We start from the raw sequence: 57,671 nt of genomic DNA on the forward strand, positions 1-57,671 counted from the left end.
TGGGTATTCGCTCTCGCCGACCGCATGTCCGTCACCGTCAGCGCCGCGGACCATCTCCTGGAGAGGGACGCCGACGACCTTGCCCGCATCTTGTGGCGTGACGTGTCGGCCGCCTACGGCCTGACGGCGCCCCTTCCGGCATGTCGGATCGTGAAGGAGAAGCGCGCGACCTTTGCCTCGACGCCGGCCCAGGCCGCCCGACGGCCGGGCGCGCGTACGGCCTGGTCGAACCTCTTCCTGGCAGGGGACTGGGTCGATACCGGCCTGCCGGCGACGATCGAAGGGGCGTTGCGGTCGGGTGAAGTGGCCGCTTCCCTCGTGTAAAGGCATGGCCATGGACAAGCTTGCGACGGCCACTCGACCTCTCGATGAGATCGAGGTCGACATCCAGCGCGCAGCCAAGGCATTGCTGCGCGAGCAGCGCGAGGACGGCCATTGGGTTTTCGAACTCGAGGCGGATGCGACGATCCCCGCCGAGTATGTGCTGCTGCGCCAGTATCTTGGCGAACCCGATGCACCGGAACTGGAACGCAAGATCGGCGTCTATCTGCGGCGGATCCAATGTGCGCACGGTGGCTGGTCTTTGTTCCATGGCGGTGCGTTCGACATCAGCGCGTCTGTGAAGGCGTATTTCTGCTTGAAGATGATCGGCGACAGTTCGGACGCGCCGCACATGGCAAAGGCGAGAGAAGCGATCCTGGCGCATGGCGGTGCACGGCAAGCCAATGTCTTCACTCGCATCCTGCTGGCCCAGTTTGGCGAACTCTCCTGGAACGACGTGCCGACCATGCCGGTGGAGATCGTGCTACTGCCGCGCTGGTTCCCCATCCACTTGTCGCGCATGTCCTACTGGGCGCGCACCGTCATCGTGCCGCTTCTCGTGTTGGCCGCCCGGCGCGTGCGGGCACGGAACTCCCGCAAGGTGGCCATCCGGGAGCTCTTCACCACAGGGAAAGCAGCCGACAGCCGGGCGGCTCATCAGCATCGGGGTTGGGCGACCTTTTTCAAGGGCCTCGACAAGGTGCTGAAGGTGGCCGAGCCGCTGTGGCCGAAATCATTGCGTCGCCGTGCGACCGACCGCTGCGTGCGATTTGTCAGCGAGAGATTAAACGGCGAAGACGGGCTGGGTGCGATTTATCCCGCCATGGCGAACGCGGTGATGATGTTCGATGCGCTGGGCTATCCGCCGGAGCATCCGGATCGCGCGACGGCCCGCCAGGCGATCGAGAAGCTGCTGGTCATCCGAAAGGACGAGGCCTACTGCCAGCCCTGCGTCTCGCCGGTCTGGGACACCGCGCTCGTGAGCCACGCCATGATGGAAGTGCAGGGCGAGGAAGCCTCTGCCGCGGCGCTGCGCGGCATGAAGTGGCTCGAGCCGCTGCAGGAGCTGGAGGTCAAGGGAGACTGGGCCGAACGGCGGCCAGACGTGCGTCCCGGTGGCTGGGCGTTCCAGTACCGCAACGCGCACTATCCTGATCTCGACGATACGGCCGTGGTCGTCATGGCGATGGACCGGGCCCGCCGCCAGTTCGCGGCGGGCGACGGCTACGATGAGGCGATCACGCGCGGCACCGAGTGGATTGCAGGCCTGCAGAGCGACAACGGCGGCTGGGCCGCCTTCGACGCCGACAATGTCGATCACTACCTCAACAACATTCCCTTCGCTGATCACGGTGCCTTGCTTGATCCGCCGACGGCTGATGTCAGCGCGCGTTGCATCAGCATGCTCGGCCAACTCGGCGAGACGCCCGCAAACCCCATGATGCGGGCCGGAATCGACTACCTCGAGCGCGACCAGATGGCGGATGGGAGCTGGTTCGGCCGATGGGGCGTCAATTACATCTACGGCACCTGGTCGGCCCTGTGCGCTCTGAACGCCGCCGGCTTCGATGCGGCGAGGCCCAGTGTGCGCAAGGCGATGGACTGGCTGATCGCGATCCAGAACGATGACGGCGGGTGGGGCGAGGACTGCACCAGCTACAAGCTCGACTACCGCGGTTACGAGCCCGCCGCATCGACGGCATCGCAGACAGCATGGGCGCTGCTGGGCCTGATGGCGGCAGGGGCAGTGGACCATCCCGCAGTGTCTCGCGGGATCGCCTATCTGCAACGTACCCAGGACGATACGGGGCTGTGGCAGCAGGATGCCTATACCGGCGGCGGTTTTCCCCGCGTCTTCTACCTGCGCTACCACGGGTACCCGAAGTTCTTCCCGCTATGGGCGCTGGCCCGCTACCGGAATCTGCGCCGCGCCAACAGCCGGCGCGTGGCAGACGGCATGTGACGATCCTCGCGGTCACAGGACTGAAGCGCGAGCGGCGGATCCTGGCTGGGCCCGGTGTGGAGGTCGTCACGGGCGGTGGCGATCATGCGCGTCTGGAAATGACTCTCGATCGGCTCGCGGCGGGCATGCAGGGCATCATCAGCATCGGCATCGCGGGCGGGCTGGCTCGCGGATTGCGCCCTGGACAATGGGTGCTGGCCAATGCCGTTCGACACGGTGACGACATGCTGCCGACCGACCCCGAGTGGACGGAGCGCCTGACCTCTCTCTTGCCGCAGGCGACCCGGGGCGTGGTGCTTGGCGTCGATGCTATTGTGGCCACAGCAGCGCAGAAGGCCGCGCTGCTCGGCGTTACCGGTGCGATTGCGGTCGACATGGAATCTCATGTCGCGGCCCGTGTTGCCGCGCGTCACGGCCTGCCGTTCGCTGCTGCGCGCGTCATATCAGATGCGGCGCACCGCACCTTGCCGCCGGCCGCCCGCGTAGGAATGCGTCGGGACGGCAGCGTCGATCTGCGGGCCGTACTGCGTTCCTTATTGGTCGAGCCCTGGCAGCTTCCGGCCCTCATCCGGACCGGGCTGGAAGCGGAGCGCGGCTTTCGCTCGTTACTCCGCGGCTACCGCAGTCTTGGCGCCGGACTTGGCAGTCCGAATGTCAGTTAGCTTCCGCTCGACATGGTCTGAGAAGACGAACTCTGCCCGGCGCTGACCCTGCAGGGGAATGTCGGTGGCCATTGGGCCTGTCGTGCGTACGCCACGCATGGCAACGCCCAGCGCCTTCAGGGGATGCTGGAACATGTCCTTCACCGCCGAGGCCTCGAAGCCGCAATGGACCATGCAGTCGGCACACTTTTCGTACTTGCCGACGCCGTACTTGTCCCACTCGGTGTCGTCCATGAGTTCGCGGAACGTCTTAACGTAGCCTTCGCCCAGCAGGTAGCAGGGCTTCTGCCACCCGAACACGGTGCGCGTCGGGTTCCCCCATGGCGTGCATTGATAGGCGGCGTTGCCGGCGAGGAAGTTGAGGAAGTTGATCGACTGGCTGAATGGCCATTTCCGGCCGCCGTTGCCCTTCGCCAGGATGCCGCGGAACAGTTCCTTGGTCTTGGTGCGGTTCAGGAAGTGCTTCTGGTCGGGCGCGCGCTCGTAGGCGTAGCCCGGCGATACGGTGATGCCGTCCAGCCCGAGATCCTGCATCTCGTCGAAGAAGGTCGCGACCTCCGCAGGATCGGCATCATTGAACAGCGTGCAGTTGATGCTGACCCGGAAGCCCTTCGACTTGGCCAGCCGGATCGCCTCGACCGCCTTGTCGTAAGTACCCTTCTGGCACACCGACTTGTCGTGCATGGCGCGATTGCCGTCGAGATGGATTGACCAGGTGAAGGAGGGGTGCGGTTCGTAGTCGTCGATCTTCTTGGCAAGCAACAGGGCATTCGTGCAGAGGATCACGAATTTGCGCCGGGCGAGGTAGCCTTTGACGATCTGCGGCATCTCTCGATGCAGCAACGGTTCGCCGCCCGCAATCGAGACGACCGGTGCGCCGCATTCATCGATCGCCGTCATGCAGTCGTCGTACGACAGACGCTGATCGAGAATCTCGGCCGGGTAATCGATCTTGCCGCAACCAGCACAGGCAAGGTTGCAGCGGAACAACGGCTCCAGCATCAGGACGAGAGGGTAGCGCTTGCGTCCGCTGAGATGCTGGCGAACAAGATAGGTGCCGATGCGGGCAGCCTGATGAAGAGGAATTCCCACGGGTTTGCTCGCTATTGCTCGGACGTCACGGTGACCTTGCGCGTCGACATCGACCTGAGTTCGGCGGGCAGCCGGAACTCGATATCCTCGCGTACGCCGTCCATTTGCTCGACCTGAACGTCGGCGTGTCGGCGTAGTGACTCGATCACATCCAGAACGAGTTCCTCAGGTGCCGAGGCTCCCGCCGTTAGGCCGACGGTGTTCACACCCGCTAACCAGGCCGCGTCGAGTTCGCTGCCGTCGGATATCAGGTAGCTGGGCAACCCGTGTTCGACCCCGATCTCGCGCAATCGATTGGAATTGGAACTGTTGCGGCTTCCGACGACCAGGAGCAGGTCCGCCACTTCGCACAATTCCCTGACTGCCGACTGGCGATGCTGCGTCGCGTAGCAGATGTCCGAGACATCGGGCCCCTGGAGATCAGGGAACCGCGCCTTTAATGCGGCAATGACCCCGCGAGTATCGTCGACGCTGAGCGTCGTTTGGGTGACGTACGCCACGGCCGTGTCGTCGGGTAGATCGAGTTTTGCAACATCGTCCACCGTGGAAACCAGATGAACCTTCGCGCGTATCTGCCCCATGGTGCCTTCCACTTCCGGATGGCCCGCATGACCAATTAGGACCAGAGTCCTTCCGTTCGCGACATAACGCTTGCCCTGAAAATGGACCTTCGACACGAGTGGGCAGGTTGCATCGAGAACCGGCAGGCCCCGCGATTTCGCCTCGTCGATTATCGACTGCGCCACACCATGGGCGCTGAAGATAGTCACGGCGCCATCGGGAATCTCTGTCAACTCGTCGACAAAGATGGCCCCCATTCGCTCGAGCCTTTCGACGACGTGCCGATTGTGTACGATCTCATGCCGAACATATACCGGCGCGCCGAATTTCTCGAGCGACCGCTCCACGATCTCGATTGCCCGTACAACCCCCGCACAAAAGCCTCGGGGTTGAGCCATTAGGACTCGCATTCAGATCAACTCCTCAATGGGGGCAAGCAGTCGCTAGAGGTCGATATTCCCGAGCTGTTTTGCAAGGAGCGCAATAACTTCACTCGGAGCTAGCGGGCCAACCAGAGAAGTCTGCACCAAAGAACTGGAGCATTTGCAGACACTACTAATTGTCCGCTACTGTGGCCTTGGACGCAAGCCTTCGGATTGCTTTTGAGGGGGCCCGCAGCTCCCCAATGCAATCACTACCGAAGAAAGTTGAGATAGATCGCGAATAGGCTCTCTTGCAATGTGCATGCCGCCTGTTCAGCGATCAAGCGCTGAGAACTTGTCCATGACCGTACAATCCAGGACACCGCTCCTCGCAGGCTGCCGGGATCACACCTGCATCTTCAATGAATACGCCTCCTTTGGAGGAGGTGGCCAGTGTGCCGACGAATTCGCACGTGGCCTGCTGACCCGCCCTGGCTTGAGCAAGATGACTTCTTGGAACATTGCCGGTCTGCCGGCCATAGGTTGCTAACTAATGCTGAGTTCCCTGGTCGGCCGCCTAGTCGCTGCCAGCGCGCGATATCCGCTGATTGTCCTCCTGGTCACTGGGGGATTGTCGGTTGCCGCGCTTCTGTATGCGGCGAGTCACTTTGCCATGACCACCGATACTGCGGAGCTGATTTCGACAAAGCACGAATGGCGACAGCGGGAACTGGCGTACGAGGCGGCATTCCCGTCGTTGCAAAGGCTCACGATCGTGGTGATCGATGGGGCGACACCCGAACTGGCGGAAGATGCGGCAACGCGCCTTTCCAAGGCACTTGCCGGTAACCCTAAGCTGTTCCACAGCGTGCGGCGACCTGACGGCGGCTCGTTCTTCGATCGCAACGGGCTACTGTTCCTCCCGGTTGAAGAAGTAAGGGCGACGACCGAAGGGCTGCTTCGTTCGCAGTTCTTCCTGGCATCGACTGCCGCCGACCCGTCGTTGCGCGGTGTCTTGGCCTCGCTCACCGCGATTCTCGAAGGTGTGCGGTATGGGCAGGCGAAGCTGGCCGATGTCGAGCCCTTGATGACGGAACTCGCAACTACCTTCGACAAGGTAATGGCCGGCGAACCTGCCTATTTTTCGTGGCAGACCTTGATGAGCCGCGGCCAGGCGAGACCTCTCCAGACGCGACGTGTCCTCGTCGTCCAGGCGGTCATGGACTACAGGGCACTCCAACCCGGCGCGGCCGCGAGCGATGCCATTCGAACAACGGCCCGAGAACTTGGCCTCGGTCCAGCCAATGGTGTCAGCGTTCATCTGACCGGGCCAGTCCCTCTCGGGGACGAGGAGTTCGCGTCACTGGCGGAAGATTGGCACCTGGTTACGGCCGCGATGATCGCGGCTCTGCTGGGGATTCTGTGGCTGGCGGTCCGCTCGGCCCGCGTCGTGTTCGCGATCCTCGCGACGACGGTGCTGGGACTGATCATCACCACGGGCCTGGGGCTGCTGGCGACCGGTCGCTTCAACCTGATATCAGTCGCATTCATCCCGCTCTTTGTCGGACTGGGCATCGATTTTAGCATCCAGCTCAGCGTGCGCTTTCTCGCCGAGCGACGCTTCCATCCCGAGATTCGCGCTGCGCTGGCCGCCGCAGGCCGGGGAGTAGGGTTGCCCTTGGCGCTCGCCGCTGCCGCCATCGGCGTTGGTTTCTTCGCTTTCCTCCCGACCAGCTATATCGGCGTGGCCGAACTCGGCACCATCGCCGGACTTGGCATGGCGGTCGCCTTTGTCCTCAGTATTACGCTCTTGCCGGCGCTGCTCAGCCTTTTCCGCCCCCGAGCCGGCGGCATGGAGGAGGTGGGCTACGCCGCGCTCGCGCCGGTCGAGGCATTTCTCGGACACAATCGGCGTGTCGTCTTGGCTGTTGGCCTTGTCCTGGCGGTCGTAGCAACGGCGCTGCTTCCGCTTCTGCGTTTTGATTTCAATCCCTTGCATCTCAAGAGTCCTACGGTCGAATCCATGGTGACGCTGCGGGATTTGACGTCGGATCCGAGCTGGACGCTCAATACCATTAACGTCCTGGTGCCATCGCTCGCCGATGCGCAGCCGATGGTGCGCCGGCTCGGCGAGCTCCCGGAAGTTGCGCGGACGGTCACTCTCCAGAGCTTCGTGCCCCAACAGCAGGAAGAAAAGCTTGCGATCATCCGCGAGACTGCTGGACGTCTGGCTCCGATCCTTGGCGCGAAGCCCGTTTCGCCTCCATCCGACGCGGAACTTGTGCAAAGCCTCGCGGCGACATCGGCAGCATTGACACAGGCGGTGACGGCAGGCGAGGCGTCGGAGTCCGCCATCCGGGCCGCACGTCGGCTCGCGGATGCGCTGGGGCGTCTGCGGCAGGCGGCGCCGGAAGTTCGGTCGCGTGCAGCCGCAGTGGTCGTGACGCCTCTCGGTGTCATGCTCGACCGGGTCCGCGCACTCCTGCAAGCTGGCCCTGTTACTGTCGAATCGCTGCCGGCCGACCTGGTCGCCGACTGGCTAACCAAGGATGGCCGCGCGCGCATCCAGGCCTATCCGCACGCAAATCAGGAAACGGATGAGGCGCTTTGGCGTTTCGCCCAGGCCGTCCAGAAGATCTCACCTGACGCCACGGGCGTGCCCATCTCGATCCGCGCCGCGGGTGACAGCGTAGTGACCGCTTTCTTGCAGGCAGGCACGTACTCAGCCATTGCCATAATCGCAATACTACTGATCTCGCTGCGCCGTGTGTGGGACGTCTCGCTCACCATGGCGCCTGTTTTCCTGAGCGGGCTGCTAACCTTTGCTACCTGCGCCGTCCTCGATCTGCCGTTGAACTTTGCCAACATCATCGCCCTGCCGTTGCTGTTCGGGGTTGGCGTCGCCTTCAACATCTACTTCGTGATGGCATGGCGGGCCGGCGAGACTGCGCCGCTGCAGTCGAGCCTGATGCGAGCCGTCGTCTTCAGTGCACTGACCACCGCCACGGCGTTCGGCGCGCTATGGCTTTCGAGCCATCCGGGCACGGCCAGCATGGGGCGCCTGCTGATGCTTTCGCTCGGTTGGGAGCTTCTCGTAACTTTGCTGTTCCGCCCCGCGCTGCTTGCGCGTCCGGCTTCGCCGGAAGGTGGGAAGGGCTGACGATGAAGGCTGCTCGGCCCTTCTTGATCGTCATCGTCGGGCTTTTGGTCTCGCACGTCGCAAGTGCGCAACCCCAACCACATCGTGCCGAGTACTCGTTGCGTTTGGGTACTGCCGCGAATGCACCTCGCGTGGGTACGGCAGTTCAAGACCTTACTTCAGATTGCAATGTGTGGCGGATTCAGCGCCGCATCACTTCCGATGTGTCCCTGACTCCTTCTTTCAAGGTCGATCTCGCCTTCCGGTCCGAGGGTGAAGAAGACGGACAGGGGAAAGGGTTGCGCTACAGCACTTTCCAGTTCCTGAATGGCGCAGAGCATCAAACGAAGGGTACCCTTCGACGGACTGACGGCGAGATCCAAGGGGAGATTGCGACGCGGGAGGGCACAGAGCCGGTCAGCTTGCCGCCGCTGACGATGCTGCCTGTGGCTGCGCTAGGACACTTGGTCCACCGCTTGGCCGAAGGCGCCAATTCATTCTCGATGACGTTGTTTGCTGCAGAAGCTGCCGCAGCTTTCCTCGTCGATGTGGAACAACTGCCGTTGAGCGCGTTACCGCCAGCCCCACCATCCCTGGTGCCACCCACTTCGCCACCGACTGGCCGATCTTGGGGGGTGCTCATGACTGTGACCCGCGCCGGCGCGCAGGATGGAAAGCCTTCTCTTTCCATGCGTGCCAGAGTTTTCGAGTCGGGGGTTCTCGATCAGATCGTCGTGGTCGCCGGCCCGGCAATTATCGCTGCTCATCTTCGTGCTTTGGACATGCACAAGGAGCGCGGATGCAGCGGTGGTTGAAGCGGTTGGGGCGCAACGGCGAGGCGTGAGTCGAATGCTATCTGGCTAAGGCGGCACACACCAATCTCTTTGGCTTTGGCGGCAACCACGCCGCCGTTTGTCTCGTTTCGCTGCAATGAGGCGCATCGCTAAGGCGTTGGCCTGGTCGGCCGGCATTGTGCTGGGGTTGGCCGTAGTGGCGGCCGGCGCCTTGTATTTTGTTGCGACCTCTCAATGGCTTCGCGACCAGATTGAGGGGCACGCCAGCGACTATACCGGCCGCAAGACGCGCATCGCGCAGGTCACCTTCGAATGGGGCTCGACGACAAACGTGCGGTTGGACGGCGTCGAGGTCGCCAATGCCGAATGGGGTAAAGCCCCGCACATGCTGAAGGTCGAGCAGGTCGAATTCGACATCCGCCTTTGGCCCCTTTTGAAGGGTGATCTCGTACTTCCGCGCCTCGTGCTGCGCAAACCCCAGATCGAGATCGAGGTTGGTGACAAGGAGCAGCTCAATTGGAGCATGGGCGAAACCCCGGTGGCTACGGGAGCTGTCAAGGCGATCGAGCCGGACAATCGCTACGAGACGCCACTGATCGGCATGCTCGAAATCACCGACGGCATGCTCGGTTACCGCGACCCCAAGCGAAAGCTCGAGCTCGACGGTACCGTGTCGACGGCCACCGGCAAAGCGGGTGAGCAGGCGCAGGCCGAATTGGAGCTGAAAGGAAAGCTGGAGGGCCAACCGCTTAGCCTGCGTTTCGTTGGCGGCTCGGCACTGGCGCTGCGCGATACAGAGCAGCCCTATCCGGTCGATCTCGACGTCGTCTTCGGTGCGACCAAGCTCAAAGCCAAGGGTACGGTGCAGGATCCCTTCCAGTGGACGGGTGCCGATGTCGATCTCACCCTTCAAGGGCCGAACCTCTCTGACATCTACCCACTGCTGGGCATTCCCGGGCCGCCGACGCCTCCCTACGTTATCAGCGGCAAGCTCGAGCGCGAGCCCGGCCTCTGGAAGTTCGTCAAGTCGAAATGGCGTGTCGGCGAGAGCGACCTCACCGGTGAGGTGACGATCGATGAGCGCCGCAAGCCCGAGTTCCTGACCGCAAAGTTGGTCTCACAGAAACTAGTCTTTGAGGATCTGGCACCGCTTGTGGGCGCGCCGCCGGCTCGCAAGGCCAATGTCTCGGCCAAGCAGGCCCAGACACAGCAACAACTCGAGGCCAAGGGCGACCTCTTCCCCAACATCCCGCTACACACCGAGAAGCTGCGGGCCATGAACATGGACGTGACCCTGGACGCCAAACGGGTGGTCGCGCCTCCCTGGCTGCCGGTGCAGGCCCTCGCTTTCCGCGTCATGATCCAGGATGGCAAGGCAATGGCGAAGCCGCTTACCATGCGAGTACTGGGAGGCGGTGCGATAGCGGGCGAGTTGACCATCGACGCACGCGCCGACAATCCACGGGTTCGCGCCAACCTAGTGCTGACCGACATCGAACTGAAGAATTTCTTCCGCGAGTCGCGCTACTTCGACACCACGCAGGGCAAGGTGCACGGCCGTGTCGCGCTCGCCGGCAACGGCCGCTCGCTCGCGCAGGTGATGGGCTCAGCCGATGGCCACATGGCTTTTGCCTTTGGCGGTGGTTCGGTCAGTAGCTTGATGGTGAGCTTGGCCGGCTTGCAGATATTCGACGCACTTGTCCTCTATGTGACGGGCGACAATCGCATCCCGATCAAGTGCGCGGTGGGACGGTTGAACTTCCAGAAGGGCATGGTCACCTTCGATCGCACCCTGCTCGATACCCAGAAATCCGTGCTCTACGTCAGGGGGCAGGTTTCGCTGCAGAGCCAGACGGTGAAAGTCGAAGTAGACGCGGACCCTAAGAGCTTCGACCTACTCGACTTGCATGGCGCGGTCATGGTCGAAGGCAAGCTCCGCGAGCCGCGCATTGCACTGGGCCGGGTCTTTCCCCTTCCAACGCCGGTCTTCGGCTCAGCAAAGGACGTCCCCTGCGCCGATCTGACTCGGCAGCTTCTCGCTGCGCCATGACGCAAGGCTGATCCTGCCGCAGCACAAATCATGCAGCGGTTGTCACGCGTGCGCGTTCTTTGTTCATGAGTGCAGTTTCTTGGCCCGCTTTTCTCCTGTCACATGGCCACGCTGGTCATCTTGTGGTCGCTGTTGTGACGAGCGTTGGCGCCGACGAGGTGGGCTCGCTGCGTTTGCGCGCCATACGCGATCTCGTCAGTCGGGTCTTGCGCAGTTACGATCTGGCCGGCGCCTACTTGCTCACCGTGTCGCGAGCCAGTGGCTTCCCAGAGATCCTTTGTGTCTTCGAAGAGACGCAGGACGCAGACGTCTTCGCTGTGTCCGTGCACGCTGGGGCGACCGATCGCTATCCTGAATGGGCGACACAACGGACGTTCCGCCTGGATGAGGCGATGGAAGGTGCTCTGGCGGCCAGCCTCCTGAGCGATGGTGAAATCGACCAGCGTTAGGAAATCAGCGCCTGGGTAGGGATCGTTGCGCTTGGTTGCGCGTTAGACGAGAATGAATTCGGCCATCCTCCAGCCGGGCCGCACGGTATGGCGGATAGAACGTGCCTGTCGAGCTGCCGTCCTGGTTGACGGCGCGGCCTTTTTTGCGGCTGTACGCGAGGCTTTCCTCAAGGCCCAGCACAGTATCTTCATTGTCGGCTGGGACATCGACAGTCGCACGAAGCTTCAGGGCGACGAGCCGTTGGCCGATGGTCATCCCGCCAGTCTCGCAGCCTTCCTGGCCGATCTGGTGAAAGCCCGGCCTGATCTGAAGGTTCATCTCCTCCTCTGGGACTACTCCCTGCTTTATGCCCACGAACGTGAGCCCTTGCCGCGGCTCTCCCTGCAATGGCAGCTACCCGAGCAGGTCACCCTGTGCCTCGACTCAACTGTTCCTTTCGGCTCTTCGCAGCACCAGAAGCTCGTGGTGATCGACGATGCATTGGCCTTTTCAGGTGGTCTCGATCTTACTATCCGCCGCTGGGATACCCCGAAGCATGAACTCGACAATGCACGGCGTGTCGATCCTTCAGGTGAGCCCTATCGGCCGTTCCACGACATCCAAATGATGGTCGACGGCGAGGCGGCGCGTGCGCTGGCGCTGCTGGCGCGGCAACGCTGGTGTCATGCCAAGGGAGGCGAGCCCGCGATCGAGCCATACGGTGATCCCTGGCCGGACAGCTATCGGCCGGACTTCACCGATATCGGCATCGGCATTGCCCGCACTCAGCCACGCTACAACGGCGAGGCGGCTGTTCACGAGGTCGAGGCATTATTCCTCGACTCGATCAGCCATGCCGAGCGCTCGATCTATATAGAAAACCAGTTCGCGACCTCGCCCCGCATTGCCGCGCGCCTGGCGCTTCAGCTCAGGCGGCATCCGGCCCTTGAGGTCGTGATCGTGGCGCCCCGTAGCCACGATTCCTTCGTCGAGCGTCGCACCATGCGCAACGGCCGCATCCGTTTCTGGCGCACCGTAAAGGCCGCGGGTGGTGACAGGGTGCGACTGGTCTATCCGTCGGTGGAGCGGGACGGTCGCTCCACGCATACGATGATCCACTCAAAGATCATGGTGATCGACGACATCTTCCTGCGCGTGGGGTCGGCCAATATGAATAACCGATCGATGGGCGCGGACACCGAATGCGATCTCGCCGTGGAGGCAGTGAACGATGATGAGCGCGCGGCCATCGTGCGGATCCGTGATCGGTTGCTGGGCGAACATTGTGGCGTGCCGTCGGAAGAGGTGACGGCGGTATTGGCTGCTCATGGTTCACTTGTGCGCGCCGTCGACACCTTGTCCGCCGGTGGTCATCGTTTGCGGCCGATCGAGGACGGCCTCCCGGATCACAGCCTGTTTGCCCGCCTCGCAGAACGGGTCGCCGACCCCGTGAGGCCGCTGCGGCTCGGGCGCCTGGCTGGCCGCGTCCTGCCGCGTCTGGTCCTGCATGGTGGCCGGGTCTTGCCGCGTGGGCCGGCGCTGAAGCTTGGCCTCGCAGCCGCCTTGGTTGTCGCGCTGACACTTGCTTGGCAAATCACTGGCCTGTCTGGCTTGGCCGAGCCTGACCAGGTTGGCGACTTTCTGTCCGCTGCTCGTGGCGCACCGTGGGCCTTTCTATTCGTGATCGCGGCATTCCTAGTTGGCGGCGCAGTGGCATTCCCGGTCACTGTCATGATTGTTGCAACGGCTGCCGTGTTTGGTCCGTGGCTCGGCATGCTCTATGCCACCCTGGGTGCGGCGGCGAGCGCGCTCGTCATGTACGCGCTGGGTGATCGGTTCGGGCAGGAGGCGCTCGCAGGATTGCTGGGGGCACGCTGGGATAAGCTGCGCGCGCGGCTGCGCCGACGAGGCCTACTGGCGATGGTGGCGCTTCGAGTCGTGCCGATCGCGCCCTTCACCCTGGTAAATCTCGCTGCTGGCGCAAGTTCTATCCGTCCAGTCGACTTTGTTCTCGGTACCTTGATCGGCATGGGGCCAGGCCTAGTCGCCCTCTGCCTGATGGGCGACCGCATCGTGCGGGTCTTCACTCATCCCGTTCCCAGCGAGATCGCGCTATTGGCGCTCTGTGTCGCTGCCTGGATTGGCCTGTCTCTTGCCGCGCAGGCCGCCGTGTCACGTCTCGGAGGCGACGCCCCTTGAGTCGTGTCCGTGTGATGACCTGGAATATCCATGGCGCGCTCGGTCGCAATCCGCGCTTCGACCTCGATCGCGTCCTGGCCCTGGTGAAGCGCCATGCCCCCGATATCGTGGCTCTGCAGGAGATCGATTCGCGTCGGGTGCGCGAGGCTCACGTCGGCGATCCGTTCGATGTGCTGCAGGAAACACTGGGTAACCACGGCGTGGGCGCGCGCACGGTGATTACGGCGGATGGCGCCTACGGCCAGGCGCTGATCAGTCGTTGGCCCCTGACCAATACCGAGATCCACGATCTCTCGTATCCGGAGCGCGAACCGCGGCGCGCGATCTGTAGCGACGTCGCTACTCCTTATGGTCTGCTGCGCGTGATCGCTACGCATCTGGGTTTGAGCCTGCGCGAGCGCCACAGCCAAGCGGGCGCACTGCTCGGGATGCTGGGTGCATTGGACCGCCCGACAATCGCGCTCGGTGACTTCAATGACTGGCTCTGGGCAGGCTCCGTGCGTCGCAGCCTGGCGAGCGTCCTGCCGGGCTGCAGTCGCCACCGCACCTTTCCCTCGTGGCTGCCAATTTTCCAGCTCGATCGTGTCTATCTCTCACCGCCGGAAGCCCTGCTAAGCAGTCACACTGATCCCGAGGCGCGTGCGATCTCTGACCACCTTCCGGTCATCGTCGACATCGCTCTGCCCTAGGCGGCGTACCGCTCCGTTTGAGCGTGCTTGTTCCAACCACAGGACTTGGCCCCAATATCTAGTAAGTGCGCTCTGAATGCGGTTGTCGTTTATGCCACGTCAGGGAACCACTTCACCCGTGGCGTGTTGCTATTTCCATGAGGGAGCACGGCACCGCAGGGGCGACGGACGCCGATATGTCAGCCGCCGCCGGTGGGCGAGCATTGAATGTGACTCACCTCGATTTGCGCCGTCTGAACTCGCTACAAGACTTTGACCTTGCCGCACGGCGCGCCGCCGAAGTGGGCTCGAATTGCATCTGCCTCGGTCCGTTGTTCGATCTGGCACAACCGAGCGATCCGCTTCTGGTGGCCGATCACTCCCGCTCGTTGGAGTCTTGGGCGCAGGTTGGCTCTCCAGTGCAGGTCGTCGAGCAGCTCGCCCGGAGAAGCGACAGGCAGGGCCTCTCGTTATTCGTTGATATCGTGCTCGATCGTGTGGCCTGCAACGGAGCGTCAGCGCAAGGCCTCACCGGTATCTATCACCAGTTCCCGGGCCTCAATCCGCTCGATCCTCGGCACACCCGACGAGACGTCTTATCGGCCGTGCTGCGGGAGGGGGCGGAGAGCCGTGCCGCAGAATGGTGGGCAATGCACTTGGCGGCGCTCGTGAGTTCGGGCGCCCGGGGGTTTCGTCTTCTCGGCGTGGCTGATCTGCCGCGTCAAGCGCTGCGGCCGATCGTCAATGCGGTTCGCGCCAAGACAGCGTGCGACCTCTGGGGCTGGACGCCGGGGCTGGATTGGGCGCGGCATCGTGAACTGGCAGACGCCGGTCTCAGCGCGGTTTTTGCTTCGACCTGTTGGTGGGATGGCAGGGCCGGATGGCTCGTCGAGGAATATGAAGCCTTGCGGCGTATCGCGCCGGTGCTGGGCGTTGTCGCTCCACCTTACGAAGCAGTTTCATTAACGGCGGAGCGGCTGACCCGTAATCTCATGCTCGCGGCCGCCGCATCCCATGGTGTGTTCATGCCGGGGGGAGTAGAAGAGCCGTGCCAGACGAGGCGTGCTCACGCACTCGCAGACAAGCTGGCGTGCAAGCGCGTTACAGGCGAACTGCGAGCGCTCTCGGCTCCCGATGCTGCCGTCGCAATGTTCGTGCGCACCGATCGCGACGATGCGCGGCAAGCAAGCTGCGGAGTCGCCATCGCTGTCAATACCCAGTCAACACCTGCCGAGGTGTCGCTCGGCCTTGAGCCTTTGCCGCCAATGGCTGGCCTCGGGTTGGTGGCGATCGAGACGGAAGGGCCGTTGGCGCCTCGTCTATTGCAGCCTGGAGAGGTGTTGGTCGTCGAGGTTGCACCAACCGAGCCCGTGCGTGCGTCTCGCCGCAACGACAAACGAGACGCCAAGCTGGCGGCGGCTCGTTCTCCAGTCGCCATCGAACGTGTGAGTCCCGTGGTTGCGGGTGCCGGCTTTGCTGCGAAGCATATTGTTGGTCGGCCCCTGACCATCGAGGTCGATATTCTTGCCGATGGCCACGACGTGCTGGCTGCCGAACTGACATGGTGGTCCGCCGACAAACAGGACCGGTCGATCGTTCCGCTCAGATTGGTTGGCAATGATCGCTGGCTAGCGACGGTGACGCCAGGCCGCATCGGGCGCCACCATTTCTCCATTGAGGCGTGGCGTGATGAGTACGCCAGCTTATGCCACGCGATGGAGGTCAAGCATCGCGCTGGCGTCGATATCGCTGTCGAACTGAGTGAAGCTGATGCTTTCCTCCAGTCCCTCGGCGATATTGATCCCGCCATCACCGCGCTGGCTGCGGCCGCTCGTTCCGGAGCCGCGGATACCGCTGTCGCAGAACTGACCTCCCTGAAAGCGCGGACGCGCGTCGCCGCCGTCGCCGAACGCCACTTACCTGCGTACGAAGGACCCTTTGCCGTCGAGGTCGAGCGGCCTCAGGCAGAATTTGCCGCTTGGTACGAGCTCTTCCCACGCTCGATCACCGACAGTGCCGGCCGTCACGGCACGTTCGATGATGTCATTGCCACGCTACCGCGCGTGCGGGAAATGGGCTTCGACGTCCTCTACTTCCCGCCAATTCACCCGATCGGCCATACGAACCGGAAGGGCCGCAACAACAGTCTCTCCGCCGGCCCTGACGATCCGGGCAGTCCTTACGCCATCGGCAGCGAGGGCGGCGGTCACGACGCGATCCATACGGCCCTGGGCACGCCACAGGATTTCCGCCGCCTCGTTGCCGCGGCGCACGATCATGGCCTGGAGATCGCTCTCGACTTTGCCATCCAATGCTCACTCGATCATCCCTGGCTCCGGGAACATCCCGAATGGTTTCGGCACCGACCCGACGGGTCGATTAAATATGCCGAGAACCCGCCGAAGAAGTACGAGGACATCGTCAATGTCGATTTCTACGCCGACGGTGCGATTCCTGCTTTGTGGCTCGCCTTGCGCGACGTCGTGCTGCATTGGGTGGGTGAGGGCGTCCGCATCTTCCGCGTCGACAATCCGCACACCAAGCCCTTGCCGTTCTGGCAGTGGATGATCGGCGACATTCGCGGCCGGCACCCCGACGTCATATTCCTGTCAGAGGCCTTCACGCGGCCGAAGATGATGTATCGGCTGGCCAAAGTGGGGTTCTCTCAGTCTTACACCTACTTCACGTGGCGCAACGGCAAGCAGGAGATCATCGACTATCTGCGGGAACTCACGACGACCGAGGTCGTGGATTTCTTCCGCCCGCACTTCTTCGTCAACACCCCCGACATCAACCCCATCTTCCTGCAAAGCTCTGGCCGTGCCGGCTTTCTGATTCGAGCGGCCTTGGCCGCCACCCTGTCAGGCCTCTGGGGTGTCTACTCGGGCTTCGAGCTTTGCGAAGCGACCGCCCTTCCGGGGCGGGAGGAATACCTCGATTCCGAGAAATACGAGATACGGCCGCGCAATTTCGCGTCACCTGGCAACATCGTGGCCGAGATCACGCTGCTCAATCGGCTGCGCCGAACTTACCCTGCGTTGCACAGTCACCGCGGCGTGACGTTCTACAATGCCTTCAACGACCAAGTGCTCGTCTATGGCAAGCGGGAGCCCGGTGCCGACGACATGATCCTCGTTGCCGTGAGCCTCGATCCTCATGGGCCCCAGCACGCGAACTTTGAACTTCCGCTTTGGGAATGGAAGTTGCCCGACGATGGCGTGCTTCAGGTCGAGGACTTGGTTCGAGACGCGCGGTTCGCGTGGCAGGGCAAGATGCAAAGCGTGTCGCTCAACCCGGCCACTTTGCCATTTGCGATCTGGCGTCTTTCGTCGCGGAGGGCGGCATGAATGCACCGGTCACCGATGTCACCCTGCCGGTTGCTACCGATGCAAGTTGGTATAAGGACGCCATCATCTATCAGCTGCACGTGAAGTCGTTCTTCGACTCCAACAACGACGGCATAGGTGACTTTCCCGGCCTCATTTCGTGTCTGCCTTACATCGCCGAGTTGGGTATCAATACGATCTGGTTGCTGCCTTTCTATCCATCGCCCCGGAAGGACGATGGCTATGACATCGCCGAATACACCGCCGTCCATCCCGAATACGGCACGCTTGATGACGTGAAGCGCCTGATCGATGAAGCGCACCGTCTGGGTATCCGGATCATCACCGAACTCGTCATCAATCATACCTCCGATCAGCATCAGTGGTTCCAGCGGGCCCGTCTGGCGCCACCTGGTTCGAACGAGCGCGATTTCTATGTCTGGTCCGACAATGATCAGAAGTATAGCGGCACGCGTATCATTTTCGTCGACAGTCAGCGCTCGAACTGGACATGGGACCCGGAGGCCAAGGCCTACTATTGGCATCGCTTCTATGCTCATCAGCCTGATCTCAATTTCGACAATCCGGCAGTGCTCGAGGCTGTGCTGGGCGTTATGCACTTCTGGCTCGACATGGGCATTGATGGGCTACGGCTCGACGCCGTGCCCTATCTCGTGGAGCGCGAAGGCACCAACAATGAGAACCTGCCGGAGACGCACGACGTTCTGAAACGCATTCGTGCGGTGATCGACTCTTCCTATCCTGGTCGCATGCTGCTGGCCGAGGCCAACCAATGGCCGGAGGATACCAAGGAGTATTTCGGTCAGGGCGACGAATGCCATATGGCGTTTCATTTTCCGTTGATGCCGCGCATGTACATGGCGCTGGCGCGCGAAGACCGGTTTCCCATCACCGACATCATGCGTCAGACGCCGCAGATTCCCGACAACTGCCAGTGGGCGATTTTCCTGCGCAACCACGACGAACTCACCCTCGAGATGGTGACGGACTCGGAGCGGGACTATCTCTGGCAGACCTACGCCACGGACCGTCGGGCACGTCTCAACCTCGGTATCCGCCGTCGTCTGGCGCCATTGCTCGAGCGGGATCGTCGACGCATCGAGCTGATGAACTGCCTGCTGTTCTCAATGCCCGGAGCGCCGGTGATCTACTACGGCGACGAGATTGGCATGGGCGACAACATCCGGCTCGGCGATCGCGATGGCGTCCGCACGCCGATGCAGTGGTCCCCGGATCGCAACGGTGGATTCTCAAGGGCTGATCCGGCGGCACTGGCGCTTCCATCCATCATGGATGCGCTCTACGGCTACGAGACGGTCAACGTCGAGGCTCAGACGAAGGACGTGCATTCATTGCTGCACTGGATGCGCCGCATGATAGCCGTGCGTCGCACCCATGGGGTCTTCGGACGCGGAACTCTGCGCTTTCTGTATCCAAAGAACCGCAAGGTGCTCGCATATCTCCGCGAACTCGATGGCGAGGTCATTCTCTGTGTCGCCAATGTCGCGCGCTCACCCCAGGCCGTGGAGCTCGATCTCTCGGAGTTCGTCGGACGCGTACCCATCGAACTCAACGGCGGTTCGCTGTTTCCGCCGATCGGTCAACTCAGCTATCTGCTGACCCTTCCACCGTTCGGATTCTACTGGTTCATCCTGGCGAGCGAAAGCGAGGCGCCATCCTGGCATACGCCCGCGCCGGAGCCGCTGCCGGATTATGTGACCGTGGTGCTGCGTGCCCGACTGGCTGATGGCGTGCAAGCGATGGCGCCCGTTCTCGAACGCGAGGCGCTTCCTCCGTATCTCGCCAAGCGCCGATGGTTCGGTGCCAAGGACAAGCAGCTTCAGGCATCGCATTTCGCCTATCTGGCCCGCCTGCCGGGTGGGGAGGGGGATTTGCTGCTGGGAGAGATCGACGTGACGGCAGGTGGCGAGAACACTCGCTGGCTGTTGCCGCTCTCCGTGAGCTGGGAAGACGAACAGAGTGCAGCGCTGCCATCGCAGTTGGCCCTGGCGCGCGTGCGACGCGGACGGCGTGTCGGCCTCCTCACGGACGCCTTTGCCCTGCCGGAGTTCGCACGCGAGATGCTGACGGCGCTGGCTGCTGGCACGACTATCGAAGGGCCGGAAGGCAAGATCGTCTTCGAGCCGACACCAGACAAGATCGAGCTGTTGCAGCGACCGCCGGACGCTCCGGTTATCTGGCTATCGGCCGAGCAGTCCAATAGCTCGCTGATTGTCGACGATACCGCGATGCTCAAGATCTTCCGTCGTATCCAGCCCGGTGAGCATCCAGAAGCGGAGATGAGCCGGTATCTGACGAGCCAGAGCTTCGCCAATGCGCCGGCGTTGCTGGGTGAGGTGAGCCGCATCTCGCCCGACGGTCAGCGTCATGCGCTCGCCGTCGTGCAGGCGTTCGTGCGTAACCAGGGAGATGCCTGGACTTGGACGCTGAACCAGTTCCACCGCGGGCTCGACGATCTTGCCAGTCGCGAGGCCACCACGGAGTCGCGCGATGACGATATCGAGGACTACCATGCCTTCGCTGGCGCGATTGGCCGCCAGCTCGGTGCCATGCACCAGGTTCTGGCGCGGCCAACCTCGAACGAGGCCTTTTCGCCGCGACTGGCCGAGGCCGATGACGTCGCTGCATGGACGGAGAGGGCAGGTGGCCTCCTCAATCAGGCGATGGAGGTGATTGCCGATCGCAAGGGCTGGGAAAGCGAGACCGTCACGGCCGATGCGCAGCAGCTTCTCGAGCGGCGGGCGGAACTCAGTGAAGCAATGCGCCGGCTCGCCATGAGCGGGTTGGGTTCGATCATGACCCGCATCCACGGCGACTTTCATCTCGGCCAGGTTCTGGTCGCTAGCGCCGATGCCTACATCATCGATTTCGAGGGGGAGCCAGCGCGGCCGCTTGCCGAACGTCGCCGCAAGGCGAGCCCAATGCGCGATGTTGCGGGATTGCTGCGCTCGGTCGACTACGCTGCGGCAACCACGCTCGATCCCAAAAACTTCGTGGCCAATCGCGTCCCCGAAGCGCGCCGCCTACGGTTGGTGACGCGGTTACGCAAAGGGGCACAGCGCGCCTTCCTTGCCACCTATCGCCAGGCCGCGGCAGGGTTGCCTGGGATGGATCGCGGCGAGCTGCTCGACTTCTTCCTCGCCGAGAAAGCCGCCTACGAGATCTGCTACGAGGCTGCTAACCGACCGGCATGGGTCGCGATCCCACTGACTGGCCTGGCGCGCATCGCAGCCCGCCTCCTCAAGGACGCACCGCCAGGGGAAGCCGGATGAATGACTTAGGCCCCTCCATGGACCCGGCTCGCCGTCTCGATCGGCGCGCCGCCGAGGCGCTGGCTGCAGGGATCCATGGCAGGCCGTTCGAGGTCTTGGGCCCTCAGGATGGCCCCACAGGTCGGATCGTGCGTGCATTCCTTCCAGGCGCGAGATCGGTGGAGGTGTTGCGTCGCACTGACCGGCAGGCGATCGGCACTCTCCGTGCTGGCATCGTCGATGGTCTTTTCGAGGGGCCAACGGCGGATGCCTCTCCCTACCTTCTGCGAATCGAGTGGCCGGATGCGGTACAGGAAACGGAAGATCCCTATGCCTTTGGACTGCTTTTGGGTGACCTCGATCTGCACTTGTTCAACGAAGGGCGTCATTTCCATTTGGCCGACGCGCTGGGCGCCAACGTCGCGACCATCGACGGTGTGACCGGGGTACGATTCGCGGTTTGGGCGCCCGGCGCCGAACGCGTTGCTGTGATCGGCGACTTCAATTCCTGGGATCGTACCCGCCACGGCATGCGGCTGCGCTATCCGGCCGGTGTCTGGGAGATCTTCGTGCCCCGCGTGATGGCCGGAGCACCCTACAAGTTCGATATCGTAGGCGCCGGTGGCCTCCGGCTACCGGACAAGGCCGATCCGATGGCGCAGCAGGCCGAGCCAGCGCCGGCAACCGCGTCGATCGTCGCCTCTCCCTTTGAAGGCCGATGGACTGACCAGGAATGGATGGCGACACGCGCCGGCCGCCAATCGGCACAGGCACCGATCTCTATCTACGAGGTTCACGCAGGCTCTTGGATGCACCAGGCGTCCCATACCGAGCGGCCGCTCTGGGATTTCCTGGCCGAACGGCTGGTGCCCTACGTGGTCGACATGGGCTTCACCCATATCGAGTTGCTGCCCATCACCGAGCATCCCTTCGGTGGATCCTGGGGTTATCAGCCGCTCGGTCTTTTTGCGCCGGCGGCACGATACGGTCCGCCGGACTCCTTTGCCCGCTTTGTCGACGCTGCACACCGCGCCGGCATCGGGGTCCTGGTCGACTGGGTGCCAGCCCACTTCCCGACTGACAGCTATGGTCTCGCGCGCTTCGACGGTACGGCGCTCTATGAGCATCTTGATCCGCGCGAGGGCTTTCATCGCGACTGGAATACCTACATTTACAATTTCGGCCGCCGCGAGGTTCAAGGTTTTCTGATCGCTAGCGCACTGCATTGGCTGGAGCGTTTCCACGTCGACGGACTGCGCGTCGATGCCGTGGCTTCGATGCTCTACCGTGATTATAGCCGGCCCGCCGATGACTGGATTCCCAATGTCTATGGCGGACGCGAGAACCTCGAAGCGATTGGCTTCCTGCGCCATCTCAACGCGGTGGTCGCCGAGCGTTGCCCAGGCGTGATCATGGTCGCCGAAGAATCGACAGCATGGCCTGGCGTCACATCTGCGCCACCCGGCGGGCTAGGCTTCAACTTCAAATGGAACATGGGCTGGATGCACGACACGTTGGAGTACATCGAACGTGAACCTGTGCATCGCGCCTTCCATCATCACGAGCTGACGTTCGGCCTCCTCTATGCCTTCTCGGAAAGGTTCGTCCTCCCGATCTCCCACGACGAAGTTGTGCACGGCAAACGTTCTCTAGTCGCCAAGATGCCGGGCGACCGCTGGCAACGTTTCGCCAATCTGCGTGCCTATCTTGGTTTCATGTGGGCGCATCCTGGCAAGAAACTGCTCTTTATGGGGTGCGAGATCGCACAGGAGCGCGAATGGAACCATGACGCGTCGCTCGACTGGCATCTCCTTGACGACATGGCGCATGCAGGCGTGCAGCGATTGGTCCATGATCTAAACGGTCTCTACGTGAACGAGATTGCGCTGCATGAGCGCGATGCTGATCCCGCGGGCTTCGCCTGGCTGGTGGGCGATGACCATGCAAACTCTGTCTTTGCCTTTCTGCGCTCCTCTTCATCCGGGAAGGCGCCTGTTCTTGTCGTTTGCAACATGACCCCTCTGCCACGCCACGGCTACCGCATCGGCGTGCCATGCACGGGGCGCTGGCGCGAGATCGCCAATACCGATTCGCGCTTCTATGGCGGCAGCGATCTCGGAAACGACGGCGTGGTCCATGCCATCGAACAGGCTTCACACGGTCATCCGCATTCCCTTCAGCTCACTCTGCCGCCACTCGCGACCGTGATGCTGCGCTGCGAGGACTGACATGGCGACGTCACCCTGGCCCAATCGACTCCTGACCGGCTCACCGAACCCGCTGGGCGCGACCTGGGATGGGCTTGGGACGAACTTCGCCGTTTTTTCCGCGCACGCGACGCGGCTCGAGCTTTGCCTCTTCGATCCCTCGGGGCGGCGCGAGATCGCGCGCTTCGACTTGCCGGAGTGCACCGACGAGGTCTGGCATGGCTACCTGCCCAATGCGCGCGCCGGCCTGATCTACGGTTACCGGGCGCATGGGCCCTACGATCCGCAGGCAGGACATCGCTTCAATCCGCACAAGCTTTTGCTCGATCCCTATGCCCGCCGCCTCACCGGCGAGTGGCGTAATGCCGACGCTCTCTACGGCTACCGCATCAACTCGCCGCGTGCCGACCTCTCCTTTGACCGCCGCGACAGCGCGCCTGGCGTAATGAAGGCCGTAGTCGCGGACGAAAGCTTCAACTGGGCGGATGATCGCCCACCCGCCATCCCATGGTCGGACACGGTGATCTACGAAGCGCACGTACGTGGTCTCAGCATGCGGCGGAGTGACCTGCAAACTAACGAGCGGGGTACCTTCGCAGCGGTCGGTGATCCTGTCTTCATTTCCCATCTCCGCAGGCTGGGTGTCACGACGCTCGAATTGTTACCGATACATGCCTTCGTGCAGGATCGCCCCCTGCTGCAAAAGGGACTGCGCAACTATTGGGGCTACAACACGATCGGCTTTTTCGCCCCGGAACCAAGATACCTGTCCGATGGTACCCTCGATGAACTGCGCATAGCGGTCCGTCGCCTGCACGCCGTTGGCATCGAAGTCATTCTCGATGTCGTCTACAATCACACCGCCGAGGGGAGCGAACTAGGTCCCACGCTTTCGTTCCGGGGCCTCGACAATGCCAGCTACTATCGGCTGGTTGCCGACAATCCCCGCCACTGCGTCAATGATACGGGTACGGGCAATACGCTGAACCTTTCAACGCCGCGCGTCCTGCAGATGGTGATGGACTCGCTGCGCTACTGGGTGACGGCGTTTCATGTCGACGGTTTCCGCTTCGATCTCGGCGTTACGCTGGGACGAGAGAGTTATGGCTTCGACCCGTGTTCGGGCTTCTTTGATGCCATACGGCAGGATCCTGTGTTGCAACGAGTCAAGCTGATATCGGAACCTTGGGATATCGGCCCGGGGGGGTATCAGCTTGGCAATCATCCGCCAGGATTCTCGGAATGGAACGACCGGTTTCGTGACGGTGTGCGGCGTTACTGGCGCGGCGACCCCGGGCAACGCGCAGACTTTGCCGCACGTCTCGCTGGTTCGAGTGACTTCTTCGATCGCCGCTGGCGGCGACCCTGGTCGTCCATCAACTACGTTGCCTCGCATGACGGCTTCACGTTGGCTGACACGGTGAGCTACGCCGAGCGTCATAACGAGGCGAATGGCGAAGACAACAACGACGGTCACGGCGAGAATTACTCGGCCAACTGGGGAGAGGAGGGAACGACCACCGATCCCGTCATTCTCGACACCCGCCAGCGCGTGCAGCGAGCGCTGCTTGCCACGCTGTTTCTTGCCCAAGGGACGCCAATGCTGTTGGGCGGCGATGAGTTCGGTCGCACGCAGGATGGCAATAACAACGCCTACTGCCAGGACAACGAGATCTCGTGGATCGATTGGGATTTGCTGGATCAACGCGAGGGCCAGGCGCTCACGGCGTTTGTCGCTCGTATCGTGGCGTTGCGTCACCGACATGCTGTGCTGCGTTCACCCTATTTCCTGCATGGGCTCGAGGAGCCAGCGGAAGGTATCCGTGACATAGCCTGGTTCGATGCCTCGGGTGAGGTGATCTCGAGCGATTCCTGGAACAATGCCGAAGAGCGGACGCTCGTGCTGCGGCGCGCTCGTCGGGACGACGATGGATCGGTAACCATCCTTTCTGTGCTCTTCAATGCCACCGCGGAGAAACATCGGTTCCGTCTACCGCCACCCCGCTGGGCGACCCGGATCGTTCTCGATAGCGCTGCGCCCGAAGCGCCGGAGCGCGATCTCGACGGCGAAGAGATTTCGGTAGCTCCTCGTAGTCTGGTGCTGGCCCTTGCGATGAGGGCCGGATGAGTGGCCGATTTGCCCGCGATCTGCCGTTCGGGGCGTCACTCCTCGCGCCGAACCTGACACTCTTTCGCTTTTGGGCACCGGCGCAACAGCATGTTGCCGTTGAGATCGAGGGTCACTCGCCAGTACCCATGCGCGCTGTCGGTCGAGGATGGTTCGAAGCCGATGCGCCTTGCGGAGCTGGTGCTTGCTATCGTTATCGGCTGGAGAATGGCCTGACCGTACCCGATCCAGCCTCGCGCGCGCAGGCCGACGATGTTCATGGGCCGAGCCTCGTTGTGGATCCACGCGCCTACCAATGGCGGCAACCGACATGGCGGGGACGCAAGTGGCAGGAGACTGTCCTTTACGAACTTCATGTCGGCGCCTATGGCGGTTTCGCCGGCGTTCAAGCAGCGCTGCCGGTGCTGGCTCGGCTCGGTGTCACTGCAGTCGAGCTGATGCCGGTCAACGATTTTCCCGGTTCTCGCAACTGGGGCTATGACGGCGCGCTGCCTTTTGCACCGGACTCTAGCTATGGTTCGCCCGACGAACTGAAGGCGCTGGTCGATGCTGCCCATGCCGCAGGCCTGATGATGTTCCTCGACGTCGTCTACAATCACTTTGGACCCGACGGGAACTATCTCGCCGCCTATGCGCCAGAGTTCTTTCGGGACGATATTGCCACGCCCTGGGGTGCCGCCATCGATTTTCGTCGCCCGGAAGTCCGTCGTTACTTCACCGAGAACGCGCTCTACTGGCTGCATGAGTATCGCTTCGACGGCCTGCGATTCGATGCCGTACATGCGATCTCAGAGGCAGACTGGCTGGATGAGATGGCAGCCGAGGTTCGGCGTTCGATCGAGCCGGGCCGCCATGTCCATCTTGTCCTGGAGCACGACGGCAATGTCGCCGATCATCTTCGCCATGACTTCGATGCGCAGTGGAACGATGACGCTCATCACGTCCTGCACGTTCTATTGACGGGCGAGAGCGACGGCTATTACGCCGACTACGCCGACGATCCGGCGTGTCGGTTGGCGCGGTGCCTCTCGGAGGGCTTCGTCTATCAGGGCGACGTCTCGAACTACCGCAAGGGCGTACGACGCGGCACATCGAGCGCCGATCTCCCGCCGACATCCTTCGTACTGTTCCTGCAGAATCACGATCAGATCGGCAACCGGCCATTCGGTGACCGGCTTCGTACACAGGCCGATCCACATGCGCTCGATGCAGCCATTGCCCTGCAGCTCCTCTGCCCGCAGATCCCCCTGATTTTCATGGGTGAGGAGAGGGGCAGTGCTTCGCCATTTCTCTATTTCACGGATCACAGCGGCGACCTGGCTGCCGCAGTGCGGGAGGGCCGGCGGCGAGAGTTCGCAGGATTCACGGGCTTTGCGGCAGGAGAAAGTGCTTCTTCCATTCCAGATCCGAACGCGCTGGCGACCTTCGAGATCAGCGTTCCTGCGCCTGATCCGGTCCGTGGTGAACAAGTCCGCGACCTTTATGCCAGGTTGCTGTCACTGCGCGCGAAGATCCTGATACCGCGACTTGAAGGAGCGCGCGCCCTCGATGCGATGCCCTGCGGTCCCGCTGCCGTCGTGGCGCGCTGGCGACTGGGCGACGGCACCGTGCTCACCATTGCGACCAACCTCGGGCGCGAGACTTGTACGCTCGCACCGCCGCGTGGCCAGCTGATCTTCGCGACGAACGAGGGCGCGGCTGCTGGTGCTCAGCATGGCACATTGGACGCCGCGACGACGGTCGTCTTCGTCGATGGGGCGGTATGAGCGACGTCGCCCTCCTCGATCTCGCGCGCGCCGCAGGCGTCGTCGATGAGTGGGTTGACGTGGAGGGGCATCACCGACGGGTCGGTATCGATTCGCTGCGGCACATTCTCGAGGCCTTGGGTTTTCTCAACGCCACTCCCTCGGACCTCGCTGAGAGCCTGCATCGACTGTCCCAGGAAGCGGAGCGCCTGCCGCGCTTGATCACGCTGCGCGTGGATACGCGGCTTGCTCTGCCGGCGAAGTTTGTACAGGTGGACGAGGTTGCCGAGCTTGTTGACGAGACGGGGGGCGTGCAGTCGCTGCGGTTCGTGAACCGTCGCGAGCGCGCCTTTGGCCCCATTATGGATCGCAGCGGGTACTACCGGCTGCGTCTTGCCTCGGGTGAAGTGACGGTCGCCGTGGCACCACCTTGCGCTGTGACGCTGGCGGACCGGGCGGCGGGTCGTCCGATGTGGGGTGTTGCCGCGCAGATCTACAGCCTGCATCGACCAGGAGATGGCGGTGTGGGCGATGCGACGGCCGTTCGCCAGCTCGCGGAGTCTGCGGCACAGCACGGTGCCGACGCAGTGGCGCTCAGCCCCGTCCACAGTCTCTTCTCGGCCGATCCCGCGCGTTATGGTCCTTATTCGCCGTCGAGCCGACTGTTCCTCAATCCCTTGTTCGGTGATCCGGTGGATCTGTTCGGCGCAGAGCGCGTCGCGCGATTCCTTTCCCCAACGACGTCGGATACCCAAGCCGCATCGTTGGTCGATTGGTCGCAAGTGGCCGGCGCCAAGCTTGCCCTCCTGCGGAGTCTCTTCGAAGATTTTCGCGACCGCGACCTTGCCGCAGACACTTCTCTGGCGCGAGATTTCACTGCATTCGTGCAAAACGGGGGCGCCTCCTTGCGCGAGCATGCCCTTTTCGAAGCGTTGCATGCCCACTGGCAGACCCGATCATCGGGGGCGTGGAGTGAGTGGCCTGAGGGATGGCGGCACCCCTTCGATCGCGAGGTCGTTGCCTTCGCTGAGAAGGAGGCGGAGACGATACGTTTTCACCAGTTCCTGCAGTGGCTGGCGGCCCGATCCTTTTCGGTGACGCAGGAGGCCGCGCGCGCCGCTGGTATGCGCATTGGTCTGATCGCTGACCTGGCGATTGGCATGGATCGTAACGGCAGCCATGCCTGGGCTCGGCAGGACGACATTTTGCTCGGCCTCACCGTCGGTGCGCCGCCTGATGCCTTCAATCCGCGCGGACAGGATTGGGGACTTGCCGGTTTCTCGCCGCAGGCGTTGCGTGCAAATGGCTTCGAGCCGTTTCTCGCGACCCTGCGCGCCTGCCTGAGATACTCAGGTGGCGTCCGCATCGACCACGTGATGGGGCTGCTGCGGCTTTGGCTGGTGCCGCAGGGGGCCATGCCATCTGAAGGTGCCTACCTGAGTTATCCCTTCGAGGATCTGCTGCGGCTGGTTGCGCTCGAGTCCCATCGCCATGGTGCTGTCGTGATCGGCGAGGATCTGGGTACGGTGCCACAGGGTTTTCGCGCGCGCATGCGCCGCGCCGGCATTGCCGGGATGGATGTCTTGTGGTTCCAGCGCTCCCGTTCTGGCTTCCGTTCGCCCCAAAGCTGGCGGCCCGACGCAGTGGCCATGACGACAACCCATGACCTCCCGACAGCGGCCGGTTGGTGGAGCGGCGCAGACATTGCCGTCCGGCGTGACCTTGGCCTTGCCGCAGACGATGAAGAGGCACGGCGCGAAGTGGATCGGGGCCGTCTTTGGCAGAGCTTTGCCCGAGCGGGCGTCGCTGGCCGCACGCCACCACCACCTGGTGATACGGCACCTGCCGTGGATGCCGCGCTGGCCTTCGTCGCTCGCTCGCCGTCCCCGCTGATGATCGCTCCCCTCGAGGACCTGCTGGGGCTAGCCGATCAGCCCAATCTGCCAGGCACGATCGACGAACACCCCAACTGGCGTCGACGTCTCAATCTACCCGCTGCCACGCTCTTCGAGTCGCCAGACGTGCGTCGCCGTATCGATCTGATTGCGGCCGGACGCAGATGATTGGGCCCGCACAGGTCGTTCCGCGTGCGACCTACAGGTTGCAGTTCCATGCCGACTTCACTTTCGCCGATGCCGAACGGCTGGTGCCGTATTTCGCCGAGCTGGGTGTCAGCCATCTCTATGCCTCGCCCATAACCGTTGCGCGCCGAGGGTCGATGCACGGTTACGACGTCGTGGATCCGACACGCATCAATCCCGAGCTTGGCGGCGAGGAGCGGTTTGTTGCGTTGGCTGCCACGGCACGTGCGGCAGGGCTTGGCCTGGTGATCGACATCGTGCCCAATCATATGGCGGCCGATCTTTCCAATCCCTGGTGGCACGACGTTCTCGCACGGGGACCGAACAGCCCGTACGCAGGCTTCTTCGATATCGACTGGGATACCGCTGATCCCGAATTGCGCGGCAAGGTCCTGTTGCCGATGTTGGGCCGCCCACTGTCGGAAATCCTCACCGCAGGCGAGATAACGTGTACTGCCGCGGAGCTTCGCTACTTTGAGCATCGCTTTCCCTTGGCAGCAGGTACTGAGGCGGGCCCGCTGGCGGAGGTACTGCAGCGACAGCACTACCGGTTGGCCTATTGGCGTACCGCCAGCGACAGTATCAACTGGCGGCGATTCTTCGACATAAACGAGCTTGTATGTCTGCGCATGGAAGAGCCGGCCGCATTCGAGGCCGTGCATGCGTTGCCGCTGCAGCTCTACGCAGAAGGTTTGGTCGACGGGCTGCGCATCGATCACGTCGACGGCCTCAGAGATCCGGCTGCCTATTGCCGTGCTTTACGCGAGCGGCTGGACGATCTGGGCAGCGCCTATCAACGGCCGGGTGCCTGGTTGGTGGTCGAGAAGATTCTATTGGGCGATGAAACCCTGCCGAGGGATTGGGCTTGTGATGGCACAACCGGCTACGATTTCATGAACGATGTGAGCGCGCTCCAGCACGCGGGGGATGGCGAAGCGGTGCTCGCCGCCGCCTGGTCTCTTCTTAGTGGACGTCCCGCGCGTTTCGCGCTTGAGGAACTCAATGCTCGTCGCGCTATTGTGGCACGTAGTTTCTCCGCTCAACTCGACGCCTGCGCCCGCTTGTTTCAGGCACAACTGGGTGTCGACACACCGTTGCCCGCGCTACGTCGAGTGCTGACAGAACTCCTGACCCACTTTCCTGTCTATCGCACCTACGGTACGACCGAAGGGTTGGCGCCAAGCGATCTCGCCCTGCTGCGTCACACGGCCGAGGCGGCGGCGCGTACTTGTTATGCTACGGACCGATGGGTGCTCGAAGCACTGCTGGGTCTCTTTTCCCGCAAGCGGCCTGCACAGGCCCTGGCACGACTGCAGCAGCTCAGTGCGCCTATCGCGGCCAAGGCCGTCGAGGACACTGCCTTCTACCGCTACGGCCGGTTGCTCTCGCGCAACGATGTCGGCTTCGATGCGGCGACCTTCGCCCTGGCGCCTGAAGCCTTTCATGCTCGCGTCGAGGCGCGGCAGGTGTCGTTTCCGCAAGCGCTGCTTGCCACAGCCACCCACGACCATAAGCGCGGTGAGGATGTGCGCGCCCGGCTGGCAGTGTTAAGTGAAGTGCCGGAGCAGTGGACGCGCCTTCAACGGCGCTGGGTCGAGGCGATGGCGCCCTTCTGTGGATCATTCTCGCCGGGTGACAGGGCAATGCTGCTGCAGACCTTAGTTGGCGCCTGGCCATTCGATCTCGCAACGGATGACAGGCCGGGGTGCGCCGCCTTCGCCACTCGATTGCAAGCCTGGCAGCAGAAGGCGCTACGCGAAGCCAAGCTTCATAGCGACTGGGCTGCCATTGACGAAGCCTATGAAGCCGCTGCTCATGACACGATCGAACGCTTGATCGTCCATCGCGTTTCTCCCGGCCTCCTCGACGAGATCGTACGCTTCGCACATTGCATCGCACCCGCCGGCGCGGTGAACGGCCTCGCGCAGTGTTTGCTGAAGCTGACCCTCCCCGGCGTCCCCGACATCTACCAGGGGACCGAACTATGGGATCAGAGTCTTGTCGATCCCGACAATCGCCGCCCGGTCGACTTCGACCGCCGCCGCACGCCCGACCGCCGCAAGCTTGTCGATCTGGCTCGCGATTGGCGTGATGGCCGTCTCAAACAGAGGCTCATGACGCGTGCTCTGGAGCTGCGCCGACGGGCTCCGCGTCTCTTTGCCCGAGGCGCGTACCAACCGGTGCGCATCGAAGGTAATTGGGCCGGCTCGGTGCTGGCTTTCGTACGCATGCTGGAGAATGAGTGGCTGTTGGTCGTGGTCCCGCGCCTGCCGCTTGGCCTGCTGGGGGAAGGCGACACTATCGCCTTGTCTGCCGGTGCGTGGAAAGGCACGACCCTCCACCTCGACGACCTGCCGCCCTCATCTTTGCTGTACGACTGGCTGGGTGGCGGCCCCGTCGAGCTGTTGCATCGCGACGTCAAGCCGGACCTCCTTTGTGGCACCTTGCCCATAGCCCTGGTTTCGACGGTGGGGCCACCTACTACCTGTTGAAAACCTCCACTGGGATTTCGGCGATGCCGCGTGTAATTCCCTTGTAACTCGCGGCGGCGTGGAACGCAGACACGCAGCTCAACGCACGGGAGCCGGGGAGGGTCACCATGAGCGGGGGCACGCCCAGAGCGGATATCCGGATTGCAGCGGCCATGACCTCACGGTGCGTAGGTAGCCAAACATGGCCAGCCGGAGTGGCGACCGGCCCGCGAGCTACTTGTTATCGAGGTGGTACCCGCTGCCGGACTCGAACCGGCACGGCCTTGCGGCCTCAGGATTTTAAGTCCTGTATGTCTACCAATTCCATCAAGCGGGCATCGCGGGCGCGACCTTAGGCGGCGAACCTCGCCGGCGAAAGAGCCGCTTCGGTAACACCGAGTTCGGCGACGCTGGAGGGTAAGCCCTTGCCGAGTGCCAGGCTGCCAGCGAGTTGGCCGGCAGCGTAGCCAGTCTGGATACCGTAGCCGCCCTGGCCAGCCAACCAGAAGAAGCCCTCGATCTTGGGATCGTAGCCGGCGACGAGATTCTTGTCGGCGACGAAGCTCCTGAGCCCCGCCCATTTGTTCTTGATGCGGCGGATCTGCAGCGAGGTCGCCGTCTCGATGCGATCGACGGCAATGGCAATGTCGAGCTCTTCGGGCTGCGCATCGCAAGGCTCCGACGGCGTTTCGTCGGCCGGCGAGGCGAGGAACTGACCGACCTCGGGCTTGATGTACCAGGTCTCGTCGAAGTCGATGGCCATGGGCAGCTTCGTCAGATCGAGTCCCTGCGGCGCGTCGAAGGTGAAGGCCGTACGCCGCTTCGGGACCAGGCCGACTGGCTTGGCGCCGGCGAGACCGGCCACGACATCGGCCCAGGCACCCGAGGCGTTCACGATGTTGGCGGCATGGATCGTCTCGCCATCGCCGAGGCGGATCGCCCAGCGTGCGTCTTTGCGCTCGAGAGCTGCGACTTCGGCATTGAGCCGCAACACGCCACCAGCGGCGCGCGCACCCTTGAGGAAGCCGCCATGGATAGCGGCAACGTCCATGTCGTCGGCCTCGGGCTCGAAGATCGCGCCGCCGGCCACATGCTCGGGCTTGAACAGCGGCTGCACGTGCGAGGCTTCAGCGGGATCGAGCCAGCGTACGCTCGGCACCAGCCGTGCATAATCGGCGGCGGCTTTCTGCAATGCTTCCGTTTGTTCGACCCGGCCGGCGATCAGCGCGCCCCTCGGCGTGAGCAGCGGATGATCCGAGAAACCTTGTGGCGGCTGGCGATAGAAGTGGCCCGAGGCCACGGTGATGGCCCGGATTTCCGCGCTGCCATAGGTCTCCGAGTGAAGCGCCGCGGAACGGCCGGTCGTGTGATAAGCAGCAACATGCTCGCGCTCGAGAATGACCACTTTCGCATGGGGCGCGAGATGATAGGCGGCGGAAACCCCGGCGATGCCGGCGCCGATGATGGCGAAATCGAAATCCTGCATGCGGCGCACATTGCAAGGTTGCTGCCCTGCCTGCAATAGTCACGCGCCTGAGGATTGATCCCGCATGAATATCGCCCATTTGCTTCTGGGTTCCGCGCAGGAATTCCGCGACCTTCCCGCGTTGGCGCGGGGCACGACTCCCTACCTCACGTACCGTGACCTCTGGCGCAAGGTTTCGGTGATGAGCACGCATCTCACCGGCCGGTTCGGGCTGAAGCGCGGCGACCGCGTGGCGTTTGCCATGACCAATTGCGTGGAAGCGATCGAGGTCATGTACGCGGTCTGGCATGCCGGGCTTTGCGCGGTGCCGATGAACGCCAAGCTGCATGCTCGGGAGTTCGCTTTCATCCTGGAGAACTCGGGCGCCAGGATCTGCTTCGTGACGCCGGACCTGGCTGAGACGATTGCCGAGGCGGCCAAGGAGGCGCCGGACCTCAAGGAGATCGTGGACGTTACCACGCGCTCCTACACTTTCATGGAAGTTGGTGATCCCAGCCCCGTGGTGTCGACCGAACCGACCGATCCGGCCTGGCTGTTCTATACGTCGGGTACGACGGGGCGGCCCAAGGGGGCCACGCTCACGCATCGCAACCTTCTGGCGATGACGCTGAATTACTATGCCGATGCCGACCGCCCACCGCCCGGCGGCTCGATAGTGCATGCCGCGCCGATCAGCCACGGCTCGGGCCTTTGGAATTTCCCCATGGTTGGGCGTGGCTCGGTTCAGGTGTTTCCCGAGAGCGGCAAGTACGAAGTGCCCGAGACGGTCGAGCTGATGAACCGTTGGCCGGAGTGCAGCATCTTTCTCGCGCCCACGATGGTGAAGCGCCTGATCGAGCATGGCAGCGTCGCCGATCTCCAGCCGCAGGCGTTGAGGCTGATCACCTATGGCGGCGCGCCGATGTATGTCGCGGACCTCAAGCGCGCGCTCGACCTCCTGGGCAACAAGCTGATGCAGCTCTATGGCCAGGGCGAGAGCCCAATGACCATCACGCATCTCTCAAGGGAATATCACTGGGACCGCCAGCATCCGCGGTGGGAGCAACGGCTGGCGTCGGCCGGTCGCGCCGATTCCTGCATGGAGGTGAGGGTGGTCGACGAGGAGGGGCGTCAGCTTCCTGTCGGCGAGGTCGGTGAGATTATCTGCAAGGGCGATCCCGTGATGGCGGGGTATTGGAACAATCCCGAAGCGACGGCGCGATCGCTGCGCGACGGCTGGCTGTGGACCGGCGATGTCGGCGCCTTCGATGAAGAAGGTTTGCTGACGTTGAAGGACCGCTCCAAGGACATGATCATCTCCGGTGGTTCCAACATCTATCCGCGCGAGATCGAGGATGTCCTTAATCTCCATCCCGCCGTTGCCGAATGCTCTGTGGTTGGCCGGCCACATCCCGAATGGGGCGAGGAGGTCGTGGCCTTCGTCGTAAAGCGGGGAACGGCGTCGCTGGCACCGGGCGAACTCGACCAGCTCTGCCTCGACAATATTGCGCGCTTCAAGCGGCCGAAGGATTACAAGTTCGTGGAAGCTCTGCCGAAGAACAACTACGGCAAGATTCTCAAGACGGAACTGCGCAAGCTCCTTTAAGCTCTGCGCCTCTAGGAGGAGGAACGAGACATGGCGATGATCGACTTCAAGCGGCCCGACGGTTCGACCTGCAAGGGTTATCTGGCCGAGGCCGGCAAGGGTAAGCCCGGCATCGTCGTGATCCAGGAATGGTGGGGCCTCAACGACCAGATCTGCGGCGTCGCCGATCGTTTCGCGCGCGCCGGTTACAACGCGCTGGCGCCCGACCTCTACAAGGGCCGCGTGACGCAGAAGCCCGACGAGGCGAACCATATGATGAGCGGCCTCGACTTCGTCGGTGCCTCGGACCAGGACATCGCCGGAGCGGTCAAGCATCTGGCTGATCTCAGCGGCAAGGTCGGCGTGATGGGCTTCTGCATGGGTGGCGCGCTCACCATCGCGGCCTGTGCCCGCATCGGCGGCATCTCCTGCGGCGTGCCGTTCTATGGCATTCCGCCGGGACAGCTCGCCGATCCCGCCAAGATCAAGGTGCCGCTGCAGGGTCACTTCGCTAACAAGGACGATTGGTGCACGCCGGCCGCCGTCAATGACCTCGAGAAGGCGATGAAGGGCGCGGGCCAGAGCCCGGAGATCTTCCGCTACGACGCCGCGCACGCCTTCTCCAACGAGCGCAGCGAGGCCTACGACGTGAAATCGGCCAACGCCGCCTGGGAGCGCATGCTGGCCTTCCTGGGCAAGCATCTCTGATGAGGGGCGCGCGTCGCAAGTGACGCGCCCTCAACTCGGCCTCGTCATCGTCGGGCTCGGTGCGTCGCTGGCGCCGCTCGACATTGCCGTCAACGTCGCGCTGCCGGCGATCACCGGCCACTTCAAGCTCGCCCTGGGCGACGTGCAGTGGCTGGTGATCTGCTACGTGCTGGTCTACGGTTCGCTGATGCTGGTCGCCGGCAAATTGGGCGATCTGTTCGGCCATCGGCTGCTCTTTCGCATCGGCCTCCTCATCTCTGCCGTGGGTTGCGCGGCCTGCGCCGCGGCACCCGACTGGTCGCTGTTCCTGTGGGCGCGGGCCGGGCAGGGAGTGGGCACGGCACTGGCGCTCGCCTGCACACCGGCGCTCGCCACCTCGCTCTTTCCCGAAAGTCAGCGGACGAAGGCGCTGGCGGGGTTCGCCAGTGCCATGGCGCTGGCCGCAGCCGTCGGCCCTTTCCTGGGTGGCGTGTTGGTCGAGGTCTGGGGCTGGCCGGCCGTCTATTGGGTCCGCGTGCCCATTGCGCTCGCGACTTTGGCGCTCACCGGTCTCTTGCCGTCGCCGAAGCCGGATGCACGTCCATTCGACGCGTTGGGCGCCGTCTTGCTGGCCGCCTGCATGAGCACGCTGCTCCTGTCGTTGGTGCTGTCGCAGCGCCGCGAGGTGGCGGGTGCCTGGGCGCTCGGCCTTCTGGTGATCGCGCTGGTGCTGCTGGTTCTCTATGTGCGCCACGCGGACCGCGTCCCTGAGCCCATCATCCGGCCGGCGCTGTTCGCCGACGCGCGGTTTGCCGTTCCCAATGTGCTCAACGTGCTCGCCAATCTGGCGGGCTTCTCGATCCTGCTGCTGACGCCTTACTACCTGACGAATGTGCTGAAGCTGACGCCGTTGGGCAGCGGCATCGTGCTCGCTATGGCTTTTGGTGGCAGCCTGACCGGCGCGCCGCTGTCGGCCTTCCTTGTCCGCCGCATCGGTCAGCGCCCAACGGTCTTTGCTGGCGTGGCACTGGTCGGGTTGGGATTGCTGCCGTTGGGCTTCACCGGCATCGACACACCCGTGCTGTTGGTGGCGTCCCTGCTGGTGCTCGAAGGGATCGGGCAGGGTCTGCTTACGGTTGCCTATACGGACATCGTGACCGCGACCCTGCCGCCGCGCGACCGCGGTGTCGCTGGCAGTCTCTCACTGCTGACGCGAACGCTGGGCATCGTGGGAGGTGCTTCGGTCCTGACGGCGCTGCAGGCCCGCGGCGCCGAGGGATTTGCCGGCATGGCGGGCTTTCTGGCCGGCTACCGCTTCGCGTTCGTGACGGCGGGAGGAGGGTTGCTGGCAGCGTTGCTGCTGTCCTGCCTGTGGCCGCGAGTCTGGTCTAACCGGGCCGATGTGCCGCGAGCCCGGTGATCGGGCAATCACCCAGGAAGCTGCTCCAGTCTTCGCCCTCCGGCGAAACCGCTATGGGGTCGACGAAGCGAAAACCGGCCAGGCCGGCTTCGGCGAAGACCTCTTCGTAGGTTTGCGGTGCCAACCAGAAATTGTCGAAGCCGAAGCTCGTCCCATCCGGCTTGAAGAAGGAGTAGCGAACTTGGGCGCCTTCGCGCCGTGGTCGTTCGACGTCGCGCGCGAAGCCATAGGCTGCATAGGAACCGTAGCGGTCGAGCGATGTTCGCGGATTGTCGTTCATGCCGACGAGCCGTCCGCCGGGCTTCAGGTTGGCGTAGATCGCGCGGGCGAAGACCAGGAGCTGTGCGCGGGTCCGCGCATAGTTGAAGAGATAGCTCGCCAGGATGAGATCGAACGCGCCGACGGTGCCCAGATCGGCGGCATCGCCGACCCGATAGGAAATGCCGAGCGGTGCCTCTCGCTCGGTCTGCCGCGCCCGCTCGACCATGGCGCTCGACAGGTCGATGCCAAGGACCGAGGCCGCTCCGCGACGCGCCAGGGCGCGCGAATAGGTGCCGTCGCCGCAGGGAAGGTCGAGTACCGAGAGGCCCCGCACGTCGCCGGCCAGATGGAACAGGGTCGGCGCTTCGACGACAGTGCGAAAGGGGAGCTGTTTGGAGGCCGCATATTCGGCAGCGATATCGTCATACTCGGCATGTCGCAGCGGCTGGGATGGCATGGCGGGACCTTAGTTCAGGTGAGCTTGATGTTGCCCTTCTGGATGATGCTGCCGAACATCCGGCTCTCGCTGCCGATGCGAGCTCGGAAGTCGACGGGATTGAGATAGGTTACCCGCATCCCGCCATTGTGGGTCTTCTCGATGATGTCGGGTGCCCGCAGCGCCTCGGCAATCGCCTTGTCGAGCCGGGCCACGGCGTCGGGCGAGGTGCCGGCGGGAGCGAGGATGCCGAACCAGGAATCGCCACCCTCCTTGCCGTATCCCGTTTCCCGCAGGGTCGGTACGTCGGGAAAGTCGGGATGGCGCACCTCGGCCAGCATGGCCAGCGCTCTGAGCTTGCCGGCCTTGATATGCGGCAACGTCGTCTGGTCGAACTGCGCCTGGATTTCGCCGGCCAGCAGCGCGTTGGTCGCGGGTGCGCTGCCGCGATAGGGCACGTGGGTCATCTTGATGCCGGCCTCGAGGCAGAGCATCTCGCCAAACAGATGGGTGATGGTGGCGAGCCCGGCCGAACCGTAGTTGATCTTGCCGGGATTGGCCTGGGCGTAGGCCACGAACTCCGCGACGGTGTTGCCCGGCACCGAGGGATGAATGGCGAAGGCGCCCCACGAGGTCGTCATGCGCGACACCGGCACGATGTCCTTGTCCGGATCGAAGGGGATCGGCTGCAGGTAGCGCGTGATGCACACCATCGCCGTCGTGGTCGTCAGGAAGGTGTGATGGTCGACCGGTTGGTTCTTCACGAACTCCGCACCGATCATGCCCGAGGCACCGGCCTTGTTGTCAAACAGGATCGACTGGCCGAGGAGATGGGCCGCGCGTTCCATGACGATCCGGCTGGAGACATCCGACGGGCCACCGGGTGGATAAGGGATAACCAGGCGGAGTGGTTTGGTCGGCCATTGCTGGGCGATTGCCGGTGCGGCGAAGGCTGCCAGGGCAGAGGCCGTGAACGCTCGACGACGCATGAACGCTCCTTCTGATTTTTCTTTGGCCGATTTTTCGAGCCAAGCATTCCATGCGGGCTCGCGCACCGCCAGCGGCGTGTTAGGCTGCTCTCATGAGACGATTCGACGACGCCAAAGTGGCGGCCGTGTTCAAAGCCTATCCGTCACCGGTGCGGTCCGATTTGATGAAGCTGCGCGAGATGATGTTTGGCGTGGCGGCGGCCACACCGGGCGTCGGCAAGCTCACAGAGACGCTCAAGTGGGGGCAGCCCAGCTACCTGACAGAAGAAACCGGCAGCGGCTCCACCGTGCGAATCGACCGGCTGAAGGGCAAGGAAGGCGGTTACGCCATCTACTTCCATTGCCAGAGCGGTCTGGTTGGCCAGTTCCGTGAACTCTATCCCGACAAGTTCGACGTCGAAGGCGAGCGCGCCTTTCACTTTACGACAGGCAAGCGCCTGCCGGTGCGCGAACTGCGCCACTGCATTGGCCTCGCTCTTACCCATCACTCCCGAAAGAAGAAGTCCCGCTCGTGAGCACCATTGTCTATTCGGCCCGCCGCATCCTGACGATGAATCCCAGCCAGCCCTTCGCCACCCATGTCGCGGTGCGCGATGGCCGAATCCTGGGCGCCGGTTCCCTCGATCAGCTCAAAGGCTGGGGCAAGTTCGATCTCGACGAGCGGTTTCGGGACAAGGTGATCCTTCCCGGCTTCGTCGAAGGCCATAGCCATGCCTTCGAGGGCGGTGTGTGGAAGTTCCCCTATGTCGGCTACTTCGATCGCATCAGCCCCGAGGGCAAGCGCTTCAAGGGGCTGAAGAGCATCGAGGAAGTGGTGGCGGCCCTGGCGGCGCACGAAAAGACGCTGGCCAAGGACGTCTCGCTGCTCGCCTGGGGCTTCGATCCGATCTATTTCGGCGGCCGGCGCATGGACCGCAGCGACCTCGACAAGGTTTCGATGGATCGCCCCGTGGTGATCATCCATTCCAACTTCCATGTCGCCAATGCCAACTCGCTGGTCCTCGCCAAGGCCAAGATCACGCGGGACACCAATGTCCATGGCATCGTGAAGGATGCGGCAGGTGAACCGACCGGCGAGCTGCAGGAGATGGCCGCCAAGTATCTGGCCTATCGCGCCGCCGGCGTGGAGCTCTCCGCCATCCTGTCAGACAAGGAGGCTGTGTGGCGCTTCGCCAAGGTGGCGCAGCTCTCCGGCGTGACCACGGCCACCGATCTGCACAACGACCTGCCGGAGAGCACGGTCGAGGGTTACCTCCACGCCACCAACTCGGCGGAGTTCCCGATCCGTATCCTGCCGGCCTTCGCGGCGGGCAGTGTGGCGCCGGCCGATGGCGTGCCGCGGCTGCAGGCGCTGATGAAGAAGAACAATGAGCGGCTGCGGTTCCAGCTCGTGAAGATCGTCACCGACGGCTCGATCCAGGGCCTGTCGGCGCGCATGCGCTGGCCGGGTTACTACGACGGCACGCCCAACGGTGTCTGGAACATCGGTCCCGACGATATCGACCGCATCCTGCTCGCCTATCACAAGGCGGGTTTCCAGGTGCATATCCACACCAACGGCGACGAGGCCTCCGAAGTGGGGATCGAGGCCGTGGAACGGGCGTTGATCGCAGCACCGCGTTGGGACCATCGCCACACGCTGCAACATGCCCAGATGGCCGATGCCGGCCAGTTCCGCCGTATGAAGGCCTTGGGCATGTGCGCCAATCTCTTCGCCAACCACCTCTTCTATTGGGGAGATATTCACTACGCCAAGACATTGGGGCCGGAGCGGGCCGAGCGCATGGATGCCTGCGGGACGGCGCTGGCGACGGGCGTGCCGTTCGCCATCCACTGCGATGCCCCGGTGACGCCGATCGGACCGCTGTTCACCGCCTGGTGTGCGGTCAACCGGCTCACCGCCTCGGGCCGCACCCTGGGAGAGAGGGAGAAGATTTCGGTCGCCGATGCCTTGCGCGCGATCACGCTCGGCGCAGCCTACACGCTGAAGCTCGACGAGGAACTGGGCAGCATCGACGTCGGCAAGCGCGCCGACTTCGCCATCCTCGATGACGATCCGCTGCAGGTGGCGCCGGAGAAGCTCAAGGATGTCGGGGTTTGGGGCACAGTGCTGGGCGGCAAGGTGTTCGAGGCGCCGAAGGCGTGATCCCCTTCACCGTCATTGGTGGCTTCCTGGGGGCCGGCAAGACGACCTTGCTGAACCGCCTGCTGCGCGAGACAGTGGACCGGCGTTTTGCCGTACTGGTGAACGATTTCGGCGCTCTCGATATCGACGGTCGTCTCGTCGCTGAGCATGGCGGCGATACCGTCGCGCTGGCCAACGGTTGCCTCTGCTGCACCATCGGCGACTCGCTGGTGACGACACTTCTCGGTCTGCTGGAGCGCCCAGAGCGGTTCGACCACATCGTGGTCGAGGCGTCGGGCGTGGCCGACCCCGGCCGTATCGCCGATCTGGCGGGGCTGGAGCCCCGGCTCGAGCGTGACGGGGTGATCGTGATGGTCGATGCCGCCGAGGTACGCGAGCGTGCAGCCGACGGCCGTTTGACCGATACGGTGGAGCGGCAGATCCGCGCCGCCGACCTTCTCGTTCTGAACAAGGTCGATATCGCATCCGATCTCGAAGCGACACGCCACTGGCTTTGCCAGCAGGTCACGGCGCCGATCTTCGAGGCTTGCCACGCAAGTGTGCCGCTCGATCTTCTCTTCGGGTTGGATCGCCACGGTGTCACGGCGGACGTGGCGCCCTCCAGCAATTTTGCAAGCTGGTCCTACACGTGGCGTGAGCCGGTGCCGCGCAAGGCGCTGATGGACCTGCTGCGTGATGCCCGGCAGGGCGTGCTGCGCGCCAAAGGCATCGTGCGCTTCGACGATGCGCCGGATCGCCGCTTTACCGTCCATCTCGTCGGTCGTCGGCTCGACGTACGGGACGAAGGTCCGTGGGGCGATATGCCGGACTCGCGGCTCGTGCTGCTGGGGCTCAGGCCCATGCTAGGTTGCCTGCAAAGGGAGTGACGCAATGGCAGGCAGGCTGAAGGACAAGGTAGCGATCGTGGTCGGCGCGGGCTCGAGCGGACCGGGCTGGGGCAACGGCAAGTGCACGGCGGTGACCTTTGCGCGCGAAGGCGCCAAGGTTTTCTGCGTCGATCGCAAGCGTGCCGCCGCCGAGGAGACCGTTGGCCTGATTACCAAGGAAGGCGGCGAGGCCGCAGCCTTCGAGGCCGATGCGTCCAACAATGCCAGCGTGAAGGCGATGGTCGATGCCTGCCTCGCCAAATGGGGCCGCATCGATGTTCTCGACAACAATGTCGGCATCGGCTCGACTGGCGGGCCGGTCGAACTGTCCGAAGATGAGTGGCAGCTCGTCTTCGACGTCAACGTGAAGAGCTTCTTCCTGACCGCCAAGCACGTGCTGCCGGTGATGGAGAAGCAGGGCAAGGGCTCGATCGTGAACGTGAGCTCGATCGCCTCGATCCGCAGCCCCAAGGGCGTATCCTACATCGCCTACAATGCCAGCAAGGGGGCGGTGAATTCACTGACGCTCGCCATTGCCTCGCAGTACGCCGACAAGGGTGTCCGCTGCAATGCGATCCTGCCCGGCCTGATGCATACGCCGATGATCGACTTCCTGGCCGAGCAGTACGCCAAGGGCGAGAAGGACCATAATCAGGCCTACGACAAGATGATCGCCATCCGCGACCGCGCGTCGCCCACCGGCAAGATGGGCACGGGCTGGGATACGGCCAACGCCGCGTTGTTCCTGGCCTCCGACGAGGCAGCTTACGTCAACGGCCACCTTCTGGTCGTCGATGGCGGGATCACCGTCAGGGCCTAATGATCGTGCTTCAGGAATGTCCTGAAGACCAGCGGACCGGTAAAGATGATCAGGAACAGCCGAAACAGGTGATGGGTCGCCACCATGGCGATCTCGATGCCTAGGGCCAGTCCGATCAGGCTCATTTCCGCGAAGCCGCCGGGCGCATAGCTCAGCACGGTGGCGTCGAGGTTGAGGCCGGTGAGCGCCACGGTGATCTTGGCGAAGATCACGGCGCAGCCGATCAGGATCAGGGCGGCGCCGATCGAGGCCGCCATCTCCTTGTGCAGCCGGTCGAGCGCCGCGCCGACGAAGCGGCAACCGATGGCGGTGCCGACCACGACCTGCGCCGCGGCGACCAGAAAGCCAGGGGGCTGGGAATTGGTGAGTCCACCGAGATGCGCCAGTGCACTCACGATCATGGGGCCCATCATGAAGCTCGCCGGCAGGCGCAGCAGGCGGCCCGCGACGGCACCCACGACGCCGCAGGCGATCAGGACGGCATAATCCTTCCAGTCGTTGCCGCTGGGCCCATGCACCATGGCGAGTACGCTGGTTTGTGCGCCGTTCACCAGCCGATACCAGACAGGAATGGTGAGGACGACGGTCAGGATGCGGAGCGCATGGGCGAGGGCAATGGCGCGCTCTTCGCCGCCCATCGCGCCTCCCATGATCGTCATGTCATTCAGCCCGCCCGGCATGGCGGCGAAGTAGCAGGTCGGTTTGTCCCAGTCGGTCGTGCGCCGCAGCCACGCGTAACAAAGCATTGCGCCGGTCATGGTCATGCCGGTGAGCACACAGAGACTGACTGCCCACTCTCCCAGTCGCTGCACGAGTTCGGGTGTGAAGCCTGATCCCAGCAGCACACCCAGGACGATGATCATGCCCTGGCGCAACCGGACCTTCATGCCGATGCGCAAGCCGAAGAACGCGGCAACCGTAGCGAAGACGCAGGCGCCCAGCATCCAGGCCAGCGGCATCTTGAGCCAGTCGAAGACGAAGCCGCCGGCCGTGCCGATGGCGATGGCCAACACCAAGGGCCCATAGCCATCGTGGCCGATCGTCGTCTTCTTCTCCGGCTTGAAAGAGACGTCCTTGCTGCTCAAGGAACGAACTGCTCCTTGAGGATACGCTCCTCGAGGTCGTGCTCGGGATCGAACAGCAAAGTAAGGCGGATGTCGGTCGCCTCGGTCACCGTCACCTTGACGACATTGGCGATCTCGACGGAATCCGCGGCCGCGGCGACGGGCCGCTTGCGCGGGTCGAGGATGGTGAATTCGACACGGCTGGTGCGCGACAGCAACGCGCCCCGCCAGCGCCGCGGACGGAAGGCGTTGATCGGCGTCAGCGCCAGCAGGCCCGCGCCCAGTGGCAGGATCGGCCCATGAGCAGAGAGATTGTAGGCGGTCGAACCGGCGGGCGTCGCCACCAAAACGCCGTCGCAATGGAGTTCGGGTAGGCGTTTCTTGCCGTCGACGGCGACCGCGATGCGAGCAGTCTGGCGGCTGGACCGCAGCAGCGACACCTCGTTGATCGCCGTGACTTCGGTGGCCCGGCCGCGGGTGTTGATCGCGATCATGCGCAGCGGGTTCAGCGTCACCTGGCGCGCTTTCTTCAGGCGATCCAGCAGGCCGATTTCCCTGTAGGTGTTCAGCAGGAAGCCGACCGTGCCGAGGTTCATGCCATAGATCGGCTTCAGCCGGCGCATGTTGTGATGCAGGGCCTGCAGCATCAGCCCGTCGCCGCCCAGTGCCACGACGATATCGGCGTCGGCCGTCGTCACTTTGCCATAGCGTTTTTCCAGCCGCGCCTTGGCTTCCCGGGCGGGTGGGGTGGCAGCGCTGACGAAGGCGAGACGGGGCGGGGGCGACGAAGAGGAGCGAACGGCCATCGGGTGTCAGCAATGCCTAGGGTGCAGGGTTCTTACTATAGCCGGCCCTTGGGACGTTGCGATAAAATCCCGGCCAGAAAGATAACCGCGAGGAGGAACGCGATGGAGCTGGTTCCACTGGGACCCGGATTCGGAGTCGAGGTGAAGGGCGTCAGCCTGCTGGATGTCGCCATCGACGCCGAGGCCTACAAGGCTGTGCGTACGGCGTTCGAGACTCATTCCCTCCTTGTGTTCCGCAATCAGACAATCGCCGATGACATTCAGGTGGCCTATAGCCGCGCCTTCGGGCCGCTCGAGCTCACTAAGGCCGCTTCGGTGGGCGCCAACAGCTTCTATTCCCGCCTGACCAATGTCGGACCGCAGGGCGAGATCGTGCCGCTCGATCATCGTCAGGTGCTGGTCGCGAAGGCGAATGCCCTTTGGCACACCGATTCGTCGTTCAAGAAGACGCCGGCGCTGGCGTCGGTCCTGACGGCGCGCGTTCTGCCGGGTGAGGATGGCGACACCGAATTCACCTCGACACGGCTTGCCTGGGAGCGACTGCCGCCGGATTTGCAGAACCGGCTGAAGAATGCCGTGGCTACGCACTCCTATGCCAACAGCCGCGACCAGATTCACCCTGACCTCGCCAATGCCGAGGAGCGCAAGGCGCTGCCGCCGGTGCGCTGGCGGATGAACTGGCGCAATCCGAGCAACGACCGGCGCGCCCTCTATGTCGCGAGCCACGCCTACGCGATTGACGGCATGGACGATCGTGACGCGCGCCAGCTCCTGGCGCAGCTTCTCGACGAGGCGACACGGCCGGAGTTCGTCTACACCCACAAGTGGCGGACCGGCGATGCCGTCATGTGGGACAACCGGGCCATGCTCCATCGGGGCCGTCCCTGGGACTACACCAAGGAACGCTCGATGGTGCGCACCACCATTTCCGCGACCGAGGCCGATGGCCTCAACGAAGTGAAGCCGCCGGTCCTGCACTAGCGAGGGCTCAGCCCGGCATGTCGCCCAGCCGATAGACCATCTGCGGCTGGTCGATATCCTTCAGGGTATGCCGCCCGAGCGGCTGAACGGCGTCGCGAGGCAGCAGTTCCGCGACCGCCTGTGACAGCACGATCGGGCAGCCCGCGACGGTCGTGATCTTTTCCAGTCGCGCGGCGTAGTTCACCGCCGGGCCGATCACCGTAAAGTCGAGCCGCCGGCTGGCGCCGATATTGCCGAACATCACCTCGCCGAGGTGGAGCGCCAGGCCGAATTTCAAGGTCTGTTCGCCGGTCGCGACTCGGCAACCGTTCAACACGGCAATCGACTGAGCAGCCACGGAAGCCGCGTGCACGGCACGGCTCACCGTCGCCGCCCGCCCGGCCGGATCGGGGATGGGCAGCATCGCCAGCATGGCATCGCCCATGAACTTCAGGATCTCGCCACCGGCCGACGTGACGGCGGCGCCCATGGCGCCAAAATAGTCGTTGAGCAGGCAGATGACGGAGTCGCGTGGCAGGACGTCCGAGGTGCGCGTGAAGCCGCGCAGGTCGCAGTACCAGATCACGGCCTCGATCGTCTGGCCTTCGCCGCGCTTCACTTCGCCGGCCAGAATGCGCTCACCGGCGGCGCGGCCGACATAGGCGTCGAGCAGGTTGGTTGCGGTATCGCGCAATGAGTGCGTCTCGACGATGCGCGTGAAGGCGAAGTGGAGCAGATACAGGCGATCGAGGTCGCTGCCGGTGAAGCCGCCCGGCCGGTCCGAAACGATGCTGAGCGCATCGATATGGCCGCCGGTGAAGAAGAGAGGCAACGCCACATAATCCGTCGCACCCTCGCTCTTGAGCTGGCGTAGCACGGGAGCCTGCGGCTCCTCGCCTTCGAGCCGGAAGCGGAAGATCTTGCGATGCTCGTAGACGGCCGGCAGCGGGTTGTCGCGATAGTCGGCGCCAGCCTGGAAGCCATGCGGGACCGAGTCCACTTCGACACCACGGCCCCGTCGCCAGAAATAGCCCTTGCCCGAGAATTCGGGGTGCAGGGTGCGCTGGAAGTAGGCGAGCCGGTAGAGCGGCAGCCCGGCCGCCACGATCTGCTCCCCGGTGGCGGCGATCAGTTCGGTCGTGTCGGTGATCCGGTAGGCTTCGGTGACGAACCAATGAGCCAGCGGATCGTCATAGACGCGGGACAGGGTCTCTTCGTCCATGCCTCATCATACAGCCAGCCGGCAGGCGGGCCTATCGGCACGGGGTGGAGAGCCGGTTATTCGGCTGCAGCGAGACGCTGATTCTGCTGGGCCGCAATCTTGGCGCGGGCCAGATCTTCGCCGCGACGCTTGTTGACGGCCGCACCGCCCCCCGCCGTGTCGGCGAACAGCGAGAGCTTGTCCATATCGTCGTCCATGACCGGCTGTAGCGCGAGATCGGTGTATTCGTGGCGCTTGGGGTCGTTCTTGACCTTCTGGCCGATGCGCCAGCCCTGCCAGGCCAGGCGGCCGTAGATCTTGAGCTTCCGCACGGTTTCGAGTGCCAGCTTCCAGTGGAACACGCCGACCGACTCGATCGGCATGCCATAGCGGCGATCGCGGCGGTACTTCATGCGCACCACGCCGCCTTCGAGCGGATGGACTCCCTCAGCCTCGAACATGATCTTGAACATGGTCATGAACTGGGCCGGCTCGGCCGGGTTGCGGCCAGGAATCGAGCCATGGCGCTTGGCCACTGTCTCGATATGCTCGGGCGTGTAGTAGGTGCGCCAAGCGTCGCGGTAGGTCTGCTCGTACTCCGCATCGCTCATCTTCGGATGATGCACGACGCGGTGATGGAGGTCGTACTTGTTGAGGTCCGGGTCCATCCACACGCCCTGCTTCCAGAGCGTCTGATGGTCCTCGGAACCGGGCAGCGGCGTGAGCATGAACAGCTCGAGGATGTCGAGCGGCAGCTCCTTCTTGATGATCTCCATGTCGCGCAGGATCGATTCGCGCGTATCGCCAGGGAAACCCAGGATGTAGCCCGCCCAGGTCGAGGCACCGCTGGTGTGCCAGGCCTGCAGCATCTTGCGATATTCAGTGATCTTGTTCTGGCGCTTCTTGGCAGCGAGCAGATTGTCCGGGTTGACGTTCTCGAGCCCGATGAACACGCGATAGACGCCGGCCCAGCGCGCCTTATGGATGAAGTTCGGGATGCGATGGCACTGGGTGTCGACCTGGATGATCAGCGACACGCAGATGCCTTCGTTCTCGCGCAGCTCGATCAGCCGGTCGAAGAAGGCTTCCCAATGCTTGTTGCGGGCCATGTTGTCGTCGGTGATGAAGAACGACGTGATGCCCTGCTTGTAGTTCTCGCGGACGATCGCCTCGAGGTCGTCGGGCGTGCGGAAGCGGCTCTTGCGGCCCTGCACGTTGATGATGGTGCAGAACGAGCACTGGAACGGGCAACCGCGGCCGAGGTCGAAGCTCGACTTGCGACCCTCGTTGCGCGCCAAGGCTGCCGGCGGCAGATGCGGCGTCGGGGCCGCTTCGATGCCCGGCAGATCGTTCATGTAGTTGTAGAGGGGCTTCAGCGTGCCGTTCCAGGCATCGAGCAACACTTCGTCGAGCCGGCCTTCCTCGGCTTCGCCCGCATAGATCGAGACGCCCATGTCCATCGCCGCCTGGATCTCCGGCGGGATGACGGGAAGCATTGAGAGGCAGCCGGCGGCATGGAAGCCGCCCATCGCGACCGAGAAGCCGCCTTTGATGAACTGGCGGGCGAGATCGGTTGCGCGCGGGAACTGATTGCTCTGTACGCCGACTAGGCAGATCAGCGCCTTGTCGCCGCTGCGCTTGAGGTCGCGCATGATGCGATCGGCGCGTACGCGCGTGTTGGTCTCGTCGAAAGGCTTGATGACGATGTCGACATCCGCGCCCAGGACCTGACGCTGGCGGCAATCAGCTCCAAGGCCGTAAAGAGCGGCCAGGGTGTTCGACGGAATATGCGATCGCAACCATGTGATCGGATAACCATCGTCGTCGTAGTGCGTCGGCTTGATCAGAATTAGCTGAAAAGTCGTCCGGGTCACAACACCGCCCATCGCGGATTTCTCCAAGCCAAAAACCCGCGTGCGGCCCACAGTGCGCTTCTACCGCTTGACGGCATCTCCTGCACAATGCTCTGAGCGGCCTCGCAACGCAACTGCGAGAATACAGTTTCGCACCGAGTCTCTCGGAATAGAGGCACAAGCTTTGGGGTTTTTGGGCCCTAAGCCTGCCCATTAGTGCCTAAGGGCCATGCCAAGGAGATTATTGCAGTCTGTGACCTGAAAGCGCAGCCTGACCTGCCCCGAGCGTCCTGGAGACAAAAACGCAGGGGGAGGGAACGAATAAGACGTGAGTTTCATCGCGCGTGTGCCGGCGCTGGCACCCTTCCGGATCCGTAGTTTTCGCTTCCAGTGGCCTTCCGATCTCCTTGCCTCCTGGGCCTTCGAGATGGAAAGCGTCATCTTGGGCTGGTTCGTCCTGGTGGTGACGGACTCGGTCCTGGCGTTGGCCGTCTTCGGCTCCCTCCAGTTCCTGGGCACGCTCATTTCGCCGCTGTTCGGCATGGCAGGAGACCGCATCGGCAATCGCACCGTCCTGCTGCTGATGCGGTTCACCTATCTGGTGCTGGCGTCGGCCCTGATGGTTCTCTTCCTGGCCGACCTCGCCAGTCCGGTGCCGGTCTTTGCGCTGGCCACGATCATGGGGTTGGTGCGGCCGTCGGACATCACCCTGCGTAACCTGATCGTCGGCGAGACCATGCCGGCCGATTATCTGATGCGCGCCATGGGCGTGTCCCGCACCACGGCCGATTCGGCGCGCGTCGTTGGAGCCCTGTCTGGAGCAGCGCTGGTGGCAGCGCTTGGGTCGGGCCAGGCCTATATCGCGGTCTGCGGCGTCTATGCGGTGTGCCTCGCGCTCACCTTCGGCGTCGGCATCCGGCGCGTGCGCGTCCTGGGTGAAAGTGAAGTGGTGCTTTCGCCACTACGCGCACTGCGCGAGGGCTTCGCCTATGTCTGGTCGACGCCAGTCGTGCGCGCTGTGATGCTGTTGGCCTTTCTGGTGAACTTCGCAGCCTATCCGCTGGTTGGCTCATTACTGGCTTATGTCGCCAAGGACATCTACGGCCTCGACCAGACGGGACTGGGGTGGTTGATCGCGAGCTTCGCCGGCGGCGCGCTGGCGGGCTCGATCACCATCTCGCTGTATGGCGCCCATGTCAGGCCTGCGCGCACCATGCTCGTCTGCACGGTGATCTGGCTGTCCCTCAATCTTATCTTCTCGTGGATCACGACGCCGCTTGCCGGAGAAGCGGTTCTGTTCGTTGCTGGCTTCGCGCAGAGCTTTTGCATGATCCCGATGGCGGTGATCCTGCTCAGGGTCACCAATCCTGCGCTGCGAGGGTGCGTCATGGGTGTGCGCATGCTTGCTGTCTACGGGCTGCCCATGGGCCTGCTGTTGTCAGGGCCGATCGTCGAGCGGGTGGGTTTTGCCACCACCGGCACGCTCTACAGCGTCCTCGGCATCGTGTTCACCTTGGCGATCGGTCTCTACTGGCGATCCGAACTCTGGGATCGCGCTGCCCCCGTGAACGAAAGGTAGCGGCAACCTGCTCGACTGCCCGGCGTTTTCCCGGGATGAAACGCCGCTTCGTCAACGCCGCGGTGCCGATGCTGGCTGCTTTCATCGCCACTACGGCTCCTGCGATCGCCCAGTTAATCCCTCCGTCGGCGACCGAAGATGAGCGGCGCAGCATTTACACGATCCAGATTGAAAACGATGTTTTCAATCGCATCCGGCCCTCCGATCGCGACTATACGAGCGGCGTGCGGGTCGGCTGGCTGTCGCCCGCGATCACTGAAATGTCGCCGGGCTTCGTGGCCCTCACCACCGTGCCGACCTTCCTCGGTGAAGCTACTCCCGACTCGGTGATCCGCCGCTTCGCGCTCTCGATCGGCCAGGCGATGTACACACCCGAGAACGTGTTCACCTCGCAGCCGATCTATAACGATCGCCCTTATGCGGCCTGGCTCTATGCGAGCTTCGCCTTGCAGTACACTTACAAGCGCCACGATCCGAAGACGGGTATCGACGAGCCGATCCGGCTCGACACGCTTCAACTCGATGTCGGCGTTATCGGTCCCGCGGCTGGCGGCGAGTTCGTGCAGAACAACTTCCATACGCTGATCGGCGTCGCGAAAAGCTACGGTTGGGCCAATCAGCTCCACAACGAGCCGACCCTCGGACTCTCCTTCGAGCGGCGCTGGCGCACCGGCCGCGCGGTGCTGATCGAGGATCCCAAGCTCGAAGTCGATTTCATTCCGCGCATCGGCGCGTCGCTCGGCAATGTCGCGACCTACGCCGGTGTCGGGGGCACGGCGCGCATCGGCAAGAATCTGCGAGACGATTTCGGCCCGACACGCGCCCGGCCGGCTTTGCCAGGCTCGGAGGCGTTCATCGGTGATGGTAGTTTCGGCTGGTATTTGTTTGCCGGCTTCGACGGCACGGCTGTTGCGCGGAATATCTTTCTCGACGGCAACACGGACGGGAACAGCCTGCGCGTCTCGCATCGGCCGTTTGTCGGCGAGCTGCAGTTCGGGCTCGCTATTCTCTATCGTGGAGTGCGCCTGTCCTACACGCAGGTGCTGCGGACGCCGGAATTCTTCGAACGCGAGCGCTTTCAGCAGTTCGGCTCGCTCAATCTGACATTTCGCTACTGAGTAGGGATCGGAATTGGGTCCGGCCGGACGAGACCTCGCTTGGTTCCTTCCGGCCGGACACTGGCTTAGCCGAGGTTCTTTTCGGCAAACGACCAGTTCGCGAGCTTGTCGAGCCAAGCTTGGATGTGGTCGGGGCGACGGTTTTGGAAGTCAAGGTAGTAGGCGTGCTCCCAGACGTCGGCGACCAGGAGCGGCGTGCCGCCATGGGCGATCGGCGTATCGGCGTTCGCAGTGGTCTCGATCTTGAGCTTGCCGTCCTTGCCCTTCACCAACCAGGCCCAGCCGCTACCGAACTGGCCGACGGCCGCCGCCTTGAAGGCCGCCTTGAAGGCATCGAGGCCGCCGAAGCTGTCGTCCAGCGCGGCTTTGATCTTGCCGGTGGGCGCACCGCCCTTGGGCGACATCGAATCCCAATAGAAGGTGTGGTTCCAGATCTGGGCAGCGTTGTTGAAGATCGCCTTGCCCTTCTCGTCCTTGGCCGACTTCTTGATGACGTCCTCGAGCGACAGCTCGGCATAGTCCGTGCCGGCCGCCAGCTCGTTCAGCTTGTCGACGTAAGCCTTGTGATGCTTGCCGTAGTGGAACGAGATGGTGTTGGCGGACACGACCGGCGCCAGCGCGTCGTCAGCGTAGGGCAGCGGCGGCAAGGTGAAATTGGGCTTGGCTTTGTCGAGAGGCATGACGCGTATCCTTACGGCTGGCCCGGAATCTCCCGGGCGGGCGGCGTTCAACATGAACGTTCTGAATCATATGACGTCGCGGATGGCTATGACGTTGCGGTTTTCACCGCAACCTGGGTGAAAAGGTCGCGTTTGCCATAGTGCTGGTCGGGTTTTACCGCCGAGAAATTTCGCGGCGGAGATGGTGCTTGTCACGGTGTGTTGGACGGTCGACGACCGCCAGAAACGGGCTCCGCACAGCAAGTGAGAACCAGTTGCTCGTTCATGAGGTGTTAAGCGCAGTTTTTTCAGCGAACGGTTATTACTTGCGCACTCTTCGGTTGCGTCGCCTGTTTCCATGAGTATCTGTAAGAACCTACTCAATCAGAGGAGGTTCGCCGTGAAAGGCAATCAACAGATCATCGCCGAACTGAACAAGCTCCTGAAGAACGAGCTGACGGCGATCAATCAGTACTTCCTCCACGCCCGTATGATGAAGCACTGGGGCTTCGACCGTCTCGGCAAGAAGATCTACGAAGAGTCGATCGGTGAGATGAAGCACGCCGACAAGCTCATCCAGCGCATCCTTCTGCTCGATGGCCTGCCCAACCTCCAGGATCTCGGCAAGCTGGCGGTCGGGGAGACGGTGTCCGAGTGTCTAGCGGCCGATCTCAAGCTTGAGACCGCGGCGCGTACGGCGCTGGTCGCGGCCGTGACTCTTTGCGAGACGTCTAAGGACTATGTCAGCCGCGAGATCGTGGTCGATATTCTCGAAGATGCCGAGGAGCACATCGACTTCCTCGAAACGGAGATCGGCCTGTTCGAGAAGGTGGGCGAGCAGAACTACCTGCAGACCCAGATCGGCGAGGGCAAGGAATCAAGCTGACGAGCGGGGCTCGTCAGTCTGCGGCGAGCAGGGTCTGAGTGGTCCGCTCGTGGGCGATGGTGTGAGCAATACGCTCGCGCATGTCGCAGGCGCAGGTCCCGCATTGGGGGCTCTTGCCGCAGGCCCGGAAGACGTCAGAGGGGCGACGGGCTCCTGCCCGGACGGCAGCGTCGACTTCGCGTTCCCGAATAGCCTTGCAGATGCAGATGTACATGCCTGGCGGCGTTCCCGTGCTCTTGCGACTTACTCGCAGACGCAAAGATAGGGGGCCGTTCCTGGCCGGTCAAGTATGGCCGGCAAACCGGCCTAAAAGCCCTTTAAACGGTACTTTTCCAGCTTTTCCCGCAAGGCGTCCCCAATCGGGTGGGGCGCCTTGCCCTTGAGTCGGACCATGGTCATTTCAGCGGCCACGATGCAGAGGTCGTCCTTGAAGGCAGCGGAAGCGACCGTGACCGAGCTGGTGCCGACCTTCAGGACACCTGTTCCGAGCTCGATCTGGCCAGGCCAATGCGACTCGGCCAGGAAGCTCACCGTCATGCCGGCCGAGATGCCGCGGACGCCATCGTCGCCACGCTGCATCATGCCCATGTCGCGGCTGAAGGTGAGCCTGGCCGTCTCGAGATAGGCACAGAGCGCCACGTTGTTGATGTGGCCGGCGGCATCCTGGTCGGAGAAGCGAACGGTGTCGCTGCACCAGTGCGGATAGATCGAGCGATCTTGCAAACGTTTGTCGCGTGACATGGCCGGAGTGTAGCATTCCGCCGCAATGGCACACCCGATCTTCACCGAAGAACATGACCTCATCCGCGCCCAGCTCCGGCGCTTCGTCGACGAGCGGGTGAAGCCGCACGGCCCGAAATGGGAGGAGGCGGGGTTCGTGCCGCGCGACGTGCTGGCGCAAATGGGTGAGCTTGGCTTTTTCGGCCTGCGCGTGCCCGAAGCGTTAGGGGGAGCAGGGCTGGATGCGCGGGCGTCGGTAGTACTGGCGGAGGAGGTCGGACGATCGACCCATGGTGGCTTCGCCATCACCGTGCTGGTCCATACCGATATGGCGAGCCCGCACCTCGTCCGCTTCGGCACCAAGCGGCAGCTTGAGAAGTATCTGCCCGGAATCATTGCGGGGAAGAGCATCACTGCCGTCGGCGTCACCGAGCCCGGCGCGGGATCGGACGTTGCCGGCATCCGCACGCGCGCCGTGCGCGATGGCAATCACTACGTCCTGAACGGCGCCAAGATGTTTATCACCAATGGCGTGCATGGCGATCTCTACTTCATCGCCGCCAAGACCGATCGCGAGGCCAAGGGCTCGCGCGCCATTACCATCTTCATCGTCGAGAAGGGCATGCCGGGCTTCAAGGTTGGCCGCGCGCTGGACAAGACCGGCTGGCGCAGCTCCGACACCGCCGAGCTGATCTTCGAGGATTGCCGTGTGCCGGCGGAAAACGTGCTAGGCGAGGAGAATCGCGGCTTCTATTCGATCATGGCCAACTTCCAGACCGAACGGCTGGTGATCGGCGCCATGGCAATGGCGGAGGCGCGCGAGGCCATCCGTCTGACCTTCGATCATGTCAGCCAGCGCACCGCCTTCGGCAAGCCGCTTTGGGACAAGCAGGCGATCCGCCAGCGTCTGTCACGGCGGCTGGCCGAGGTCGAGGCGGCGCGCCAGCTCGTTCATCACACGGCCTGGCTCGATGCGCAGGGCGCGGACTGTGTCGCGCAGGTATCTATGGTGAAGGCACTGGCGGGCGATCTCGTGAACGAGGTGCTCTACGACTGTGTGCAGTTCCACGGCGGCATGGGCTTCGTGCGTGAGACGGCGGTCGAACGCATGTCCCGCGACGCTCGTGTGCAGGCGATCGGCGGCGGTGCTTCCGAGGTCATGCTGGAGGAAATCGCCAAGCGCTTCGGCCAAGCCCTGGCCGATTGACGAGCCCTAATTCGGAGCGACCCGGAACGGCCCGATGGAGTTGATGGCGCAGTCCAAGCCACCGCTCTGAGTGCAGATACGCAAGGCCTCTGCAGTTGCCTCGCTCTCGCTGGTCTTGCCGCTCACGATCCCCACGCGGCCATTGCTAGAGAGCGCGAGAGCCCGCCAGTCATTGGCGATCAGATACTGGTCGAGAGCCTGACGCTGATCCGGCGTGATGCTCCCAATATCCTGCGGGATGAGGACATTGACGGGACGCATGGTCTGCGGTGTGCGCACGAGTGTTTCATTATTCAACGCGTAGACGACGCAGGGCCGCCCCGTCAGGTGGCCGCAGATCTGCAGGTTGCGCCGGATGGCATCCTGGTCGTTCTGGCTCGGCGTCCACCAATCGAAGCGATTGTGTCCCAGGACAAGCGCCCGGCTGCGATCCGATTTCAAATAGTGTTCTTCGAGGTTCTTGCGCGCCGGCGCGTTGATCAGCGGCGCCGTTGCCGGATCGAAGGGGATCGGCGGGTTGGGACGCGCCGCCGGGACGTAAGGGGGCGGCGGCATCGCGGGCGATCGGAACGACCAGACAACATCGTTGCCCACGGCGTAGATCATGCAGCGGTCATAGTCGCGCATGACCGGCACGTCGCGCTGGACGGCCTTGTTGCATTCTTCGAGGGCAACGCGTCGGGCCGTGGCGTCATCGATGCGGCGGGTGGCCATGGCGAAGATGCCTCGGACGTTCAGTGCGAACGCCTTCGAGTCGGCGGCGCTGGCATAGCTCTCGAGTGCCCGTGACCGGAAGTCGGGAACGAAAGGCACCTCTTTTGGCACGAACGAGCGAGGTTGGGGTGCCGCGGTAGCGGCAGGCGGCGGCGTTGCAGCGGGCGTGGTCGCCGAAGCAGCAGGCGGGACCGCCGCGACTGAGGCGGGCGGAGTGGGAACAAGTGTGGCGGAGGTCGGCTGGGCCGTCTGCGCCGCGCCCGAGGTGGGCCCCTGACGCAGATAGAAGGTGCCCCCGATCGCGACGATGGCCAAGGCGGTGACGATGCCGCCGACCAGCAGGACGCGCGATCGCGGGCTGGCCTTGGCCGCCTCATGCGCCGGGTGAGGCGGTGTAGGCTTGCCGCCATCGAGGGTCAGCCGATAGGCATGGATCGGCCGTGGGATATTCTTGACATGCTGGTCGCCGATATCCTCGGCGCCCAGCATCAGCTTGCCGGTGATCTGTTCGTAGACTGAGGACGACACACAGATGCCGCCCGTCGTAGCAATCGATTCCAGCCGCACCGCGACGTTGACGGCATCGCCCATCAGATCGTCGCCGCTCTCGACGATGTCACCGAGGTTGATGCCGATGCGTAAGTTGAGTTGGTCGTTCTCGCCGGACGTCGCGTTGGCCGAACGCATGGCCTCTTGAATTTCGAGAGCAGCGCGGACGGCCTCGACCGGACTCGCGAATTCGGCGAGCAACCCGTCGCCCGTCAACTTGAAGACGCGGCCGCGATGATGACGGATGAGTGTGCCGGCGATATCCATGCGCGCACCGAGCAGCGCCAGCGCATGCTCCTCATCACGCGCCGACATGGTGCTGAAGGCCACGACATCGATCGCGATGATCGTGGTCAGCCGCCGGACAAGGTTTGTATCGCTCATCGGTTCTGTGCTCCGCCAGCAGGCTACCACAGCAGGCGGCGGAGGACATGCTTGCGTGGCGGCCGCCGCTCTGCGAAGACCGGGGCCATGCAGTCCGAAAACCCCCGCTATTGGGAAGATTACGACGTCGGCACGAAGTACCCCTTGGGTTCGACCAGCTTCACAGCCGACGAAATCGTCGACTTCGCCCGCCAGTTCGATCCGCAGAGTTTCCATATCGATGCCGAGGCCGCCAAGGCGTCGCTGTTTGGTGGACTCATCGCCTCTGGCTGGCATGTCGCCGCCAAGCTGATGCGGCTGTTCGTCGATAACTACATCGACAAGCGCACGGCGCTGGGCTCGCCGGGCCTCGACGAATTGCGCTGGCTGAAGCCGGTACGGCCAGGCGACACGCTGACCGCATGGGTCGAGTGCGCATCCAAGGTGCCGTCGAAGAGCCGGCCCAACATGGGTGTCATCCATGAGCATTGGAGCGCCACCAACCAGAACGGTGAACTGGTGATGACGGCCAAGGGGATCAACATGGTGCGCCGGAGGCCGGCATGAAGCAGCCGGTAAAAGGTCTCGACCATGTCGTGGTCATGGTCGACGGTATCGATGCTGCCGAGGCGGCCTACACCAAGCTCGGCTTCCAGGTTCAGCCGCGTGGCTTTCACAAGAAGCTCGGCACGGCCAACCATCTCATGATCTTCGACACCGACTATTTCGAGATTCTGGGCATCGTCGAAGATACGGAATTCAACGCCGAGCGGCGGGAATGGCTGAAGGCAGGTGGCGGGCTTGCCAACGTGGCGCTGGCGACCGACGGCGCTGACCTCGCTTTCGAGGCCTTCAAGGCCGCCGGGCTCAATCCCGACGAGCCGCTGTCGTTCGATCGGGCCGTCGAGATCGACGGCAAGACGGAGCAGGCCAAGTTCCGCACAGTGCGCGTGCCCAAGACCAACATGCCGGTGGTCGGTTTCTTTGTCTGCGACCACCTCACGCCGCAGTTCGTCTACCGGCCGGAATGGGCGAAGCATCCCAACGGCGCTCGGGGCATCCTGGGCGTTACGGTGATCGCAGAGCAGCCGACGAAATGGGCGCCGGAACTCGAGAAGTACTTCGGCGAGGGCTCGACCAAGCGCGAAGGCGAGGGGCTGGTGGCCAACACGGGGACCCAGCCGATCCACTATCTTTCGCGCAAGGACTACCTGGCGCGTTATCCCGGCGTCACGCCGGTTCGGCCGGGCGACCATCCGGCGCTGCTGAGCGTGCGCGTCGAGAACCTCGCGGCCTGCGAGGCATTGCTGAAGAAGAACGGCGTAAAGCTGCTGAAGCCCGATTCCGGCCGCCTGATCGTGCCGCCGTCGGAGGCCGCCCATCTCACTCTCGAATTTGCGGAGCGTTAGTCTTTCAATGGCGTTCGATCTTGCCGACCGCGGCATCTATGGTTTCTCGACTTCGGAAAATCTCCGGTTCGCCGATGTGGACGCCAATGGCCACATCAATAATGGATCCTTTCTCGAACTGCTCGAGAATGCCCGCGTTTCCTACCTGCGCCAGATCGTTCGTTCGGGCCTGCCGCGCTTTCGGATGGTAGTCGGCCGCATCGAAGCCGATTTCAAGCGGCAGATGTTCTATCCCGGTGTCGCAACGGCCTGCGCCCGCATGATCGAGTCGCACGAGCGCAAGTGCGTGATCGGGCAGGGACTGTTCGACGGCGAGGGAAATTGCACGGCGGTTCAGCGCGTCCTCATGGTGTCGCTCGACGAGAAGACGCATCGCAGCACGCCCTTCGAGCCGGAGGTACGCTCTATGATCGACCG

Annotated in this window: 44 protein-coding genes and 1 tRNA gene (2 of these 45 running past the window's edge); 31 read left to right on the plus strand and 14 right to left on the minus strand. The window is 63.4% G+C overall.

The genetic code is table 11. The annotated features are described in order from the left end of the window. The 3 genes in view from hpnE to EPO50_RS26505 are tightly spaced (at most 10 nt apart) and all read left to right on the plus strand, a layout consistent with a single transcriptional unit that may run on beyond the window. Positions 1–324, plus strand: the 3' portion of a protein-coding gene (gene hpnE, locus EPO50_RS26495; protein ID WP_367268064.1) for a hydroxysqualene dehydroxylase HpnE. Its footprint begins 996 nt before the window's first position; 324 of the gene's 1,320 nt are visible here — the last part of the coding sequence; the start codon falls outside the window, past its left edge; it ends in the stop codon at positions 322–324. 10 nt (positions 325–334) lie between these two features. After that, positions 335–2,284 (plus strand): squalene--hopene cyclase, encoded by a 1,950-nt coding sequence (shc, locus tag EPO50_RS26500; protein WP_296349210.1) that lies wholly within the window; start codon positions 335–337, stop codon positions 2,282–2,284. Continuing rightward, the gene (locus tag EPO50_RS26505) at positions 2,281–2,946 is read left to right on the plus strand and encodes a phosphorylase (protein WP_296349212.1); all 666 of its coding nucleotides are present in this window, start codon (positions 2,281–2,283) and stop codon (positions 2,944–2,946) included. The genes shc and EPO50_RS26505 overlap by 4 nt, the downstream gene beginning before the upstream one ends. Here EPO50_RS26505 and hpnH read toward each other — a convergent pair. Together hpnH and ispH are read right to left on the minus strand one after the other, a co-directional pair. Next, complete coding sequence (gene hpnH, locus EPO50_RS26510) at positions 2,890–4,038, minus strand: adenosyl-hopene transferase HpnH (RefSeq protein WP_296349215.1); 1,149 nt, start codon at positions 4,036–4,038, stop codon at positions 2,890–2,892. The genes EPO50_RS26505 and hpnH overlap by 57 nt on opposite strands. 11 nt (positions 4,039–4,049) lie before the next feature. After that, a complete protein-coding gene (ispH, locus tag EPO50_RS26515) occupies positions 4,050–5,009 on the minus strand; it encodes a 4-hydroxy-3-methylbut-2-enyl diphosphate reductase (protein WP_296349216.1) in 960 nt (319 codons plus the stop codon). Between the two features lie 505 nt (positions 5,010–5,514). Between ispH and EPO50_RS26520 the strand changes: the two genes are divergently transcribed. The 13 genes from EPO50_RS26520 to treY all read left to right on the plus strand — a co-directional run bounded on the left by EPO50_RS26520 (position 5,515) and on the right by treY (position 31,512). Beyond that, complete coding sequence (locus EPO50_RS26520; RefSeq protein WP_296349218.1) at positions 5,515–8,121, plus strand: MMPL family transporter; 2,607 nt, start codon at positions 5,515–5,517, stop codon at positions 8,119–8,121. 2 nt (positions 8,122–8,123) lie between these two features. Beyond that, positions 8,124–8,915, plus strand: a complete 792-nt coding sequence (locus EPO50_RS26525) for a DUF1849 family protein (RefSeq protein WP_296349220.1) — start codon at positions 8,124–8,126, stop codon at positions 8,913–8,915. A gap of 115 nt (positions 8,916–9,030) precedes the next feature. Then, positions 9,031–10,944, plus strand: coding sequence for an AsmA family protein (locus tag EPO50_RS26530; protein WP_296349221.1), 1,914 nt, complete (start codon positions 9,031–9,033; stop codon positions 10,942–10,944). A gap of 122 nt (positions 10,945–11,066) precedes the next feature. Beyond that, positions 11,067–11,393, plus strand: coding sequence for a hypothetical protein (locus EPO50_RS26535; protein ID WP_296349223.1), 327 nt, complete (start codon positions 11,067–11,069; stop codon positions 11,391–11,393). A gap of 52 nt (positions 11,394–11,445) precedes the next feature. Next, entirely contained in the window at positions 11,446–13,572 is a 2,127-nt protein-coding gene (locus EPO50_RS26540) for a VTT domain-containing protein (RefSeq protein ID WP_296349224.1), read from the plus strand. After that, positions 13,569–14,261: an endonuclease/exonuclease/phosphatase family protein gene (locus EPO50_RS26545; protein WP_296349226.1), complete on the plus strand. Its 693-nt coding sequence runs from the start codon at positions 13,569–13,571 to the stop codon at positions 14,259–14,261. The genes EPO50_RS26540 and EPO50_RS26545 overlap by 4 nt, the downstream gene beginning before the upstream one ends. Before the next feature lie 176 nt (positions 14,262–14,437). Next, positions 14,438–17,587, plus strand: a complete 3,150-nt coding sequence (locus EPO50_RS26550; RefSeq protein WP_296349229.1) for an alpha-1,4-glucan--maltose-1-phosphate maltosyltransferase — start codon at positions 14,438–14,440, stop codon at positions 17,585–17,587. After that, positions 17,584–20,880 carry a maltose alpha-D-glucosyltransferase gene (treS, locus tag EPO50_RS26555; protein WP_296349231.1) on the plus strand — a complete coding sequence of 1,099 codons (3,297 nt, stop codon included), beginning with the start codon at positions 17,584–17,586 and terminating at the stop codon, positions 20,878–20,880. Before EPO50_RS26550 ends, treS begins: the two co-directional genes overlap by 4 nt. Positions 20,881–20,897: 17 nt before the next feature. Next, on the plus strand, positions 20,898–23,087 hold the full coding sequence (glgB, locus tag EPO50_RS26560; protein ID WP_296349667.1) for a 1,4-alpha-glucan branching protein GlgB: 2,190 nt from the start codon (positions 20,898–20,900) through the stop codon (positions 23,085–23,087). Between the two features lies 1 nt (position 23,088). Continuing rightward, positions 23,089–25,194 carry a glycogen debranching protein GlgX gene (gene glgX, locus EPO50_RS26565; protein WP_296349232.1) on the plus strand — a complete coding sequence of 702 codons (2,106 nt, stop codon included), beginning with the start codon at positions 23,089–23,091 and terminating at the stop codon, positions 25,192–25,194. Continuing rightward, entirely contained in the window at positions 25,191–26,960 is a 1,770-nt protein-coding gene (treZ, locus tag EPO50_RS26570; protein ID WP_296349234.1) for a malto-oligosyltrehalose trehalohydrolase, read from the plus strand. Before glgX ends, treZ begins: the two co-directional genes overlap by 4 nt. Next, a complete protein-coding gene (gene malQ / locus EPO50_RS26575) occupies positions 26,957–29,002 on the plus strand; it encodes a 4-alpha-glucanotransferase (protein WP_296349237.1) in 2,046 nt (681 codons plus the stop codon). Before treZ ends, malQ begins: the two co-directional genes overlap by 4 nt. Next, positions 28,999–31,512 (plus strand): malto-oligosyltrehalose synthase, encoded by a 2,514-nt coding sequence (gene treY / locus EPO50_RS26580; protein WP_296349239.1) that lies wholly within the window; start codon positions 28,999–29,001, stop codon positions 31,510–31,512. Before malQ ends, treY begins: the two co-directional genes overlap by 4 nt. A gap of 229 nt (positions 31,513–31,741) precedes the next feature. Here the strand turns inward: treY and EPO50_RS26585 are convergent. Both EPO50_RS26585 and EPO50_RS26590 read right to left on the minus strand, forming a co-directional pair. Continuing rightward, positions 31,742–31,828, minus strand: a tRNA-Leu gene (locus EPO50_RS26585). A 15-nt stretch (positions 31,829–31,843) separates the two neighbouring features. Continuing rightward, entirely contained in the window at positions 31,844–32,977 is a 1,134-nt protein-coding gene (locus EPO50_RS26590) for an FAD-binding oxidoreductase (RefSeq protein ID WP_296349241.1), read from the minus strand. A 64-nt stretch (positions 32,978–33,041) separates the two neighbouring features. Between EPO50_RS26590 and EPO50_RS26595 the strand changes: the two genes are divergently transcribed. Genes EPO50_RS26595 through EPO50_RS26605 form a run of 3 tightly spaced genes read left to right on the plus strand, consistent with a single transcriptional unit; the run spans position 33,042 to position 36,648 of the window. After that, positions 33,042–34,562: an AMP-binding protein gene (locus EPO50_RS26595; RefSeq protein WP_296349243.1), complete on the plus strand. Its 1,521-nt coding sequence runs from the start codon at positions 33,042–33,044 to the stop codon at positions 34,560–34,562. Positions 34,563–34,592: 30 nt separating this feature from the next. Next, positions 34,593–35,249, plus strand: coding sequence for a dienelactone hydrolase family protein (locus EPO50_RS26600; RefSeq protein ID WP_296349245.1), 657 nt, complete (start codon positions 34,593–34,595; stop codon positions 35,247–35,249). A gap of 19 nt (positions 35,250–35,268) precedes the next feature. Next, a complete protein-coding gene (locus tag EPO50_RS26605; protein ID WP_296349247.1) occupies positions 35,269–36,648 on the plus strand; it encodes an MFS transporter in 1,380 nt (459 codons plus the stop codon). Here the strand turns inward: EPO50_RS26605 and EPO50_RS26610 are convergent. Further along, positions 36,617–37,366 carry a class I SAM-dependent methyltransferase gene (locus tag EPO50_RS26610; protein ID WP_296349249.1) on the minus strand — a complete coding sequence of 250 codons (750 nt, stop codon included), beginning with the start codon at positions 37,364–37,366 and terminating at the stop codon, positions 36,617–36,619. The two genes, EPO50_RS26605 and EPO50_RS26610, sit on opposite strands and share 32 nt — an antisense overlap. A 14-nt stretch (positions 37,367–37,380) precedes the next feature. Continuing rightward, complete coding sequence (locus EPO50_RS26615) at positions 37,381–38,334, minus strand: tripartite tricarboxylate transporter substrate binding protein (protein ID WP_296349251.1); 954 nt, start codon at positions 38,332–38,334, stop codon at positions 37,381–37,383. A 92-nt stretch (positions 38,335–38,426) separates the two neighbouring features. Here EPO50_RS26615 and EPO50_RS26620 point away from each other — a divergent pair, with 92 nt between their 5' ends. The 4 genes from EPO50_RS26620 to EPO50_RS26635 are packed head-to-tail and all read left to right on the plus strand — an operon-like array spanning position 38,427 to position 42,166. Further along, positions 38,427–38,849 (plus strand): DUF1801 domain-containing protein, encoded by a 423-nt coding sequence (locus EPO50_RS26620; protein ID WP_296349252.1) that lies wholly within the window; start codon positions 38,427–38,429, stop codon positions 38,847–38,849. Beyond that, entirely contained in the window at positions 38,846–40,480 is a 1,635-nt protein-coding gene (locus EPO50_RS26625) for an amidohydrolase (protein ID WP_367268065.1), read from the plus strand. Before EPO50_RS26620 ends, EPO50_RS26625 begins: the two co-directional genes overlap by 4 nt. After that, positions 40,477–41,346, plus strand: coding sequence for a GTP-binding protein (locus EPO50_RS26630; RefSeq protein WP_296349254.1), 870 nt, complete (start codon positions 40,477–40,479; stop codon positions 41,344–41,346). Before EPO50_RS26625 ends, EPO50_RS26630 begins: the two co-directional genes overlap by 4 nt. 4 nt (positions 41,347–41,350) lie before the next feature. Next, entirely contained in the window at positions 41,351–42,166 is an 816-nt protein-coding gene (locus EPO50_RS26635; protein ID WP_296349256.1) for an SDR family NAD(P)-dependent oxidoreductase, read from the plus strand. Here the strand turns inward: EPO50_RS26635 and EPO50_RS26640 are convergent. Together EPO50_RS26640 and EPO50_RS26645 are read right to left on the minus strand one after the other, a co-directional pair. Then, positions 42,163–43,251: an AbrB family transcriptional regulator gene (locus tag EPO50_RS26640; RefSeq protein ID WP_296349259.1), complete on the minus strand. Its 1,089-nt coding sequence runs from the start codon at positions 43,249–43,251 to the stop codon at positions 42,163–42,165. The genes EPO50_RS26635 and EPO50_RS26640 overlap by 4 nt on opposite strands. Next, positions 43,248–44,036, minus strand: a complete 789-nt coding sequence (locus tag EPO50_RS26645; protein ID WP_296349261.1) for an NAD kinase — start codon at positions 44,034–44,036, stop codon at positions 43,248–43,250. The genes EPO50_RS26640 and EPO50_RS26645 overlap by 4 nt, the downstream gene beginning before the upstream one ends. 102 nt (positions 44,037–44,138) lie before the next feature. Here EPO50_RS26645 and EPO50_RS26650 point away from each other — a divergent pair, with 102 nt between their 5' ends. Continuing rightward, entirely contained in the window at positions 44,139–45,017 is an 879-nt protein-coding gene (locus EPO50_RS26650) for a TauD/TfdA family dioxygenase (protein ID WP_296349263.1), read from the plus strand. 7 nt (positions 45,018–45,024) lie between these two features. Here the strand turns inward: EPO50_RS26650 and EPO50_RS26655 are convergent, their stop codons facing one another. Both EPO50_RS26655 and EPO50_RS26660 read right to left on the minus strand, forming a co-directional pair. Continuing rightward, the gene (locus EPO50_RS26655; protein WP_296349267.1) at positions 45,025–46,218 is read right to left on the minus strand and encodes an adenylate/guanylate cyclase domain-containing protein; all 1,194 of its coding nucleotides are present in this window, start codon (positions 46,216–46,218) and stop codon (positions 45,025–45,027) included. A 56-nt stretch (positions 46,219–46,274) separates the two neighbouring features. Further along, a complete protein-coding gene (locus EPO50_RS26660) occupies positions 46,275–48,083 on the minus strand; it encodes a radical SAM protein (RefSeq protein WP_296349269.1) in 1,809 nt (602 codons plus the stop codon). Positions 48,084–48,378: 295 nt separating this feature from the next. Here EPO50_RS26660 and EPO50_RS26665 point away from each other — a divergent pair, with 295 nt between their 5' ends. After that, the gene (locus EPO50_RS26665) at positions 48,379–49,629 is read left to right on the plus strand and encodes an MFS transporter (RefSeq protein WP_296349270.1); all 1,251 of its coding nucleotides are present in this window, start codon (positions 48,379–48,381) and stop codon (positions 49,627–49,629) included. A gap of 35 nt (positions 49,630–49,664) precedes the next feature. Further along, on the plus strand, positions 49,665–50,747 hold the full coding sequence (locus EPO50_RS26670) for a lipid A deacylase LpxR family protein (protein ID WP_296349272.1): 1,083 nt from the start codon (positions 49,665–49,667) through the stop codon (positions 50,745–50,747). 65 nt (positions 50,748–50,812) lie between these two features. Here EPO50_RS26670 and EPO50_RS26675 read toward each other — a convergent pair whose 3' ends face one another. Next, on the minus strand, positions 50,813–51,427 hold the full coding sequence (locus EPO50_RS26675; RefSeq protein WP_296349274.1) for a superoxide dismutase: 615 nt from the start codon (positions 51,425–51,427) through the stop codon (positions 50,813–50,815). A gap of 379 nt (positions 51,428–51,806) precedes the next feature. On the opposite strand from EPO50_RS26675, the gene bfr reads away from it, so the two are divergent. Next, positions 51,807–52,292: a bacterioferritin gene (gene bfr, locus EPO50_RS26680; protein WP_296349276.1), complete on the plus strand. Its 486-nt coding sequence runs from the start codon at positions 51,807–51,809 to the stop codon at positions 52,290–52,292. Positions 52,293–52,305: 13 nt separating this feature from the next. Here the strand turns inward: bfr and EPO50_RS31580 are convergent, their stop codons facing one another. Continuing rightward, a complete protein-coding gene (locus EPO50_RS31580; RefSeq protein ID WP_083855952.1) occupies positions 52,306–52,506 on the minus strand; it encodes a (2Fe-2S)-binding protein in 201 nt (66 codons plus the stop codon). Between the two features lie 92 nt (positions 52,507–52,598). Then, entirely contained in the window at positions 52,599–53,033 is a 435-nt protein-coding gene (locus EPO50_RS26685) for a thioesterase family protein (protein WP_296349280.1), read from the minus strand. 25 nt (positions 53,034–53,058) lie between these two features. On the opposite strand from EPO50_RS26685, the gene EPO50_RS26690 reads away from it, so the two are divergent. Next, positions 53,059–54,219, plus strand: coding sequence for an acyl-CoA dehydrogenase family protein (locus EPO50_RS26690; RefSeq protein WP_296349282.1), 1,161 nt, complete (start codon positions 53,059–53,061; stop codon positions 54,217–54,219). A 6-nt stretch (positions 54,220–54,225) separates the two neighbouring features. Here the strand turns inward: EPO50_RS26690 and EPO50_RS26695 are convergent, their stop codons facing one another. After that, positions 54,226–55,866 carry an adenylate/guanylate cyclase domain-containing protein gene (locus EPO50_RS26695; RefSeq protein ID WP_296349283.1) on the minus strand — a complete coding sequence of 547 codons (1,641 nt, stop codon included), beginning with the start codon at positions 55,864–55,866 and terminating at the stop codon, positions 54,226–54,228. An 87-nt stretch (positions 55,867–55,953) separates the two neighbouring features. On the opposite strand from EPO50_RS26695, the gene EPO50_RS26700 reads away from it, so the two are divergent. The 3 genes in view from EPO50_RS26700 to EPO50_RS26710 are tightly spaced (at most 7 nt apart) and all read left to right on the plus strand, a layout consistent with a single transcriptional unit that may run on beyond the window. After that, positions 55,954–56,412: a MaoC family dehydratase gene (locus EPO50_RS26700; RefSeq protein ID WP_296349285.1), complete on the plus strand. Its 459-nt coding sequence runs from the start codon at positions 55,954–55,956 to the stop codon at positions 56,410–56,412. After that, positions 56,409–57,254 (plus strand): VOC family protein, encoded by an 846-nt coding sequence (locus EPO50_RS26705; protein WP_296349287.1) that lies wholly within the window; start codon positions 56,409–56,411, stop codon positions 57,252–57,254. Before EPO50_RS26700 ends, EPO50_RS26705 begins: the two co-directional genes overlap by 4 nt. Before the next feature lie 7 nt (positions 57,255–57,261). Next, positions 57,262–57,671, plus strand: partial view of a thioesterase family protein gene (locus EPO50_RS26710; RefSeq protein ID WP_296349289.1) — the 5' portion only. It continues 34 nt past the right edge of the window; 410 of the gene's 444 nt are visible here — the first part of the coding sequence; the start codon lies at positions 57,262–57,264; its stop codon lies off the right edge, out of view.

It is taken from the genome of Reyranella sp., from assembly GCF_004297405.1.
In the GTDB taxonomy this organism is placed as follows: domain Bacteria; phylum Pseudomonadota; class Alphaproteobacteria; order Reyranellales; family Reyranellaceae; genus Reyranella.

Coding starts and splice junctions, on each gene's coding strand:
- shc (WP_296349210.1), top strand. CDS start 335: ATGGACAAGCTTGCGACGGCCACTCGACCTCTCGATGAGATCGAGGTC.
- ispH (WP_296349216.1), bottom strand. CDS start 5,009: ATGCGAGTCCTAATGGCTCAACCCCGAGGCTTTTGTGCGGGGGTTGTA.
- EPO50_RS26520 (WP_296349218.1), top strand. CDS start 5,515: ATGCTGAGTTCCCTGGTCGGCCGCCTAGTCGCTGCCAGCGCGCGATAT.
- EPO50_RS26525 (WP_296349220.1), top strand. CDS start 8,124: ATGAAGGCTGCTCGGCCCTTCTTGATCGTCATCGTCGGGCTTTTGGTC.
- EPO50_RS26530 (WP_296349221.1), top strand. CDS start 9,031: ATGAGGCGCATCGCTAAGGCGTTGGCCTGGTCGGCCGGCATTGTGCTG.
- EPO50_RS26540 (WP_296349224.1), top strand. CDS start 11,446: ATGAATTCGGCCATCCTCCAGCCGGGCCGCACGGTATGGCGGATAGAA.
- EPO50_RS26550 (WP_296349229.1), top strand. CDS start 14,438: ATGTCAGCCGCCGCCGGTGGGCGAGCATTGAATGTGACTCACCTCGAT.
- treS (WP_296349231.1), top strand. CDS start 17,584: ATGAATGCACCGGTCACCGATGTCACCCTGCCGGTTGCTACCGATGCA.
- glgB (WP_296349667.1), top strand. CDS start 20,898: ATGGACCCGGCTCGCCGTCTCGATCGGCGCGCCGCCGAGGCGCTGGCT.
- glgX (WP_296349232.1), top strand. CDS start 23,089: ATGGCGACGTCACCCTGGCCCAATCGACTCCTGACCGGCTCACCGAAC.
- treZ (WP_296349234.1), top strand. CDS start 25,191: ATGAGTGGCCGATTTGCCCGCGATCTGCCGTTCGGGGCGTCACTCCTC.
- malQ (WP_296349237.1), top strand. CDS start 26,957: ATGAGCGACGTCGCCCTCCTCGATCTCGCGCGCGCCGCAGGCGTCGTC.
- treY (WP_296349239.1), top strand. CDS start 28,999: ATGATTGGGCCCGCACAGGTCGTTCCGCGTGCGACCTACAGGTTGCAG.
- EPO50_RS26590 (WP_296349241.1), bottom strand. CDS start 32,977: ATGCAGGATTTCGATTTCGCCATCATCGGCGCCGGCATCGCCGGGGTT.
- EPO50_RS26595 (WP_296349243.1), top strand. CDS start 33,042: ATGAATATCGCCCATTTGCTTCTGGGTTCCGCGCAGGAATTCCGCGAC.
- EPO50_RS26600 (WP_296349245.1), top strand. CDS start 34,593: ATGGCGATGATCGACTTCAAGCGGCCCGACGGTTCGACCTGCAAGGGT.
- EPO50_RS26610 (WP_296349249.1), bottom strand. CDS start 37,366: ATGCCATCCCAGCCGCTGCGACATGCCGAGTATGACGATATCGCTGCC.
- EPO50_RS26615 (WP_296349251.1), bottom strand. CDS start 38,334: ATGCGTCGTCGAGCGTTCACGGCCTCTGCCCTGGCAGCCTTCGCCGCA.
- EPO50_RS26620 (WP_296349252.1), top strand. CDS start 38,427: ATGAGACGATTCGACGACGCCAAAGTGGCGGCCGTGTTCAAAGCCTAT.
- EPO50_RS26635 (WP_296349256.1), top strand. CDS start 41,351: ATGGCAGGCAGGCTGAAGGACAAGGTAGCGATCGTGGTCGGCGCGGGC.
- EPO50_RS26645 (WP_296349261.1), bottom strand. CDS start 44,036: ATGGCCGTTCGCTCCTCTTCGTCGCCCCCGCCCCGTCTCGCCTTCGTC.
- EPO50_RS26650 (WP_296349263.1), top strand. CDS start 44,139: ATGGAGCTGGTTCCACTGGGACCCGGATTCGGAGTCGAGGTGAAGGGC.
- EPO50_RS26655 (WP_296349267.1), bottom strand. CDS start 46,218: ATGGACGAAGAGACCCTGTCCCGCGTCTATGACGATCCGCTGGCTCAT.
- EPO50_RS26660 (WP_296349269.1), bottom strand. CDS start 48,083: ATGGGCGGTGTTGTGACCCGGACGACTTTTCAGCTAATTCTGATCAAG.
- EPO50_RS26670 (WP_296349272.1), top strand. CDS start 49,665: ATGAAACGCCGCTTCGTCAACGCCGCGGTGCCGATGCTGGCTGCTTTC.
- EPO50_RS26675 (WP_296349274.1), bottom strand. CDS start 51,427: ATGCCTCTCGACAAAGCCAAGCCCAATTTCACCTTGCCGCCGCTGCCC.
- EPO50_RS31580 (WP_083855952.1), bottom strand. CDS start 52,506: ATGTACATCTGCATCTGCAAGGCTATTCGGGAACGCGAAGTCGACGCT.
- EPO50_RS26685 (WP_296349280.1), bottom strand. CDS start 53,033: ATGTCACGCGACAAACGTTTGCAAGATCGCTCGATCTATCCGCACTGG.
- EPO50_RS26690 (WP_296349282.1), top strand. CDS start 53,059: ATGGCACACCCGATCTTCACCGAAGAACATGACCTCATCCGCGCCCAG.
- EPO50_RS26695 (WP_296349283.1), bottom strand. CDS start 55,866: ATGAGCGATACAAACCTTGTCCGGCGGCTGACCACGATCATCGCGATC.
- EPO50_RS26700 (WP_296349285.1), top strand. CDS start 55,954: ATGCAGTCCGAAAACCCCCGCTATTGGGAAGATTACGACGTCGGCACG.
- EPO50_RS26705 (WP_296349287.1), top strand. CDS start 56,409: ATGAAGCAGCCGGTAAAAGGTCTCGACCATGTCGTGGTCATGGTCGAC.